Below are 55642 nucleotides of genomic sequence, written 5' to 3' on the forward strand. Positions count from 1 at the left end.
GCTGCGCAAGCCGCCACGCGGCATCGACAACCCTCGACGCAAATCCTTAACTCACCGGCATTGCGCCAGAGCAGCACAAACTCTTCCGGATCATCGAGAACGAAGCCGGGTGCGGGCCTTCGGCCTGACCGGCCGGGGCGGGTCCTCAGCGGGCGGGGTGGTTGAGCTGGTCGTGGGTGAAGGCCTGGGGGTCGGTGTCCGGGTCGCGGTCGAGTTGCTCGTCGACGGGGACCCACTGGTCCTCCACGACGGGTTCGGGGACGCCGACGCGCAGGGCCTCCAGCTGGGCGCCGAAGGCGATCCCGAGGAACAGCGCGATCCCCGTCAGGTTCGCCCAGAGCAGCAGGGCCATGATGCCGGTCAGCGCGCCGTACGTGGCGCCGAAGGCGTCGCTGCTGCTGACGTAGAACGCGAGGAGGGCGCTGATCAGCCACCAGAGGGCGGTCGACAGCGCGGCGCCGAAGAGGAGCCAGGAGAAGGCCGGCTGCCGGCGGCGCGGGGCGAAACGGAAGATCGCGGCGACGGCCGTGACGACGAGGACGACGCTGACCGGCCAGCGGACGAGCTGCCAGACGGTGTCGACGGGCCCGCCCCAGGAGTAGTGGGAGCGCACGGAGCGGCCGAGGTCACCGCCGGCGACGAGCATGAGGAAGCCGGCCAGGGCGGGGATGCCGGCGCCGAGGGCGAGCAGCACGGCCCGGAAGTACTTGACGTGCGCGGGCCGGTCGCGCTCGACGCCGTAGATGCGGTTGGCGCCGCGTTCGATCTGGGCCATCGCGGTGGTGAGGGCGAGCATCCCGGTGAGGAGACCGGCGCCGAGCGCGAACTCGCCGATGTCCTCGGTGCGCTCGGAGTCGACGAGCAGGTCCTGGACGAGCCCGTCACTGGCGCCGGGAGTGAGGGCGAGGACGGTGTCGGCGACGACCTGCCCGCCCTCGGCCACGCCGAGCTTGCTGATCAGGCCCGTGAGCGCGATGAGGAACGGCACGATCGCCAGGCACAGCTGCAGCCCGAGGGCACGCGAGTGGCTGAAGCCGTCGCCGTACCGGAAGCGCAGAAACGCGTCGCGCAGCAGGCACCACCCAGCGTGCCGCCGCAGCGAATGCCAGGCGTCGTCGGCGGAGAGATCGTCGCGGGCCATGAGGCGCGTCTCGGGGACCTGCCGGGTGCTGCTCACAGCCGTTGATTTCCCGTCGCGCCGGAACCGAAAACCCCCGCGTAAATCCGGTCGCACCGCACGTGCGGGCCCACTTACCATCGAAGCGCACGGTGATGAGGTGGTCGCACCGGCGCCTGACGAGCGCACGGCGGGGTGGCCGCGGAGCCGTATGCGTCGAGGTCACGGCAGGCCGTCGTGACGAAGGTGTGGTGGCACCGCGACCGGCCCCATCGCCCACACCTCCGGGGAGCGGAATCCCTCGGGAGGTGTCATGCAACGCGTGCTGTCCGACCAGCTGCCGCGGTATGTCGGCGAGACGGTGACCGTCGCCGGCTGGGTCCATCGACGGCGGGTCCTCGCCAACGTGACGTTCGTGATCATTCGGGACAGAGCGGGGCTGCTGCAGGTCGTGACGACCGGGCAGGAGGCGCCGGCGGAGGAGCAGGTCGTCTCGGTGACCGGGCGGGTCGTGCGGCACGGCGGGGTGGAGCTCGTCGAGCCGGAGTTCACGGTGCTCGCGCAGGCGGAGGCGCCGCCCGTGGAGCTGTTCCGGCCCACGGTGAAGGCGTCGCTGCCGGTGCTGCTGGACCACGCCGCCGTCACGCTGCGGCATCCGGCGAGAAGAAGCGTGTTCGCGGCGTCGGCGGCGGCCGTCAGGGCGTTCCGCGCGGCGCTCGACGCGCAGGGGTTCACCGAGGTGTTCACGCCGAAGATCGTCGGCTCCGCGACGGAGAGCGGTGCCGACGTGTTCGAGCTCGACTACTTCGGCGAGAAGGCGTACCTGGCGCAGTCGCCGCAGTTCTACAAGCAGACGATGGTCGGCGTGTTCGAGCGGGTGTACGAGGTCGGCCCCGTCTTCCGGGCGGAGCCGCACGACACGTCGCGCCACCTGGCGACGTACACCTCCCTCGACGCCGAACTGGGGTTCGTCGAGGACCATCGGGACGTCATGGCGGTCCTGACGGAGGTGATCCGGGCGATGGTCGCCGCCGTGCGGGAACATGGCCGGCCGGTGGACCTGCCCGGGGAGATCCCGACCCTGCACTTCCGCGACGCCCTGCGGATGGTGGGGGCACCCGAGGACGAGCCGGACCTCGCCCCGGAGCACGAGCGGGCGCTCGGGGAGTGGGCCGCCGGGACGCACGGATCCGACTTCGTGTTCGTCGAGGGGTACCCGATGCGCAAACGCCCCTTCTACACGCACCCGCAACCGGACGACCCGCGCTGGTCCAACTCCTTCGACCTGCTGTTCCGCGGCGTCGAGCTGGTGACCGGCGGTCAGCGCCTGCACAGGTACGCGGACTACCTGGCGGCGGTGCCCGACCCGGAGCCGCTGGAGGGCTACCTGGAAGCGTTCCGGCACGGCATGCCGCCGCACGGTGGGTTCGCGATCGGGCTGGAGCGTTTCATGGCCCGCGTGACCGGTGCCGCGAACGTGCGCGAAACCGTGCTCTTCCCTCGTGACCTGCACCGTCTGGCGCCGTAATTCGATTGCACGGGTGCAAGTGATGATCTATAATTGGTACATGCGTACTAACGGGGATGGCGTCTGGGATTCACCACGATGACGGTCGGTCGCGGGGGCACACCGCTGTGTGCCCCCGCGACATCGGCCACTCCCCGCACGCGCGCGCCTGAGACAATGGACGGGTGACCCTCCGAGAGATCGTTCTGCTCGGCTCGACCGGGTCGATCGGCACTCAAGCGATCGACATCGTCCGGCGCAATCCCGACAAGTTCCGTGTGGTCGCCATCGGCGCCGGTGGCGGCAATGTGCGTCTCCTCGCCGAGCAGGCGCTGGAGCTCGGCGTCGACGCGGTCGGCGTGGCGAAGGCCACCGCCGCGCAGGACCTGCAGCTCGCGTTCTACAGCGAGGCCGCCCGCCGCGGCTGGGCCACCGGCGACTTCCGGTTGCCGAAGATCCTCGCCGGGCCCGACGCGATGACCGAGCTGGCGCAGTGGCCCTGCGACACGGTCCTCAACGGTGTCGTCGGCTCGCTCGGCCTGGCCCCGACGCTCGCCGCCCTCCGGGCCGGCCGCGTCCTGGCCCTGGCCAACAAGGAATCCCTGGTCGCCGGAGGTCCGCTGGTGCGGGCCGTCGCCAAGCCGGGCCAGATCGTCCCCGTCGACTCGGAGCACTCGGCCCTGGCCCAGTGCCTCCGGGGCGGCACCGCCAAAGAGGTCCGGCGGCTCGTGCTGACCGCGTCCGGCGGCGCCTTCCGGGACCGCACCCGCGAGCAGCTCGTCGGCGTCACGCCGAAGGAGGCCCTCGCGCACCCGACGTGGGACATGGGCCCGGTCGTGACGATCAACAGCGCCACGCTCGTCAACAAGGGCCTCGAGGTGATCGAGACGCACGAGCTGTTCGGGGTGGCGTACCGCGACATCCACGTCATGGTGCACCCGCAGTCGGTGATCCACTCGCTGGTCGAGTTCCACGACGGCTCGACCCTCGCCCAGTGCAGCCCGCCGGACATGCGCCTGCCGATCGCGCTCGCCCTCGGCTGGCCCGACCGGGTCGCCGACGCCGCGCCCGGGGTCGACTGGACCAGGGCGCACACCTGGGAGCTGCGCCCGCTCGACGAGGAGGCGTTCCCGGCCGTCGCCCTCGCCAAGGCCGCGGGGGAGGCGGGCCGGTGCCGGCCCGCGATCTACAACGCCGCCAACGAGGAATGTGTGGCCGCGTTCACAGCGGGTGACCTTCCGTTCCTCGGCATCGTCGAGACGTTGGAGCGAACCCTTACGGACGCACCTGACTTTGCCGAACCAGGTACCGTCGATGACGTGCTCGCCGCCGAATCCTGGGCGCGGGCCTATGCGCGCGAGCGGATCGCGGGCGGGAAAGGGGCCTGATGGCGTTCACGGTGGGGATCATCCTCTTCGCGGTGGGGATCCTGTTCGCGGTGTGTCTGCACGAGGCGGGACACATGCTGACCGCCAAGTGGTTCGGCATGCGGGTGACCAAGTATTTCGCCGGGTTCGGCCCGACGATCTGGTCGTTCAAACGCGGCGAGACCGAGTATGGCGTCAAGGCGCTGCCCTTCGGCGGCTTCGTGAAGATCGTCGGGATGACGCCCCAGGAGGACGACGTCGACCCGGTGACCGGCGTCTCCGGCGCCGACGATCCGCGGGCGATGTGGCGCTTCCCGGTGTGGAAGCGGACGATCGTGATGAGCGCGGGCTCGATCACCCACTTCGCGATCACGCTGATCACGCTGTGGGTGCTCTTCTCGTTCGTGGGCATCCCCAACCCCGAGACCAAGGCCGAGCAGTGGCCCGTCCGGGTCGGCCCGGTCGCCGAGTGCATCTCCACCAAGTGGGAATACGACGCGACGACCAAGGCCCCGAAGGCCTGCGACCCCGCCAAGGACCCGAAGAGCCCCGCGGCGCAGCTCGGGCTCAGGTCCGGCGACATGATCACGTCCATCGACGGCGTCGCCACGCCCACCTCGGCCCTGCTGCGCGAGGAGCTCAAGAGGGCCACCAACAAGACGGTCGCGGTGACCTGGACGCGCGACGGGAAGGCGCTCAGCGGCACCGCCACCATCCCCGAGGCGCAGCGGATCAAGTCCGACGTCGTCAAGACCGCCGACAAGATCACCGCGGACGACCTGGAGCAGGGCGGTCTGCTGGGCATCAGCATCGCGCCGCGCGTCGCGGACATCCCGCACGTGTCCTACGGTCCGGTCGAGGGCGTCGACAAGACGTTCACCATCACGTGGTCGCTGATCGAGCGCACGTTCGCCTCGTTCAAGGACATCCCGGAGAAGGTGCCCAACCTCTTCAAGGCGATCTTCGGCGAGCAGCGTGACCCCGAGACCCCGGTCAGCGTGGTCGGCGCCAGCCGGATCGGCGGCGAGCTGTTCGAGCTCGGCGACTGGGCCTCGCTGCTGCTGCTGTTCGCGAGCCTCAACCTGTTCTTCGGCATCTTCAACCTGTTCCCGCTGCTGCCGATGGACGGCGGCCACATCGCGATCGCCTGGTTCGAGCGCGTGCGGTCCTGGTTCGCGGCCAAGCTGGGCAAACCCGACCCAGGTCGGGTCGACTACTACAAGCTGGCGCCTATCACGCTGGGCGTGATAGGCATCCTCGGCGTCTTCGTCCTGTTGACGGTGACGGCCGACTTCGTGAACCCGATCAGCCTAAAGTGAAACCCTCTCAATCGGACATTTCGACCCTCAGGTGGCGCACTCCATGACCGCTGTCAGCCTCGGCCTGCCTACCGTCCCCCCGCCGGCCCTCGCGCCGCGCCGCAAGTCCCGCCAGATCATGGTCGGCTCGGTGCCGGTCGGCGGCGGCGCGCCGGTGTCCGTGCAGTCGATGGCGACCACGCTCACCGCCGACGTCAACAGCACGCTCCAGCAGATCGCCGAGCTCACCGCCTCGGGCTGCCAGATCGTGCGGGTCGCCGTGCCCAGCCAGGACGACGTCGAGGCGCTGCCGGCGATCGCGAAGAAGTCGCAGATCCCGGTCATCGCCGACATCCACTTCCAGCCGAAGTACGTGTTCGCGGCGATCGACGCCGGCTGCGCGGCGGTCCGGGTCAACCCGGGCAACATCCGCCAGTTCGACGACAAGGTCAAGGAGATCGCGAAGGCGGCCTCGGCCGCGGGCATCCCGATCCGCATCGGCGTCAACGCCGGCTCCCTCGACAAGCGCCTGCTGGAGAAGCACGGCAAGGCGACCGCCGAGGCGCTGGTGGAGTCGGCGCTGTGGGAGTGCTCGCTGTTCGAGGAGCACGACTTCCGCGATATCAAGATCTCGGTCAAGCACAACGACCCGGTCGTCATGATCCGCGCGTACCGGCAGCTCGCCGAGCAGTGCGACTACCCGCTGCACCTCGGGGTGACCGAGGCCGGCCCGACGTTCCAGGGCACGATCAAGTCGTCCGTCGCGTTCGGCGCGCTGCTCGCCGAGGGCATCGGCGACACGATCCGCGTCTCGCTGTCGGCCCCGCCGGTCGAGGAGATCAAGGTCGGCAACGCGATCCTCGAGGCCCTCGGCCTGCGCGAGCGCGGCCTGGAGATCGTCTCGTGCCCGTCCTGCGGCCGCGCCCAGGTCGACGTCTACACCCTCGCCGAGCAGGTCACCGCCGCGCTCGACGGGTTCCCGGCGCCGCTGCGGGTCGCCGTCATGGGCTGCGTCGTCAACGGCCCCGGCGAGGCCCGCGAGGCCGACCTCGGCGTCGCGTCCGGCAACGGCAAGGGCCAGATCTTCGTCAAGGGCAAGGTCATCAAGACGGTGCCCGAGGGGCAGATCGTGGAGACGCTGGTCGAGGAGGCCCTGCGTCTCGCCGAGGAGATGGGCGTCGACCTGCCGGAGGAGTTGCGGGGCCTCGGGCCGTCCGTGACGGTCCACTAGCGGGACGCGCAGGGTATGTGCGGCTGTCCCCGCCTCGATCTGGCAGGCTTGTACGCATGCTGACGGTGGCGGCGAGACTTCTGGGCGACGCCGAACGCGGTTCGGTCGAGCGGCTGCTCGACGGCGACCCGTTCGGCGGAGCCCAGGTCGCCGAGCGGATCTCGATGGCCGGGCTGGCCTGGTGGCGCCAGGACGCCCGGATCTTCGGTTACGGCTCGCGCCGTCACCTGGAGTCGCTGTGCTGGCTCGGCGCCAACCTGATCCCCGTCAACGCCTCGGCGGCGGCCGTATCGGCGTTCGCCGACATGGTCGCGGGCGAGCCGCGCGGCTGCTCGTCGATCGTCGGCGCCGCGGACGCGGTCCTCGGACTGTGGAGCAGGCTGGCGCCCTCGTGGGGGCCGTCGCGGGACGTACGACCGAATCAGCCGCTCATGGCGACGTCCTCGCCGGCGCCGGTGCCCGCCGACCCCAACGTGCGGCTCGTCAAGCCCGACGAGATCGACCTGCTGTTCCCGGCGGCGGTGGCGATGTACACCGAGGAGGTCGGCGTCTCACCGACCGCCGACGGCGGTGAGCGCTCCTACCGCGAGCGCGTCGGCGAGCTGGTCCGGGCCCGCCGGGCGTACGCCCGCGTCATCAACGGCAAGGTCGTCTTCAAGGCCGAGCTGGCCGTCGTCACCCGGCACACCGCGCAGATCCAGGGTGTGTGGACGGCGCCGGAGTGGCGCGGCCGCGGGCTCGCCCGGAGCGGGATCGCCGCGGTCGTGCGCGACTCCCTCCGGCGCGTGGCGCCATCGGTGAGCCTGTATGTCAACGACTACAACACGCCTGCTCGCAAGGTATACGAGCGGTGCGGCTTCCAGCAGGTGGGCACCTTCGCGACGGTGCTGTTCTAAACCGGCATTCTCCCGACAAAGCGTCCTTTGTGCAGGATGATCAAGAGGCCACCCGGCTGAACAAGGGGAAGCTTCGCATGGGCCAGATCATCCGGCAGATATCGCCCAACACCACGCGCTACTACTGGTACCCGGGGGACAAGAAGGAGTGGCTGCGCGCCCTCTTCGCCTGTGGCGCCGGGTGTGCGGTGTTCGGGCTGACGTTCCTGCTGACCAGGAGTGTCGTCGCCGCGGCGGTCCTGGGCCTGTCGACGAGCGTCGGGTGCGTCTGTTTCAACCTCGGACGCCGCGACACGCGGGCGCTCGACGGCCTCGACAACGCCACGATCACCCGGCGCGCCGCGGTCAGCGCCTCCGGCCGGGCCGCCTGGCGCGGGCTGGTCGAGGGGGTCGCGGTCGCGCTCGCCGTGCTGGTCGTCGCGCAGCTGCCGACCCGGGGGTTCGTCGTGGACTGGCTGCTGCCGCTGGTGCCGGCCCTCGCCGCCGGGATCGCCAGGCAGGGCGGCCTGCTCAGCGCCCGCCTCACGCACGAGTCCGCGAAGGCGTCGACGCTGCGCCCCGGTTTCGGCCGCAACCCGCTCCCCGAGGGCGCGCGCCACTGAGTCAGACGGCGTACGCCGGACGCATCCGCAACCCGCACAGCACCGACGCGCTGTGGGAGCCGGCCTCGGCGGTGTAGAAGATCACCTTCTGGCCGGCGTCGGCGATCTCGAGGACCTCGCAGTCGAAGACGAGCCGGCCGTGCACCGGATGGTCGAACCGCTTCGTCGTGGCGCGGCGCACGCTGACCTGGTGCTCGTCCCACCGGCGGGTGAACTCCGCGCCGGTCGACCTGAGCCGCGCGATCAGCGACCGGATGCCTTCGTCGCGCGGGTACCGCACGGACGCGGCCCGCAGGTCGGCGACGCACTCGTCGGCGAACCGGGAGGCGTCCTGCGAGGTGAGGTCGGCCGGCCCGCTGAACAGGTTCCAGATCATGTTGCGTGAGCCGGGCATGACCACCGCCGGGTCGCCCATCAGCGCGACCGCCAGGGGGTTCCAGGCGAGCAGCTCGTACTTCGCGTCGATCACGAACGCGGGCGTGTCGTCGAGGCGTTCGAGCAGGTGCAGGATGCCCGCGGACACGTGCGGCGAGGGCCCGGCGGGCGGCCCGGGCTGCTCGCCGGCGACCTGGAAGAGGTACGTGCGCTCGTCGTCGTGCAGCCGCAGCGCTCGGCCGAGCGCGCCGAGGACCTGCCGCGACGGGCGCGGGCCCCGGCCCTGCTCCAGGCGCGCGTAGTAGTCGACCGAGATGCCCGCCAGCCGGGCGACCTCCTCGCGGCGCAGGCCCGGGGTGCGCCGGCGCCCACCGCCGTCGATGCCGGCGTCGGCCGGCGTGACCCTGGCCCGGCGGCTGCGGAGAAACGCGGCGAGCTGCTCCCGGTCCATGCCCCCATGCTGCCGGAACGCGCCGCCGCCAACCAGGGACCGGCGATCCGATGTTCGGCCGGGCTCTGCCGCGCGGGCCGGGCGGACGGCAGCGTGGCGGGCATGGATGAGCCACGGGTCGCCCTCGTCACGGGCGCGAACAAGGGCATCGGCTTCGAGATCGCGAAGCTGCTCGGCACGGCGCACGGCATGCGGGTCCTGGTGGGCGCGCGGGACGCGGTGCGCGGCAAGGAGGCGGCCACGGCGCTCGGCCCGTTCGCGACGGCGGTCACCCTCGACGTGACCGACGCCGGCAGCGTCGCGGCGCTGGCCTCGCTGGAGCGGCTCGACGTCATGGTCAACAACGCGGGTGTACTGCTGGAGCGCGGCGCGCCGCCCAGCGGGACGCCGGTGGAGCTGCTGCGGCGGACCTTCGAGACCAACGTGTTCGGGGTCGTCGCCGTCACCAACGCGGTGCTGCCCGCGCTGCGGCGCTCCGACGCGGGCCGGGTCGTCAACGTCAGCAGCGGGCTGGGGTCACTGGCCTTCACCACGGAGCCGTCGCACATGTACGCGCAGCACCCGCTCCTGTCGTACAACGCCTCGAAGAGCGCGCTGAACGCCGTCACCGTCTCGTTCGCCAACGAGCTCAGGGCGACGGCGATCAAGGTCAACGCCGCAGACCCCGGCTACTGCGCGACCGACCTCAACGATCACTCCGGCCCGCGCACGGCGGCGCGGGGCGCGGTCGCGGCGGTCCGCCTGGCGACGCTGCCGGCGGACGGCCCGACCGGCGGCTTCTTCGACGAGGACGGCCCCGTGCCCTGGTAAGCACGGTTCTGGATGATCCGGAAGAGTTTGTGCCGCTATGACGACACAAAGTCTTCCGGATCACGGGAAAGAGTCCAGGGGAAGCGGGACAGGAATGCCGCGGCGGCCGCTGATCGGGGGCCGTCGCGGCGCCACGCCAGGCCGAGCCGGCCGCTGAGCGAGGGCCGGGTGATGCGCAGGGCGTGGAGGCCGTCGAAGGTCCGCGCGATCGACGCCGGCAGGATCGCCACGCCCAGCCCCCGCGCGGCCAGCCGGGCCACCACCTGCGGCGTGCCCGCCTCGAAGGCGACCCGCGGCGCGAACCCGGCCGCCGCGCACGCCGACTCCAGGATGCCGCGGATGCCGGTGCCGCCCGGCAGGCACACGAGGGGCCGGTCCCGCAGCTCCGAGACCCGCACCGTGGACCGCCGCGACCAGGCATGCCCCGGGGCGACCGCGGCGTCGACCGCCTCGTCGGTGAGCACGCGCACGTCCAGGTCGGCCGGCGGGGTGTCGTACGCGATGATCGCCGCGTCGAACAGCCCGGCGCGCAGCCCGTCGACGAGCCGGTCGGTGGTGTCCTCGGCGAGGGTGATCTCGACGCCCGGGTGCTCGGCGTGGAACTCGGCGAGCACCGTGGCGAGGTCGACGTCGTGCGAGGTCACGGTGCCGATCGCGACCCGGCCGCGGGTCAGGCCGGCGAGCTCGGCGGCGGTGCGCCGGGCCCCTTCCACGGCATCGAGGGCGGCCCGCGCGTAGGGCAGCACCGCGGCGCCGGCCGCCGTCAGCCGCACCTCCCGGCCGGACCGGTCCAGCAGGTCCTGGCCCAGCTCCCGCTCCAGCTTCCTGACCTGCGCGCTCACCCCGGGCTGCGCGACCCGCAGCCGGGCCGCCGCGCGCGTGAAGCTGGCCTCCTCGGCGACGGCGACGAGGTACACCAGCTGATGCAGCTCCATAAGCACCGATTCTAGAAGTCAGCAGGAACGGGTCTTGGAGTTATGGGCCGTGGCGGCGCAGGGTGGGGGTATGACGACGACAGCGAAGACGCCCGAGGACCTGACCCGGCTGTTCGTGGAGCGCGCCAACGCCGGCGACGCCGAGGGGCTCGCCGCGCTCTACGAGCCGGACGCCGTCCTGGCCTACCCGCCGGGCCGGACGACCGTCGGCCGCGACGCCATCCGGAAGGTCTGCGAGGAGATGGTCAGGCACGTGCCGCACTTCGAGCTGGAGCCGCTCACGCCGACCGTCCTCAACGGCGACGTGGCGCTGACCGGCACCCGCTCCGCCGACGGCAAGGGCGGTCGCGTCCAGGTCGTGCGCCGCCAGCCCGACGGCTCCTGGCTGCGCGTCATCGACAGGCCCGAGCAGTCCTAGGCCCGCACCCGCAGCATCTTCGGGTCGTAGAGGGGTTCGGCGCGCACGACGGCGGGCGACCAGCGGTCGAAGACGGACACCTCCACGGGGGTCCCGGCCGCGGTCGACGCCGGCAGGTATGCGTAGGCGATCGACGCGCCGACCCGGTAGCCGAACCCGCCGGACGTGACCCGTCCGCTCGGCACGCCGCCGACGCGGACCGGCTCGCCGCCGAGGCAGACGGTGGCCGGGTCGTCCAGCACGAGACACCGCAGCGTCCGCGACGGTGTGCCGGGAAGGGCGGACCGTCCGATGAAGTCCTTCGACAGGTCGACGAACGGGCCGAGCCCGGCGGAGATCGGGTCGGTGTCGGTGGTGAGGTCGGAGCCCCAGACGCGGTAGCCCTTCTCCAGGCGCATCGAGTCGATCGCCCGGTAGCCGCCGGGGCGCAGCCCGGCCGGCGCGCCGGCCGTCATCAGCAGGTCCCACAGGGTCAGCGTGTACTCGGCGGGGGCGTACAGTTCCCAGCCGAGCTCGCCGACGAACGTGACCCGCTGAGCGAGCACCGGCACCGGCCCAACGGTCAACCGCACCGCCCGCATGAACGGGAAGTCCGCGTCGGACAGGGACGCGTCGGTGAGCGGCTGCAGGATGTCGCGCGACGAAGGTCCCCACAGGCACAGGCAGCCGAACGCCGACGTGACGTCGTCGACCGTCACCTCGCAAGAGGCGTGGCGGCGGATCCAGGCCGCGTCCCGCACCCCGCTCGCGGTGCTGGTGACGATCCGGAAGTGCGCCTCGCCGAGCCGGGCGACGGTCAGGTCCGCCTCGACCCCGCCACGGGTGTTGAGCATCGAGGTGTACGTGAGGCTGCCCACCGCCCGGTCGACGTCGTTGGCGCACAACCGCTGCAGCAGCCCCAGCGCGCCCGGCCCGCGCACGTCGAGCTTCGCGAACGAGGACTGGTCGAACAGGCCGGCCGCGGTGGCGGTCGCGGCGACCTCGGCGGCGATCGCGGGCGACCAGTTCCGGCCCGCCCATCCCCGCGGCGCGGTCACGCCCGGCGCGGCGAGGGCCGCGTTGGCGCCGAACCAGTTCGCCCGCTCCCACCCGGCCTTCTCGCCGAGCGCGGCATCGAGAGAGGACAGGCGCGGCCACACGGGGGAGCGGCGCAGCGGCCGCCCGGCGGTCCACTCCTGCCCCGGGTACACGATGTCGTAGTAGCGGGAGTAGCCGTCGAGGGCCTTCGTCGCGGCCCACGTGCGGCTCGCGGCGTGGGCGCCGAAGCGGCGGACGTCCATCGTGGACATGTCCCATTCCGGCGTACCGTCGACGATCCACTCGGCGATCACCTTGCCGACGCCGCCGGCCGCGGCGAGCCCGTGCACGCAGAACCCGGCCGCCACCCAGAAACCGCGCACGGGCGTCTCGCCGAGCAGGAACTCCCCGTCGGGCGTGAAGGCCTCCGGCCCGTGCACGATCCGGTCCATGCCGAGGGTGCGCAGCGCCGGGACGCGGTGCCGGGCGTTGCCCCACGACTCGGCGAACTTGTCCAGGTCGGGCTCGAACAGGGTGCGCGGCGCCGACAGCGGGTCGGGGTCGTCCCACAGCGACGGGTCGCGCACGTAGCCGCCGACCAGAAGCCCACCGGAAGGGGCGGGGGCGCCGCGGAAGTAGACGATCCGGTCGGGGTCGCGGACGGTCGGGATGTCCACCGTGGAGCCGGCGCCCGGCAGGGCCTCGGTGACGACGTACTGGTGCTTGATCGGCACGATCGGGATGTCGACGCCCGCGAGCCGCCCGACGCGACCGGCCGCGGCGCCGGCGGCGTCGACGACGACCTCGCAGGTGATCCGCCCCTCGGTGGTGACGACGGCGGTGACCTGCCCGGCGGCGGTCTCGACGCCCGTGACGCGCACCCCGGTGACGATCCGGACGCCGAGCGCGCTCGCGCCCGCGGCGAGGGCGGCGCCCAGCTGTGCGGGCTCCAGCCAGCCGTCGCCGGGCAGCCATCCGGCGGCGAGGACGTCGTCGACGTTGAGCAGCGGCAGCCGCTCCTTCGCCTGCGCGGGGGTCAGCAGGTCGAGCTCCAGGCCGTAGGTGGTCGCCGAGCTGACCTGCCGCCGCAGCTCCTCGACGCGTTCGGGCGTGGTCGCCAGCCGCAGCCCGCCGACGCCGCGCCAGCCCGGGTCCAGTCCGGTGAGGGTGCGCAGCTCCGCGTACAGGCCGGACGAATACATGATCATCCGGGTCTGGCTGACGGTCGAGCGCAGCTGCCCGACGAAGCCGGCGGAGTGCCACGTCGTGCCGTCGGTCAGGTCGTGCTGTTCGAGCAGCACGACGTCGGTCCAGCCGAGCCGCGCCAGGTGGTAGGCCACGCTGCAGCCGGCGACGCCGCCGCCGATGACGACGGCGCGAGCGGCCGCTGGGAGCTCCGACATTGCATGATTGTGATCCCCCGTGCCGGGCTTGTAAAAGGTCTGAAGCAATACCGGTGAACGCGAAGATCCCTCTTGACGACCGGCCGTGGCAGGCGTTAACTGTGCCCCACTATGACGCCGATCACTACAGACCGCAGGGTGTAAAGGTCTGTAACCGGCGTCGGACCGCGCGGCGAAGGGGCCGGGTGCCATGACTGCGGTGCCGTCCATCGCGGACCTGCTCGAGCGGGTCCCGTCATGGATGGGCCGCGCGGTCGAATGGCAGCGGCTGCAGGGCGGGCTGTCCCATCACATCTACCGGGTCGACGTCGACCGCGTTCCCTATGTCCTGCGCGTGCTCGAGCCGGCGGTGTCCGACGCCGGCCTCGGCGTGCCGCCGGAGCGGGAGATCGCCAACACCGTCCTCGCCGCGCAGACCGTCGGCGCGCAGGTCTACGAGGTCCTGCCGGACGTGCCGGCCGTCGTCATCGAATACCTCCCGGGACGGACCCTCAGCGCCGCCGAGGTGCGCCGGCCCGAGGTCATCCCGTCCATCGCGACCGCCTGCCGGAAGCTGCACGCCGGACCGGCGTTCGGCAACGACTTCGACATCTTCGCCAAGCGCGCCGAGCTCCTCGACGTCTGTGCGCGGCACGACCTGCCGCTGCCCGACGGGTACCTGGACCGCTCGTCCGCCGTGGACACCATCAGGGACGCCCTCGCCGCGGACCCGCTGCCGAGCGCGCCGTGTCACAACGACCTGCTGGCGGAGAACTTCATCGCCACCAGCGGCGGCGTGCGGATCATCGACTACCAACTGTCCGGCAACAACGACCCCGCATTCGAGCTCGGCGACATCGCCGCGGAGGCCGACTACGACCCGGATCTGGTCGGCCTGCTGGCAGGGGAGTACTTCGCCGAGGCCGACGAGACCCTCCGCGCGAGGGTCCGGCTGTATCAAGTCGCGTCCAACGTCACCTGGACGCTGTGGTTCACCGTCCACCATGGACTGATCGCGGGCCCGGAGAAGGCCTTCGATTATGCGGCCGAGGCGGCCGAAAAGTGGGGCCAGGCCAAGGATGCCTTGGACGACGACCCCGGCCTCGGCAGGCTCCTGGCGGCGGTCAACGGAAGGACCCCCCACCCCTGATCACCTAGGAGGTGCCCATGGCATCGCCCGTCGACGCCGACGAGCAACGGCTCGCCGAACTGGGCTACAAGCAGGAGCTGCGCCGCAAGTGGAGCGGCTTCTCCAACTTCGCCATCTCGTTCTCCATCATCTCCATCCTCGCCGGCTGCTTCACCACGTTCGGCCAGGCGTGGATGAACGGCGGGCCGGTCGCCATCTCCTGGGGCTGGCCGATCATCTCGATCTTCATCCTGATCATCGGTCTCTGCATGTCGGAGCTGGTGTCGGCGTACCCGACGGCGGGCGGCATCTACTGGTGGGCCGCGAAGATGGGCAAGCCGATCCACGGCTGGTTCACCGGCTGGCTCAACCTCGTCGGCCTGGTCGCGGTCACCGCGTCCGTCGACTACGGCTGCGCGACGTTCATGAGCCTGGTCCTCGACGCGTACACCGCCTGGGACAGCACGAACCTCTACCTGACGTTCCTGCTGTTCGTGATCATCCTGGCGCTGCACGCGGCCATCAACATCTGGGGCCACAACATCATCGACGTGCTGCAGAACGTCTCGGTGTGGTGGCACGTGTTCGGCGCGGCCGCGGTCGTGCTGATCCTGGTGTTCGTGCCGGAGAAGCACCAGAGCCTGGAGTTCGTCTTCACGGAGCGCTTCAACAACTCCGGCTACTCCGACGCGCTGTACTGGTTCCTGGTCCTGCCGTTCGGCTTCCTGCTCACGCAGTACACGATCACCGGCTTCGACGCGTGCGCGCACGTGTCGGAGGAGACGAAGGGCGCGTCCACGGCCGCCGCGAAGGGCCTGTGGCAGTCCATCTTCTACTCGGCGATCGGCGGCTGGATCCTGCTGCTGTCGTTCCTGTTCGCGGCGACCGACGTCGACGCGATCACCGCGGCCGGCGGCTTCTCCGGCGCGATCTTCGAGACCTCGCTGAGCTCCGGCTTCTTCAAGGCGGTCATCCTCATCTCCACCATCGGGCAGTTCTTCTGCGGCATGAGCTGCGTGACGAGCATGTCCCGGATGACCTACGCGTTCAGCCGTGACCGGGCCGTGCCGGGCTGGCGGCTGTGGTCCAAGGTGGACCGCAACGGCACCCCGGTCAACGCGATCCTGGGCGCCTCGGCGGCCGGGCTCGTGCTCACCCTTCCGGCGCTCTACAAGAGCCCGCTCGGCGTGCCCACCGCCTTCTACGCGGTGGTCTCGGTCGCGGTCATCGGCCTGTACCTGGCCTTCCTGATCCCGATCTACCTGCGCCTGCGGATGGGCGACAGGTTCGTGCCCGGCCCGTGGACGCTCGGCAGCAAGTACAAGGTGCTGGGCTGGATCGCGGTCGTCGAGATCGCGGTCATCTCGGTCTACTTCGTGCTGCCGCTGTCGCCGGCCGCGATCCCCGGCAACACGGACTTCTCCTGGCTGAACGTCAACTACGCGCCGCTCGCGATCCTGCTGGTCATCGGCGGCGCCGCGCTGTGGTGGACGCTGTCTGCGAAGCACTGGTTCAAGGGCCCGATCCGCACGATCGACGAGGCGATCGCGGAGGACACCGCCGCGTCCCTCGACTAGGTGCTGACTAGGGAATGATGTGGTCCGGGCGGCGCGCGAACGCCGCCCGGACCATGCAGCGAGGAGGGCGGATGCCGGTGGCCACCGAACCCCTGTCGGGTGTGCCGATGTGGCGGCCGGTCCGGGGCGGCAACGCCTTCGAGATCACCGTGGCGCGGCTGGCCCAGGCGATCCGGCTGGGGCTCGTCCCGGTCGGGGAGCGACTCCCCCCGGAGCGCGAGCTGGCGGAGCGCCTCCAGGTCAGCCGGGTGACGCTGCGGGAGGCGATCGCCGCCCTGCGGGAGGCCGGCTTCCTCGAGTCGCGGCGCGGCCGCTCCGGTGGCACGTTCGTGGTGCGCTCCACCGGCGACTCGCACACCGACGCCGCCGAGCAGGACGCCACCGCGCTCGCCCGCCAGATGGGCGACGCGCTGCACGACGCGCTGGACTTCCGGCGGGTCCTGGAGCCGGGCGCCGCCGCGCTCGCGGCCACCCGCGCCCTGTCCGCCGCGGACCGGGCGCACCTCGTCGCCTGCCTCGCCGCGGCCCGCACCCGCGACCCGAGGACCCGGCGGGTCAACGACTCCCGGCTGCACCTGGCGATCGCCTCGGCGAGCGGCTCCACCTCGGTGGCCGCCTCCATCGCCGACGTGCAGCTGCGCCTGGACCGGCTCCTCGCCGCGATCCCGGTGCTGCGCCGCAACCTCGACCACTCCGACGCCCAGCACGAGCGGGTCGTCGAGGCGATCCTCGGCGGCGACCCGCTCGTCGCCCGCACCGAGATGGAAGAGCACTGCGACGCGACCGCCGCCCTGTTGCGCGGTCTGCTCGGTTGAGTTTATGGTTTCTTTCTAGACCTTTAGGGGTGGACGATGCTGACGATCGAGCAGCTGCGCATCGCCGTGGACGAGGGCGAGATCGACACCGTCGTCGTGGCGGTCACCGACATGCAGGGCCGGTTGCAGGGCAAGCGCTTCTACGCGCCGCACTTCCTCGCCGAGGTCGTCGCCCACGGCACCGAGGGCTGCAACTACCTGCTCGCGGTCGACGTGGACATGAACACCGTCGACGGCTACGCGATGTCGTCCTGGTCGAGCGGCTACGGCGACTTCGCGATGATCCCCGACTTCGCCACCCTGCGGCGCATCCCCTGGCAGCCCGGCACCGCGCTCGTCCTGGCGGACCTGCGCTGGCTCGACGGCGAGTCGCCGGTCGCCGCCTCGCCCAGGCAGATCCTGCAGGCGCAGCTCGCCGGGCTGGCGGGGGCCGGGTACACCGCCTACACCGGCACCGAGCTGGAGTTCGTCGCCTACCGGGACACCTACGAGGAGGCGTACGCCAAGGGGTACCGCGGCCTCACCCCCGCCAACGTCTTCAACGCCGACTACTCGCTGCTGCAGACCGCCCGCGTCGAGCCGCTGCTGCGCCGCATCCGCAACGACATGGCCGGCGCCGGTCTCGTGCCGGAGAGCGCCAAGGGCGAGTGCAACCTCGGCCAGCACGAGATCGCGTTCCGCTACGACGAGGCGCTGCGCAACGCCGACGGCCACGTGCTCTACAAGAACGGCGCCAAGGAGATCGCGGCGCTGGAAGGCGTGTCCATCACGTTCATGGCCAAGCCCAACGCGCGTGAGGGCAACTCCTGCCACATCCACTTCTCCTTGCGAAACGACGGGCAGCGGGTCGAGGAGAAGACCTTCCACCACGCGATGGCCGGGCTGCTGGCCACCATGCGCGAGTTCACCCTCATGTACGCGCCGAACATCAACTCCTACAAGCGCTACCAGGCCGGCTCGTTCGCGCCGACCGCGGTGCGCTGGGGCAACGACAACCGCACCTGCGCCCTGCGCGTCGTCGGGCACGGCGCGTCGCTGCGGGTGGAGAACCGGGTCCCCGGTGCCGACGTGAACCCCTACCTGGCGATCGCCGCGATGACCGCCGGCGCGCTGCACGGCATCCGCAACGAGCTCCCCCTGGAAGACATCTACACCGGCAACGCCTACCAGGACGACTCCGCGCCGCGGGTGCCCTCGACGCTGCGCGAGGCGCTCACCCTCTGGGAGGCCAGCGACCTGGCCCGCGCCGCGTTCGGTGAGGACGTCGTCGCCCATTACGCCAACAACGCCCGGGTCGAGCTGGCAGCCTTCGAAGCGGCGGTCACCGACTGGGAACTCCAGCGCGGCTTCGAAAGGCTGTAGAACACATGCATGACGTCATCTCGCCGGTGACCGAGGAGATCGTCGCCTCGGTGCCCTCCACCAGCGTGGAGGAGACCGACGCCGCGATAGCAAAGGCCCACCGGGCGTTCCAGGCGTGGCGACAGGTGGCACCGGGCGACCGGGCCCGGCTGCTGCGCCGCTTCGCCGCGCTCGTCGACGAGCACAACGAGGAGCTCGCCCAGCTGGAGATCCGCAACTCCGGGCACACCATCGGCAACGCCCGCTGGGAGGCCGGCAACGTCCGCGACGTGCTCAACTACTACGCCGGGGCGCCCGAGCGGCTCAGCGGCCGGCAGATCCCCGTCGCCGGCGGCATGGACGTCACGTTCTACGAGCCCCTCGGCGTCGTCGGGATCATCGTGCCGTGGAACTTCCCGATGCCGATCGCCGGCTGGGGCTTCGCGCCGGCGCTCGCGGCCGGCAACACGGTGGTCCTCAAGCCCGCCGAGCTGACCCCGCTGACCGCCATGCGGCTCGGTGAGCTCGCGCTGGAGGCCGGGCTGCCCGAGGACGTGCTCACCGTGCTGCCCGGCAAGGGATCCGTCGTCGGCGAGCGGTTCGTCACCCACCCCCTCGTCCGCAAGGTCTGCTTCACCGGCTCCACCGAGGTCGGCAAGCGCATCATGGCCGGCTGCGCCGAGCAGGTGAAGCGGGTGACCCTCGAGCTCGGCGGCAAGAGCGCCAACATCGTCTTCGCCGACGCCGACCTGGCGAAGGCCGCCGCGAGCGCGCCCGGCGCGGTGTTCGACAACGCCGGCCAGGACTGCTGCGCCAGGTCCCGCCTGCTGATCCAGTCGTCCGTGTACGACAGGTTCATGGGCCTGCTGGAGCAGTCGGTGAAGGCGTTCCGCTGCGAGGATCCCTCCCTGGAAACCGCGCAGATGGGGCCCCTCATCAGTAAGGCACAGCTGGCATCGGTGCGGTCCTATGTAGACAACGCCGCGTTCTCGGGCAGCGCACCGGACGGCCCGGGCTACTGGATGGCGCCGACCGTGATCGAGGCAGCCTCGGCCCAGGACCGGCACTGGCGCGAGGAGATCTTCGGGCCCGTCCTGTCGGTGCTGCGCTTCGACGACGAGGCCGACGCGGTCCGCCTCGCCAACGACACCGAATACGGCCTGTCCGGCTCCATCTGGACCGGCGACCTGGGCCGCGGCATCCGCGTCGCCCGCGGCGTCGAGGCCGGCAACCTCAGCGTCAACTCCCACTCCTCGGTGCGCTACTGGACCCCGTTCGGCGGCGTGAAGCAGTCCGGCCTCGGCCGTGAGCTCGGCCCGGACGCGGTCGCCGCGTTCAGTGAAGTCAAGAACGTCTTCTTCAGCACGGAGGTCTAAGTGCAGGCTCGTCTCCAGGACCGGGTCGCGGTCATCACCGGCGCCGGCAGCGGCATCGGACTCGCCACGGCGCGCCGCTTCGCGTCCGAGGGCGCCAAGGTCGTCGTCGTGGACCTGAACCCCGACGCGGGCAAGGCCGCCGCCGACGAGGTGGGCGGGGAGTTCGTCGCCGCCGACGTGTCCGACGAGCAGGCCGTCAAGGCGCTGTTCGACGGGGTCGCCGAGCGGTACGGGCGGCTCGACATCGCCTTCAACAACGCCGGCATCTCCCCGCCGGACGACGACTCGATCCTCGACACCGGCCTGGAGGCCTGGGAGCGGGTGCTGAAGGTCAACACGACCAGCGTCTACTTCTGCTGCAAGTACGCCATCCCGCACATGCGCGCCCGGGGCAAGGGCTCCATCATCAACACCGCCAGCTTCGTCGCGCTGCTGGGCGCGGCCACCTCGCAGATCGCCTACACCGCGAGCAAGGGCGCGGTGCTGTCGATGACCCGCGAGCTCGGCGTCCAGTTCGCCCGCGAGGGCATCCGGGTCAACGCGCTGTGCCCCGGGCCGATCGCCACCCCGCTGCTCATGGAGCTCTTCGCCAAGGACCCCGAGCGGGCCGCGCGGCGCCTCGTGCACGTGCCGATGGGCCGCTTCGGCGAGCCCGAGGAGATCGCCGGCGCGGTCGCGTTCCTCGCCAGCGACGACGCGTCGTTCATCACCGCCTCCACGTTCCTCGTCGACGGCGGCATCACCGGCGCCTACGTGACGCCGCTGTGACTCCGCTCGTCGGCATCACCGCCTACGTGGAACCCGCGCGCTGGGGTGTGTGGGACACGCGGGCGGTGCTCATCCCCGAGGGCTACGCGCGCCTCGTGCGGGAGGCCGGTGCCCGCCCGGTCGTCCTGCCCCCGACGCCGGACGGCGCCGCCGACCTCATCCGCCGCCTCGACGGGCTCGTCCTGGCCGGCGGCGCGGACATCGAGCCGGCCCACTACGGCGCGCCGGCCCACCCCACGACGAAGACCCGGCCGGACCGCGACAGCGGCGAGCTGGCCGTGCTCGCTGCCGCGCTGGAGGCCGACCTGCCGGTGCTCGGCGTGTGCCGGGGCATGGAACTGCTCGCCGTCGCCTGCGGCGGCAAGCTCACCCAGCACCTGCCCGACGTCCTGGGCAACGAGCGGCACCAGCCCGCCCCCGGCGTCTACGGCGCGCACCCTGCCCGGTTCGCGCCCGGCTCCCTCGCCGCCGCGATCTTCGGCGAGGCGGCGGACGTCAACTCGTACCACCACCAGGCCGTCGACGACCCGGGCTCGCTGACCGTCACCGGCTGGGCCGACGACGACGTCATCGAGGCGGTCGAGGACCCGGCGCGCCGGTTCGTGCTCGGGGTCCAGTGGCACCCGGAGGAGGCGTCCGACGTGCGTCCGTTCGCCGCGTTGGTACGAGCCGTCACTGGGTAGGTTCGAGGGCATGCGCATCGGGTTCGGACTGCCGGTATCGGGCCCGTGGGCCACGCCGGAGCTGCTCGCCGAGGTCGCCGTCGAGGCGGAGCGGCTCGGCTACGACTCGCTGTGGACCTTCCAGCGGCTCCTGGCGGCCGACGCACCCGTGTACCGCAGCGTCCTCGACCCGATCGTGGCGCTGACCTTCGCGGCGGCGCGGACGAGCCGGATCCGGCTCGGCGTGGCGGTGATCAACCTGCCCTTCGTGTCGCCGGTGGTGCTCGCCAAGCAGGTCGCGACCCTCGACGTGCTCAGCGGCGGCCGGGTCGACCTCGGCCTCGGCGCCGGCTGGTCACCGGACGAGTTCGCCGCGACCGGCGCGCCCATGCGGCGGCGGGCGGCACGCACCCGCGAATACGTCGCCGTGCTGCGCGCGCTGTGGTCCGGGTCCACCTCGTTCGACGGGGAGTTCTACACGGTGCCGCCGGGCCGCATGGAGCCCAGACCGGTCCAGGACGCGGGGGTGCCCATCCTGCTCGGTGGTGCCGTCCCCGCCGCGGTCCGCAGAGCCGGCGAGATCGCGGACGGCTGGGTCAGCCGCTCGGCAACCGACCTGTCCGACATTTCGTCGGATGTCGCGTTGGTACGAGCGGGAGCCGCGTCCTCGGGTCGCGCTTCGCCGAGGGTCGTCTGCCGCGGTGTGCTCAAGCTCACCGACCTCGAGCTCGACACCGAGGGCCGCCCGCCGCTGTCCGGCACCTACGAGCAGATCCGCGAGGGCACGGCCTGGCTTGGCACGCAGGGCGTCACCGAGGTGTTCTACGACCTCAACTGGGACCCGCTGAGCACCCTGCCGCCGGAAGCCGCCCGGGAACGGGCGCTCGAGATCCTCCACAACCTCGCCCCCGTGGGATTAAGTTGATGGCATGTCGCGACCGGTGATCGGACTGACCACCTACGCCGAGGAGACCCGCTTCGGGCTCAACGACACCTTCTCGGCCGTGCTCCCGCTGTCCTACGTGCACGCCGTGCACGCCTCGGGCGGCCGGGCGGTCCTCGTGACCCCCGACGACCCCGACATCGACGTCCTCGAGGGCCTCGACGGGATCATGTTCACCGGCGGCTCCGACGTCAACCCGGACCTGTACGGCGAGCCGCCCCACGCCACCACCAAGGTCAAGCCCGAGCGCGACACCGCCGAGCTGCTGCTCATGCGCGCCGCCCTGGCGCTCGATCTGCCGCTGCTCGGCATCTGCCGCGGGATGCAGCTCATGTGCGTGGCCTACGGCGGCCGCCTGCACCAGCACCTGCCCGACGTCCTCGGCCACAACGACCACCGCCCGGTCAGCGGCCCGAAGTTCGGCGAGCACCCGGTCGTCCTCACCGGCGGCACCATGGCCGCCAAGATCCTCGGCGACTCGGTGCTGGTCAACTCGTTCCACCACCAGGGCTGCGCCGACCCCGGCACCCTCGTCCCGACCGGCTGGTGCCCGGACGACAACCTCATCGAGGTCGTCGAGGACCCGTCGAAACTCTTCGCCATCGGCGTCCAGTGGCACCCCGAGGACACCACCGACTTCCGGCTCTTCGAAGCATTCATCGAAGCCGCCCGCGCCCGTAAGATCTCGGTAGCCATACGGCCACAAGCGCGCTGAGCTCAGGCAACGAGGGTGATCGACGCGCACATCACGACGAGCGGGTCGACGCGATCGCCCTGGAGGAGCTACTCGCCGGTGGCGGCGGCCTCGGCCGAGGTGCGGTGGTCGATGCGCAGGTCAGGGGCCGACTCGCGGTAGTGCTCGCGGTCGTCGGAGTCCTGCAGGAGCGCCTCGGCCTGGGCCTTCGGGTCGTCGCTGCCGGCGGTGAGCTCCTCCGGCAGCAGTTCCTCCGCGCGCTGGTTGACGCGTTCGTCGTCGATCATGCACGGGGGTTACCCAGACCGCGCCGAGTTGATGCGCGTTAGGCTTTTCGGCATGACCGTCCGCGCTCCGCTCGCTCCCGGCACACAAACTCCCTGGCGTCAGGTCCCGGCCTCGATCCCGCGCCCCGAGTATGTGGGCAAGCGCGCGCCGAGCAAGCACCGCGGGTCCGACGTGCAGACGCCGGAGATCATCGAGCGGATGCGGGTCGCGAGCCGGCTCGCGGCGCAGGCGACGGCCCTGGCGGGGGAGCACGCGAAGCCGGGCGTGACGACCGACGAGATCGACCGGGTCGTGCACGAGTTCCTGTGCGACCACGGGGCATATCCGTCGACGCTGGGCTACAAGGGCTTCCCGAAGTCGTGCTGCACGTCGCTCAACGAGGTGATCTGCCACGGCATCCCCGACTCGACGGTGATCGAGGACGGCGACATCCTCAACGTCGACGTGACGGCCTTCATCGGCGGGGTGCACGGCGACACCAACCAGACGTTCTGCGTCGGTGACGTCGCCGAGGAGGACCGGCTGCTGGTCGAGCGGACCCGCGAGGCGATGATGCGCGGCATCCGCGCCGTCGCGCCCGGCCGCCCGCTCAACGCGATCGGCCGCGTCATCGAGGCCTATGCGAAGCGCTTCGGCTACGGCGTGGTGCGCGACTTCACCGGTCACGGCATCAACGAGGTGTTCCACACGGGGCTCTATGTCCCGCACTACGACAACCCGCGGCTCACCACGATCATGGAGCCCGGCATGACGTTCACGATCGAGCCGATGATCACGCACGGCACGCACGACTACACCATCTGGAAGGACGGCTGGACGGTCGTCACGAAGGACCGCAGGTGGACCGCCCAGTTCGAGCACACCATCGTGGTGACCGAGGACAGCTACGAGATCCTGACCCTGCCGTGACCGGCCCGGAGCGTAGCGGAGTGGCCGGGCGCCATGGGCTCAGTCGCTGTGGGTCGCGGCGGCGCCGGAGCGCAGCGGAGGCGGCGGCGTGACGCATCCGGCGTCCGAGGACGCGCACCATCACACCGACGTGTCCGGGGGGTGGCTGCGGGCCGCGGTGTTCGGGGCCATGGACGGGCTCGTCACCAACATCGCGCTGATCGCGGGCGTCGGCGGCGGCGGGATCGCGCCAAGCACGATCGTGCTCACTGGCACCGCCGGGCTGGTCGCCGGGGCGATCTCGATGGGGCTGGGGGAGTTCACCAGCGTCCGCGCGCAGAACGAGCAGGTCGCCGCCGAGGTCGCGAAGGAGCGGCGGGAGCTGACCCACTTCCCCGAGGCCGAGGCCGAGGAGCTCGCCCGGATCTGGGAGCGTCGCGGGCTGCCCGCCGAGCTGGCGCTGCAGGTCGCCTCGACGCTCGGGCGGGACATCGACGAGGCGGTCCGGGTCCACGCGCAGGAGGAGCTCGGGGTCGACCCCGACGACGCGCCCAGTCCGTGGGTCGCCGCCGGCTCGTCGTTCGTGTGCTTCTCGATCGGTGCGCTGGTGCCGCTGCTGCCGTACCTCCTGGGCGCCACCACACTGTGGCCGGCCCTCGCGGCGGGCGGGGTGGGGTTGTTCGTGGCCGGCGCCCTGATCGCGCGCTTCACCCGGCGGCGCTGGTGGGCCTCGGGCATCCGGCAGCTGCTGCTCGGGGCGGCGGCGGCCGGGGCCACGTATCTGGTCGGGCGGCTCATCGGGGTGTGAGTGACCTGGCCCGTCCGGGAAGGTGGTGGTCTTCCCGGACGGCAGGGCTCACGAGACGGTTGATGTTAACGACGCGGCTGCATCGTCGGACCGGCCCAAGCGGTGCGGCGCATGTCGGTCTCCTCTCGTTCGGACGCTCGTGGCGTGATGCAACGATCGTCGCGGAGCGGACACGTCCGTGGGGTCCTGCGCCCTTGCGATGGCACGCTTTCGGGAGTACCGGAGGTTTCAGATCTCGCTGAGGCGGAATATCCGGATTTCTCGCCCCGCGGCCCGTTCCTGATAGGTGGCGTAGGCGGGCCAGCTCGCCGTCAGCAGCTCCAGCAGCCTCGCGCGTTCCTCGTCCCGTACCAGCGCCCCGGTGGCCCGCACGTCCCGCTGCTTCCAGGTGATCGTGCAGCGCGGGTCGGCGAGCAGGTTGGCCGTCCACGCCGGATGGTGCGCCTGGCCCCAGTTGGACCCGATGACGATGAAGTCCTCGCCGTCGCGGACGAACAGCAGCGGCTGCGACCGCGGCTGACCCGACTTCCGGCCGGTGGTGGTGAGCAGCAGCGTCGTGACGCCGGCGGCGTTGATGGGCACGATCCGCCCCTTCGAGCGGCGCTGCAGCCACCGGTCGAGGCCGACGATCCGCCGCGCCGCCGCGGCGAACCACGGCCGGTGCCCGAGCCGCTTCAGCAGGCTGCCGAACATCTAGACCTTCCCGGGGAACGCGCTGGTCAGCGGTGTCGTGCCGGCGGCCTGGCGCAGACCCGCGCTGCGCGCGGCGCAGTCGACGAGCGCGTCGAGGGCCAGCTTGCGCACCTCGCCGGTGGTGGGCGGCAGCGCCAGGCGCCACTGCGCGGCCGTGCGGTCCTCCACCTGGGCGAGCAGCTTCAGGGCCGACGCCCGGTCGGTGACCGGGAAGGGCAGTGCGTAGGCGGGCGCCGCGGGCGGGGGAGCGACCCCGGCGCCGGACAGCCGGACGATGAGCGCGTCGCGGCGGGTGCGGTGGGCGGCCTCGGCGCCGCGGGCGAGCCCGACGGTGCCGGAGTCGAGCTTCGCGCCGGCGGTGCCGTAGGCGTAGATCGCGGCGTGCTCGGCCTGCAGCGCCGCGACGAGCCGCTCGTCGGCCGGGGTCGTCATGTCAGGATCTCCACGTGTGCGGCGCGGCAGGCGGCGATCGAGCCGAGCAGGGCCGCGCGGTAGGACGGGGCGGCCAGGCAGGCGCCGGTCGCGTCCTCCTGACCGGTCTTCTCCAGCCCGGCGAGCTCCTTGACGGCCGCCGCCTGGTCCTGCACGACCGGGCCCGCCGAGGTGCTCGCGGTGGGCATGGGGCCGTGCTCGTCGAGGCCGACCTCGCGGGCGAGGGCGACGACGTGGGCGGCGTGGTCGTCCTTGAGCGGGCCGAGCCGGTCCTGCAGCGCGGGGAACGCGGTGAGCACCTCGGTGTAGCGGTCGCGTAGCGCGACCGTGCGGGTGAGCAGCGGCAGCAGCACGTCGGGCGCGGAGTGCCAGGTGGCCGCCGACCGCTTCGGAACGTCGCAGGCGGTGAGGCTCGTCAGCGCGGCCGCGGCGGCGGCGGCGAGGACGGCTCTGCGTGAGGACACGCGCACAGTGAACACTATCCGGCCCATATCTGGTGAACACGACCCACCACGGCATTCATGGTGGGAGCGCCGCCGAAACGCCTGAGGTCACGTCGCGTTACGCTCTGCGGGAGCCGCCCGTGCATGCCGTCGTGGGCGGCGTAAAGCCGTGCGCCCGTCGGGGCGGTGCAGAAAGAGGTGTCGATCATGGCTCAGCAGCGGGATCGCCGCACCGGCGGTTCGCGGGATGCTGGAGCCCGCGACGCCGGTGCGCACCGCGAGCGGCTGCGGAAGGTGGTCGAGCCCGTCGTCGTGGCCGCCGGCTACGACCTGGAGGAGCTCGACGTCAGCCGGGTCGGCCGGCGTCACCTGCTCCGGATCGCGGTCGACAGCGACAAGGGCGTCGACCTCGACGCGGTCGCCGAGGTGTCGCGGGCGGTGTCGGCCGCGCTGGACGAGGCCGAGTCGGGCGGCGACGAACTGATCGCCGGGGAGTACGAGCTGGAGGTCGGTTCCCGCGGGGTCGACCGGCCGCTCACCGAGCCGCGGCACTGGCGGCGCAACCGGACCCGACTGGTGCTGGTCGACGTCGCGGGCACGCCTGTCACCGGCCGGGTGACGGCGGTGACGGAGACCGGGGTGACCCTGGACGTGGAGGGCACCGCCCGGACCGTCGCGTTCGCCGACCTCGGCCCCGGCCGGGTCCAGGTGGAGATGAAGCGCCTCGCCGAGCTGCCCGAGGACCTCGACGAGGGCGAAGACGGCGACGAGGACGAAGACGAAGACTTCGACGAGGAAGGGGAGGACGAGGCGTGAACATCGACCTGGCGGCGCTCCGCGCGCTGGAGCGTGAGCGGGAGATCCCGTTCGAGACCATCCTCGCGGCGATCGAGACCGCGCTGCTGACCGCTTACCGGCACACCGAGGGGGCCAACCCGCACGCCCGTGTCGAGATCGACCGCAAGAACGGGGCGGCGTCGGTGCTCGCGCAGGACCTCGCCGAGGACGGCACCGTCGTCCGGGAATACGAGGACACCCCGCACGACTTCGGCCGGATCGCGGCGATGACCGCCAAGCAGGTCATCCTGCAACGGCTGCGCGAGGCGACGGACGAGGTGCACTTCGGCGAGTACGTCGGCCGCGACGGCGACCTGGTCACCGGCGTGATCCAGGCGCACGACGCCAGGGCCGAGAAGGGCATCGTCTCGATCGACCTCGGCAAGATCGAGGGGTTGCTGCCGGCCGCCGAGCAGGTGCCGGGCGAGCGTTACGAGCACGGTCAGCGCATCAAGTGCATCGTCGTCCACGTGGTGAAGGGCTTCCGCGGGCCGCAGGTGACGTTGTCGCGCTCCCACCCGAACCTGGTGAAGCGGCTCTTCGCCCTCGAGGTGCCGGAGATCGCGGACGGGACCGTCGAGATCGCCGCCATCGCACGTGAGGCCGGTCACCGCACCAAGATCGCGGTGCGCACGACGGTCGCCGGGGTGAACGCGAAGGGTGCCTGCATCGGCCCGATGGGCCAGCGGGTCCGGGCCGTCATGAGCGAGTTGCACGGTGAGAAGATCGACATCATCGACTGGTCGGAGGACCCGGCGCAGTTCGTCGGCAACGCGCTCTCGCCGGCGAAGGCGCTCAACGTGGAGGTCGTCGACGCGGGCAACCGGGCCGCCCGGGTGACCGTCCCGGACTTCCAGCTTTCCCTGGCCATCGGCCGTGAGGGCCAGAACGCGCGGCTCGCCGCGAGGCTCACCGGCTGGCGCATCGACATCCGCCCGGACAACGCTCCGGACGCTGGCGTCGATCACGTCACGGGCCCGGGCGCGGCACAAGCCGAAAGCGCAGGGTAGACTTCTTGCCGGTACGTCGCACGCCCCCGGTCCGCACGTGTGTTGGTTGCCGGAAGCGTGCGTCTTCCTCCGAATTACTGCGGTTTGTCGCGATTGAGTCCGGCCCTGACCAGTTCAAGGCTGTGCCTGATCCGGCCCGCAGACGGCCGGGCCGGGGAGCGCACCTGCATCCCGATCCGGCTTGCCTGGCGCTAGCGGAGCGTCGGCGAGCCTTCGGGCGAGCCTTGCGCCTCGCCGGAGTCCTGGACACCGGTCCGCTGGCCGAAGCCGTCGCCCAGGCGGCGGCATTGGAGCAATCGCAGTGATCGGAACCGCCGATGGTGGGCGCGTGATCGCCCCACCCGGACACGCAAGGTAGGACGACGGACATGAGCACACGATGAAGTCCCTGAGATGACCAGGCTTCAAGTGCACGAGTGAGGTCGGCGCGGACCTATGCCGCCCGGCCTCGAGGTGAGGAGTTCAGTGGCAGGCAAGGCCCGCGTACACGAGCTGGCAAAAGAGCTCGGGGTCGAGAGTAAGACCGTGCTCGCGAAGCTGCAGGAGCTTGGCGAATACGTGAAGTCCGCATCCAGCACGGTTGAGGCGCCCGTGGCGCGCCGGCTGCGAGCGAGCTTCGAATCCGGAGGGGCCGCACCGGCGCCCTCGGCTTCTCCTGCGCCGGCATCGTCGGCCCCTTCGGCAGCGCCCGTGCCCTCGGCACCGCGTCCGAACCCGGCAGTCCCGGCAGCCAAGCCCTTCGCGCCCCCGAAGCGGCCGCAGCCGCCCGCGGGCGGTGGCTCCGGAGGTGGGCGTCCGCCCGTCCCCGGTCCGCCGCGCCCGGCGCCCGTGGTCAAGCCGACGAGTGCGCACGACATCGAGGTGGCGGCCGCCGAGCAGCGTGCCGCCGCGCTGAAGGCGGACCAGGAAGCGGCCATGAAGGCCGCCAAGGAGGCCCGTCAGCGGGAGACCACCCGGCGTGAGAACGCGCCGCCGCCCAGCGGTGGCGCACCTTCGCCCGGCCCGCGTCCCGGTCCGGCCACCCCGGCGCCCCAGCCGGGTGCCGCGCCGGCCCCGGGTGCCCCACGTCCGGGCCAGGGGCCTCGTCCCGGCGGCGCTCGCCCGCCGGCGCGTTCCCCGGGCAACAACCCGTTCGGTGTCTCCGGCGGCGCTCCGGCGCGGCCCGCACCGGGCGGCAACATCCCGCGGCCGAACCCGGCCGCCATGCCTCCGCGGCCCAACCCGGCCTCGATGGGCGGCCCCCGGCCCAACCCGTCGCAGATGCCGAGCCAGCGTCCGGGTCGCCCGGCCGGTGGCCCCGGTGACCGTCCCGGTCGTCCGGGTGGCGGCGGTGGCGGTGCCGGTGGCGGTTTCCGTCCCGGTGGCGGCGGTGGCGGTCGTCCCGGCGGTCCCGGTGGCGGCGGTGGCGGTGGCTTCCGTCCCGGTGGCGGCGGTGGCGGCGGTGCCGGTGGCGGCTTCCGTCCCGGTGGCGGCGGCGGTGCCGGTGCCGGTGGCGGCTTCCGTCCCGGTGGCGGCGGCGGCGCGCCCGGCGCGGGCGTCGGCGGTGCCGGTCGTCCCGGTGGCGGCGGTGCCGGTGGCCGTGGTCGCGGCGGCGGTGCCGCGGGTGCCTTCGGGCGTCCCGGTGGCCGGCCGACCCGTGGCCGCAAGTCCAAGAAGCAGCGCAGACAAGAGTTCGACAACCTGTCCGCGCCGACGATGGGTTCGGGCGCTCCCAGGGGTCAGGGTCAGTCGATCCGGCTCCCGCAGGGTGCCTCCCTGTCCGACTTCGCGGACCGGATCAACGCCAACCCGGGCTCGCTCGTCCAGGAGATGTTCAACCTGGGCGAGATGGTGACGGCGACCCAGTCGTGCACCAACGAGACGCTGCTGCTGCTCGGTGAGCACCTGGGCTTCAACGTCGAGATCGTCAGCCCCGAGGACGAGGACCGCGAGCTGCTCGCGCGCTTCGACATCGACATCGATGCCGACGTCGACGAGGAGCGCCTGGTCATCCGGCCGCCGGTCGTGACCGTCATGGGTCACGTCGACCACGGTAAGACGAAGCTGCTCGACGCGATCCGCTCCACCAACGTCGTGGCCGGCGAGGCCGGTGGCATCACCCAGCACATCGGTGCCTACCAGGTGCACGTGCCGCACGGCGAGGACGGCGATGACCGCGCGATCACCTTCATCGACACCCCGGGTCACGAGGCGTTCACCGCCATGCGTGCCCGTGGTGCGCAGGCCACGGACATCGTGGTCCTGGTGGTCGCGGCCGACGACGGCGTCATGCCCCAGACGATCGAGGCGTTGAACCACGCCCAGGCGGCCGAGGTGCCGATCGTGGTCGCGGTCAACAAGATCGACAAGGAGAACGCCAACCCGGCCAAGGTGCGTCAGGAGCTGACGCAGTACGGCCTGGTCGCCGAGGAGTACGGCGGCGAGACCATGTTCGTCGACATCTCCGCGAAGAGCCGCATCAACATCGAGGGTCTCCTCGAGGCCGTGCTGCTCACCGCCGACGCCGCGCTCGACCTGCGCGCGCCGATCGACGGTCCGGCGCAGGGCATCGCGATCGAGTCGCACCTCGACCGTGGTCGTGGCCCCGTCGCCACCGTGCTGGTGGAGAAGGGCACGCTCAACGTCGGTGACTCGATCGTCGCCGGCCGTGCCTACGGCCGCGTCCGGGCGATGCTCGACGAGAACGGCACGCCCGTGCCGTCGGCGGGGCCGGCCCGTCCGGTCCTGGTGCTCGGTCTGACCTCGGTGCCCGGCGCCGGTGACACGTTCCTCGCCACCGACGACGACCGCACCGCGCGCCAGATCGCCGAGCAGCGGCAGGCCCGCCGCCGCGCGGCCGAGATGGCCACGCGGACCGGCCGGGTCACGCTGGAGAACCTGTTCGACCAGCTCAAGGAGGGCGAGAAGACCACGCTCAACCTCATCCTCAAGGGTGACGGTTCGGGTTCGGTCGAGGCGCTCGAGGACGCACTGGTCAAGATCGTCGTTGCCGACGAGGTCCAGCTCCGGATCATCCACCGGGGCGTGGGCGCCGTCACGCAGGACGACGTCAACCTGGCGAGCGCGTCCGACGCGATCGTCATCGGGTTCAACGTGCGGGCCGAGGGTCGCATCCGCGAGCTGGCCGACCGCGAGGGCGTGGAGATCCGGTACTACACCGTGATCTACCAGGCCATCGAGGAGATCGAGACCGCGCTCAAGGGCATGCTCAAGCCCATCTACGAGGAGGTCGAGCTCGGCACGGCGGAGATCCGCGAGGTCTTCCGCTCGTCGCGCTTCGGCAACATCGCGGGCTGCATCGTCCGCACCGGGCTCATCCGGCGCAACAGCAAGGCGCGCCTGCTCCGCGACGGGGCTGTCATCTCCGACAACCTCACCATCGCGGGCCTGCGCCGCTTCAAGGACGACGCCACCGAGGTCCGCGAGGGCTTCGAGTGCGGTATCACGCTCGGCAACTTCAACGACATCCAGCTCGGTGACGTCATCGAGACCTGGGAGCTGCGGGAGAAGCCGCGCGGCTGATGCCGCCCAGCTGAGAGGGGCCGCCGCGGATTCCGCGGCGGCCCTTTCTTTGATGTTGGTTTCCGGCGTACCGTCGATGCGTCATGAACCTCGTCTGGTGGTCGATCGAGGTCCGCGACGGGGAGACCCCGGCGCGGCAGTGGCGCGACGCCTGGTCCAGATCGCTGCTGGAGGCCGCGGTCACCCACGGCGCGCACGACTTCATCTGGCAGGCCGAGCCGTTCGGGGTCGTGCTGGAGCTCGGCTTCGCCGGGACCGGCGACTGGGACCGGTTCCGCCACCTGCCGGCCGTGGTCGCCGCCCTCGACGCGGTCGACCCGACGTCGATCTACGTCTACCCGGGGCGCGGTGGCAGCGCCGGTGCCGGACTGCCGCGGCGCACCCCCCGCCCGGTCCGCGGGGACGCGGCGCCGCTGCCGGTCGAGCCACCCGCATTATTGGTGGCCAGGCTCTCGTAGAGTCGATAGGATCTTGGGCCGTGTATACCGGAACCGCGGTCTTCGACATGCTCCTGCCCGGTGACTCCCGAACGCTCAAGGCCAAGCGTGCCTATGTGCGGCCGATCGTCGCGTTTCTGCGCAAGTTCGAGGTGTCCGTCGCCGAGGTCGGCGCCCTCGACCTGCACGGACGCGCCGAGGTCGGCGTCGCGGTGGTCGCCTCGGAGGCCGCGCACGTGCGGGAGGTCCTGGACACCATCGAGCGGGCGGTCGCCGGCCGGCCCGAGATCGAGTTGCTCTCCGTGCGCCGCCGGCTGCACGGTGACGATGACGAGTAAACCTGGCTTCCGCAACCGGCCTCCAGGTCGCGGCGCGGGTACTGTCAGAGCGTTGGTCAGATCGTTTTGGCTGCGGAGGTGTTCGAGATGACGGATCCGGCAAAGGTGCGCCGGCACGCGGAGCGCGTGAAGGAGCTCGTCGCATCGGTGGTGCGGACGCAGGTCAAGGACCCTCGACTGGGCATGATCACGATCACCGACGCGCGGATCACCGCTGATCTGCGCGAGGCGACCGTCTTTTACACGGTGCTCGGTGACGCGACGGCACAGTCGGGCACGGCGGCGGCGCTGGAGAGCGCCAAGGGGCTGCTGCGCTCGACCGTCGGCAAGGCCCTCGGTCTGCGGCACTCCCCGAGTCTCGCGTTCGTGCACGACGACGTGACCGAGCACGTGAAGCACATCGACGACCTGCTGGCGACGGCGCGCAGCGCCGACGCGGAGGTCCAGCGACGGGCCGCCGGGGCGCACTACGCGGGCGAAGCCCAGCCCTACAAGCTCGAGGACGAGGACGACCTGGGGGCGGACAGCGCCGACGACGAGCTCGTCGTCGGCCAGGACCGGCGGTGACCGCACCGCAACCCTCGCCCGGGGAGTGGGCCGCCGCGGTCTCAGCGCTGCGCGGCCTGCCCCCGGGCTCCCGCGTGCTCGTCGCCTGTCACGTCAACCCCGACGGCGACGCCCTCGGCAGCATGCTCGGCTTCGCGCTCGGCCTGCGCCGCTTCGACCCGTCCCTGCTGATCGAGGCGACGTTCCCCGGCCCGATGGTGGTGCCCGCGCCCTTCGACCAGCTGCCGGGCGTGTCGCTGCTGGTGCCTTCGGACTCCGTGCGGACGCCCGACGCGATGCTGGTGTTCGACGCGGCGAGCATCGAGCGGCTCGGCGCCCTCGCCGGGCTGCTGACCGCCGCGCCGGTCGGCATCGTGCTGGACCACCACGCGTCCAACCCCGGGTTCGGGGCGGTCAACCTCATCGACCCGGCCGCCGCGGCGACGTCGGTCGTCGCGGAGGGCCTGCTCAGCCGTCTCGGCGTCGCGCTGGACCCAGAGATCGCCGAGTGTCTGTATGTCGCGCTCGCCACCGACACGGGCTCGTTCAAGCACGGCTCGACCACCCCGGCGGTGCACGAGCTCGCGGCCCGGCTCATCGCCACCGGCATCCCCGTCGGTGCGATCTCCCGCCGTTTGTTCGACACCCGGTCCTATGGCGCGGTCCGGCTCTTCGGCGTCGCCCTGGCCCGCACCGCCCTCGAGCCGGCGGGCGGGCTCGGCCTCGCGTGGACCTATGTGACGCTCGCCGACCTCGCCGAGTATGACCAGCCCACGGGTGCCGTCGAGGCACTCATCGACTCCGTGCGCTGCGTCGCGGAGGCCGACGTCGCGTGTGTGGTGAAGCCGGTCGGCCCGGGGGAGTGGTCGGTCTCGCTGCGGAGCAAGGGCGCCGTCGACGTCAGCGCCGTGGCGGTCGGTCTCGGCGGCGGCGGGCACCGCTTCGCGGCCGGCTTCAGCGCCGCCGGCACGGTCGAGTCGGTCATGGCGTCCGTCCGCGCCGCGCTCGCGGACCGGGTCGTGCTCGTAGATCAGGGTTAATCCAGGGCCGACATCGCTGGCACAGCAGGTGTTGCTGCGGTGACAATCGATGGATGGACCGACCTGAGCTGGTTGCGGGGGTCGACCGGGCCTGGACCCGTCCGGCCGTGCTGGCGCCGGTGTTCGCCCTCATCGCCCTCGTGGGCGGCGCACTGCCGTCGTTCTCCCTGCGGGCCAACCTGCTCGTCCTCGGCGCCGGTGGTGCGCTGCTGTGGCTCGGCATGTCCTCGACGGTGCCGAGACGCCCGTCGCCGGCGCGGCTGCCCCGGGCGGCGGCGTGGTGGCTGGTGCCGGTCGGGCTCTTCGCGGTCGTCGAGGGTGTCACGTTCCTGATCGGCTCGCGGGCCTATCCGACACTGTCCCGGCTCATGGACCCGCTGCTGGAGCACTACCTCGCCCGCGCCGCGGCGTACTTCGGCTGGCTGTGGGCCTTCTGGGCGATAGTGCGCCGATGAGCGGCCAGCGAAGCGGCTCGGGCCGCTCATCATGTGACAGCATCGGCTCAGGCCGACGCCGGAGCGCAGCGGAGGTGGCGGCATGAGCGGCCAGCGGAGCGGTTCGGGCCGCTCATCATGTGACAGGTTTGGCTCACGCCGACGCCGGAGCGCAGCGGAGGTGGCGGCATGAGCGGCCGGGGCCGCTCATCGGCATGGCAGTTTGGGTCAGGCCGGCGCTGGAGCGCGGCGGAGGCGGTGGCATGACCTTCGCGCAGGCGGCCATCGCGGCCGCGTTCGCCGTGACGCTGGGTCTCTTCGCGGCGGTCGAGGTCGCCGCCCGGCGGGAGGGCTCGCGGGTGCCGACGCTCGGCGAGGTCTGCGGCGTCGTCATGCGTTACCGGGTCGGCCCGCTGCCCGTCGGCCGGATCGCGATGTTCGGCTTCTGGTGGTGGCTCGGCTGGCATTTTCTCGCCCGCTGAACGGCCCCGCTGTCGTCCTTCTTACAGGTGAACCCGCAGGTAACCCCGTCCAGATCGCGGGATGACGTCGCACATCGTGGAACTGAACGATAACTTAGTCAACATGCGCATCGTACGAATTCTTCGCCGCCCGTCCCGGGCCTGACCGCTTCCAGCGGAACCCGGCGGCGGGCGTCCCACGGCCCCGACAGGCAACAGCCGCCGTCAGCGAGGAATCAGATGCCGAGCCACCGATCCACGTTTCAGACCGACACCACCCATCGTCGGTCTCCTGGTCGTGCGTTGGCGTGGCCGCCGGTGACCCCGGCGACCCTGCGATCGGACCGTCAACACACCAACCGTGCCGTCAGCCGCGCTGTCAGCAGCGCCGGCAGTCAGGAGACCAGCGTCATGCCCGAGCAGCCGAAGCCCCAGCCCAAGCCGCAGGAGCCGACCACCGACACGCGCGAGCGCGCCCGTGCCGCCCTGCAGATGTCGATGGACCGCCGGGGCTGATCGCCCGGAGTCGTCCTTGAGTAAGTAGCGCGGCGGAAGGCAACTCCTTACGCTGACGCGGTGACCGTGATGCGTCGTGTCGCCGCCCTCGCCCTGCCGGCGCTCGTGGTGCTCGCCGCCGAGCCGCTATACGTCCTGGTGGACACGGCGGTCGTCGGTCACCTCGGTCGCGAGCAGCTCGGCTCCCTGGCCATCGGCGGGCAGATCATGGCGCTCGCCGTCTGGCTCGGCAACGTGCTCGCCTACGGCACCACCGGCCGCGCCGCCCGCCGCTTCGGCGCCGGCCAGCGCGAGGCCGCGGTCTCCGAGGGCGTCCAGGCGTCCTGGCTGGCCCTCGCCGGCGGGGTCGTCATCATGGTGACCCTCGAGGTGTTCGCCGGGCCGCTGACCCGCGCCGTCGCGGGGTCCCCGGGCCCGGTCGCCGACGGCGCCGCCGACTGGCTGCGCATCGCCGCCCTCGGCGCGCCCGGCCTGCTGCTGGGCACCGCCGGCAACGGCTGGATGCGCGGCGTCCAGGACACCCGCCGCCCGCTCTACTACGTGCTCGGCGCGAACGCGCTGTCCGCCGTGCTCTGCCCGCTGCTGGTCCACCCGCTCGGCCTCGGCCTGGCCGGCTCCGCCGTCGCCAACGTCGTCGCGCAGACCGCCGGCGGGCTGCTGTTCGTCCGCGCGCTGCTGACCGAGCGCGTCCCGCTGCGGCCCGAGGTCCGGGTGATCCGCCACCAGCTGACCCTCGGCCGGGACCTGCTGCTGCGGGGTGCCGCGTTCCAGGCGTGCTTCCTGTCCGCGTCGGCGGTCGCGGCCCGCTTCGGCACCGCCAGCCTCGCCGCGCACCTCATCGCCATCCAGCTGTTCTTCTTCACCGCGCTCGCCCTCGACGCGGTCGCGATCGCCGCGCAGTCTCTCGTCGGGGCCGCCCTCGGCGGTGAACGGGTCGACGAGGCGCACCTGCTCGCCCGCCGCATCACCGTGGTCGGGCTCGTCTCCGGCGTCGCGTTCGCGTTCCTGGTCGCGGCCGCCCTCGCCACCGTGCGGCCCTGGTTCGGCGCCGACGCGCAGGTGTACGCCGAGGCGAAGACCGCCTGGTGGTGGTTCGTCGCGATGATGCCGGCCGCGGGCGTGGTGTTCGCCCTCGACGGGGTCTTCCTCGGCGCCGGCGACATCCGTTACCTGCGCAATCTCACGTTCGTGTCGGCGCTCGGCGGCTTCCTGCCCGGTATCTGGCTCGCGTACCTGCTCGACGCCGGGCTGCGCGGGGTGTGGATCGCCCTGTGCGTGTTCATCGCGCTGCGCCTGGCCGGCCTGCTGCGGCGCTTCGCGGGCGACAAATGGGCGGTCACGGGCGCCGTGCGCTGACATACTGCCCGTCGTGGATGCTCGTCTGACGCCGGCGCAGGCCGAGGCGCTCGCGCACGTCCGGGCGGTGAGCGGGCCGCCGACCGGGCCGCCGGACGCGGTCGTGACGATCAACTTCCATCCGGACCGGATCGACGCCGGTGGCCGGACCGTGATCGAGGGGCTGCTCGCCGACGGCCGCTTCCGCAGCCAGTTCGAGACCGGCATCTCCAACGGCGGCCTGACCGCGCACCCCGGCGGCGACCGGGACCGCTGGGAGCGGCGGATGTTCGGCGGCGCCTACCAGCGGCCCGGGGTCACGCCCGCGGACCGGCCCAAGTACGGCGCCCTCGACCTGGCGCGCCACCCGGCCGGCGCCGCCCGCCGCTTCGGCTCCGCACACCTGCGCCTGCGCCCGGAGGTCGGCGCGCGCACGACGTTCACCCTGGGCGACAGCTTCCACGAGCCGGAGGCGGCGGGCGTGTTCGACGCGATGACGTCGGTACTGGCGGGCCTGCCCGACCACCTCGCCTCGGCCGGACCGCTCGACGACTACGTCGAGGCGCAGGTGCACGGCCCGGTCGACCTCGCGGCCGACGTCGAGGCGCTCGTCCTCGACGACAGCTTCGCCGGCTGTCTGCCGGCGGCGGAGACCGTGGCGACCCGCTACGGCGTCAAGCTCGAATGGCGACCGGGATCGCGGCTCACCCCGTTCGACATCCCGAGCGACTTCCGAGGCCCGCAGATGCGACCGCTCGCGGTGCGGCTGTGCGAGCGATACGGGCGGCCCTTCGTCGACGCTGAGCTGATCGGCCGCGCCGCGCGTGAGGCCCGCACCGATCCCGGGACGCTGCAGCTGCTGAAGTACCTGTGGCACACCCTGGCCGTGCACGGCGTTGGCTAGGCTGTCCCGTCGTGGCGCAGAAGGCAGCAACGCAGGGCGGGCTCGTCGTCGTCGACAAGTCCGGCGGGATGACCTCGCACGACGTGGTGTCGCGGATGCGGCGCCTGGCGAAGACGCGCAGGGTCGGGCACGGTGGCACCCTCGACCCGATGGCGACCGGGGTGCTCATCATCGGCGTGGAGAAGGCGACCCGCCTGCTCACCTACGTCATCGGCAGCACCAAGGAGTACCGCGCCACGATCCGCCTCGGCCAGGCGACCGTCACCGACGACGCCGAGGGCGACGTCGTGTCCACAGTGGACGCGAGCGGGGTCACCGACGGGGACGTGCACGCCGGGCTCGCCCCGCTGCGCGGGGAGATCCTGCAGGTGCCCAGCGCCGTATCCGCGATCAAGGTCGACGGGGTCCGCTCCTACCACCGGGTCCGCTCCGGCGAGGAGGTCGCGCTGCAGGCCCGGCCGGTGACCGTGTCCCGCCTCGACGTCCTCGGCATCAGCCGCTCGCCGGAAGGGATCGACGTCGACGTGGACGTCGCGTGCTCGTCCGGCACCTACATCCGCGCCCTGGCCCGGGATCTGGGCGCGACGCTCGGGGTCGGCGGGCACCTGACCGCACTGCGCCGCACCGCCGTCGGCGCCTTCACCCTCGCCGAGGCGGCGACCCTGGAGGAGCTCGCCGACCGCGAGGACCCGGTCACGATGCCGCTGCCGGCCGCCGCAGGCCGCTGCTTCCCGCGCCGCGACGCCGACGAGGTCGAGGCGAAGACGCTGTCGCACGGCGGGTCGCTCGTCCCGATCGGGGTCGCCGAGCCGTATGCGGTCTTCGCGCCCGACGGCAGCGTCCTGGCGATCGTCCGCGAGAAGGACGGCAGGGCGCGTCCCGAGATCGTCCTCGTGCCGTAGCCGGGGTGCCGGGCTCCACCCGTACACCTGCCGCGGCGGATGCAAGAGCTAGGCTCGGACGCATGCAGCGGTGGCGGGGGACTCAGGCGGCGCCGGGTGGCTGGGGGCGCGCGGTCACCACGATCGGCGTCTTCGACGGCGTGCACCGGGGGCACCAGCAGGTGATCGGGCACGTCGTGAAGCGGGCCGGCGAGCTGGGCGTGCGGTCGGTCGTGCTGACCTTCGACCCTCACCCGTCCGAGGTGGTGCGGCCCGGGTCGCACCCGGCGGTGCTGACCGAGCCCGCGCGCAAGGCGGAGCTGATGGAGTCGCTCGGCGTCGACGTGCTGTGCGTGATCCCGTTCACGGTCGAGTATTCGCGGCTGTCGCCGGAGGCGTTCGTCCACGACGCGCTGGTCGAGCACCTGCACACGGCGCAGATCGTCGTGGGGGAGAACTTCCGCTTCGGCCACAAGGCCGCCGGTGACCTGGAGCTGCTGCACCGGCTCGGGCGCACCTTCGGCTTCGGGGTGGAGGGCGCGCCGCTGGTCGCCGACGAGGGCACCGTGTTCTCCTCGACCTACATCCGGGCCTGCGTCGACGCGGGTGACGTCGTCGCCGCCACCCGCGCGCTGGGCCGCCCGCACCGCGTCGAGGGCGTCGTCGTGCGCGGCGACCAGCGCGGCCGCGAGCTGGGCTTCCCCACGGCCAACCTGCTGACCTCGCCGAACGCCGCGATCCCGGCCGACGGCATCTATGCCGCCTGGGTGACCCGCGACCGGGACAACGAGCCGCACCGGGCGGCCGTGTCCGTCGGCACCAACCCGACCTTCTCCGGCAAGGAGCGGCGGGTCGAGTCCTACATCCTCGACTTCTCCGGCGACATCTACGGCGAGCGGATCGCCGTCGACTTCGTCGAACGCCTCCGTGAGCAGCGCACGTACACGGGCGTCGAGCCGCTGATCGAGCAGATCCGCGACGACGTCGAACAGGCCAGACGGGTGCTGGAACGCCCCGTCTGTTAGCCTTGGGTCGACGCCGGGTGACCGGCGGGGGCCAGGCTGCCTGCACGACGCCGCGGGGCCGGCCTATCGAGAAACAACCTTAAGGGAGAACATGGCGCTCGACTCTGCGCAGAAGACCGAGATCATGGGCAAGTACGCGACCGTCGAAGGGGACACCGGCTCGCCGGAGGTCCAGGTCGCGATGCTGACCAAGCGGATCGCGGACCTCACCGAACACCTCAAGCTGCACAAGCACGACCACCACAGCCGGCGCGGCCTGCTGCTGCTGGTCGGCCGTCGCCGCCGCCTGCTCAACTACCTGCAGCGCAGCGACATCGCCCGCTACCGCTCGTTGATCGAGCGGCTCGGCCTGCGGCGATAACGACTGAAGCGTTGGGGAGCGGCGTCCATGCGTCGCTCCCCTTCGTGTAGTGACACACTGGTATGGAACAACCGCCAGTTTTGTAACAGCCGCCCCGCCCGAGCGCGTCGGCGCACCGGTCCTCGGTAGTGGCTTCCGGGCAGATCAGCCCCGTGAGCTTCGATCGAAGACCGGCCGCAGACAGCTCCGCCCTGGGCGCACCACAACCCGAAGGAGCACCACACCACATGACCGAGCAGAGCACTCTCGGTACGCATTTCAGCACCGCGGTCATCGACAACGGCCCGCTCGGCACCCGGGAGATCACGTTCTCCACGGGCCGCCTGGCGCGCCAGGCCGCGGGGTCCTGCCTCGCGCAGCTCGGTGAGACCGTCGTGCTGTCCGCGACCACGGCCGGCAAGTCCCCGAAGGAGCAGTTCGACTTCTTCCCGCTGACGGTCGACGTCGAGGAGCGGATGTATGCCGCGGGCCGCATTCCCGGCTCGTTCTTCCGCCGCGAGGGCCGGCCGAGCGAGGACGCGATCCTCACCTGCCGCCTGATCGACCGGCCGCTGCGCCCCAGCTTCGTCAAGGGCCTGCGCAACGAGGTCCAGGTCGTCGAGACGATCCTCGCCCTCGACCCGGCGCACCCCTACGACGTCGTGGCCATCAACGCCGCGTCGCTGTCGACCAAGCTGTCCGGCCTGCCGTTCTCCGGCCCGATCGGCGCGACCCGCATGGCGCACGTCGACGGTCAGTGGATCGCGTTCCCGACGCTCGAGGAGCTCGGCCGCGCCACGTTCGACATGGTCGTCGCCGGTCGCACCCTCGCCGACGGCGACGTCGCGATCATGATGGTCGAGGCCGAGGCCACCGAGCACACCGTGGCGCTCGTCGCCGGCGGCGCGCCCGCGCCGACCGAGGAGGTCGTCGCCAGCGGCCTCGAGGCGTCCAAGCCCGCCATCCGCGAGCTGTGCCGGGCCCAGTCCGAGCTCGCGGCCGTCGCCGCGAAGCCGGTCCAGGAGTTCCCGACCTTCCTCGACTACCAGCCCGACGCCTACGAGGCCGTCGCCGGCGCCGTCAAGGACGAGGTCGTCGAGGCCCTGCGCATCTCCTCCAAGGCGGAGCGCGAGGAGGCCCTCGACCGGATCAAGGAGGCCGCCTTCCAGCGCCTCGCCGGTGGCTTCGAAGGCCGCGAGAAGGAGATCGGCGCCGCGCTGCGGTCGCTGACCAAGAACGAGGTCCGCGCCCGCGTCCTGCGCGAGCAGGTCCGCATCGACGGCCGCGGCCCGCGGGACATCCGCCCGCTGACCGCCGAGGTCCAGGTCCTGCCCCGCGTCCACGGCTCGGCGCTGTTCGAGCGCGGCGAGACCCAGATCCTGGGTGTCACCACGCTCAACATGCTGCGCATGGAGCAGACGCTGGACACCCTGGCGCCGGAGAAGTCCAAGCGCTACATGCACAACTACAACTTCCCGCCGTACTCGACCGGTGAGACCGGCCGGGTGGGCTCGCCGAAGCGGCGCGAGATCGGCCACGGTGCGCTCGCCGAGCGGGCCCTGATCCCGGTCCTGCCGGCCCGCGAGGAGTTCCCCTACGCGATCCGCCAGGTCTCCGAGGCCCTGGGTTCGAATGGCTCCACCAGCATGGGCTCGGTCTGTGCCTCGTCGATGGCGCTGCTGTCCGCCGGTGTGCCGCTGAAGGCCCCCGTCGCCGGCATCGCGATGGGCCTCATCTCCGACGAGGTCGACGGCAAGACGGAATACGTCACGCTCACCGACATCCTCGGTGCCGAGGACGCGTTCGGCGACATGGACTTCAAGGTCGCCGGCACCCGTGACTTCGTGACCGCGCTCCAGCTGGACACCAAGCTCGACGGCATCCCGTCGGACGTCCTCGCGGGCGCTCTGCAGCAGGCCCACGACGCGCGGCACGTCATCCTCGACGTGATGGCCGAGGCGATCGAGTCGCCGGCCGGCATGAGCCAGTACGCGCCCCGCGTGACCACGGTCCGCATCCCCGTCGACAAGATCGGCATGGTGATCGGGCCCAAGGGCCAGACCATCAACGCCATCCAGGACGAGACCGGCGCCGAGATCAGCATCGAGGACGACGGCACGATCTACGTCGGCGCGACCAACGGCCCGTCGGCCGAGGCCGCGGTCGAGCGGATCAACGCCATCGCCAACCCGACGATGCCGAAGGTCGGGGACAAGTTCCTCGGCACGGTGGTGAAGACGGCCGCGTTCGGCGCCTTCATCTCGCTGCTGCCCGGCCGCGACGGCCTGCTGCACATCTCGAAGGTGGGCAACGGCAAGCGCGTCGACCGGGTCGAGGACTTCCTCAACGTCGGCGACAAGGTCGAGGTGCAGATCGCGGACATCGACAACCGCGGCAAGATCTACCTGGACAAGGTGCTGACCGAGGCCGAGGCCGCCGCTGCGGCGGAGGCCACGGCGGCCGGTGGCGGCGCCCCGTCCGGCTCCGGCGGTGAGCGGCCCTCCGGCCGTGACCGTGGTGGCGACCGTGGCCCCCGCTCCCGCGAGCGCGGCGACCGGGCACCGCGGCAGGCTTCCGCGCCTTCCTCCTCCGAGCCGTCCTCCGAGCCGTCCGCCGAGGGCGACTCCGAGGGTGACGAGGACGGCGGCGAGTTCCGTCGCCGGCGGAACCGGCACAGCTGAGACATGGTGAGTCGACCGCTGACCCAGACGTTGGCAGATGACCCGCTGGGTGGCACGGTGCGCCGCACCGTGCTGCCCAACGGGCTGCGCATCCTGACCGAGGCGATTCCGGCGATGCGCAGCGTGTCGTTCGGCGTCTGGGTCGGCATCGGCTCACGGGACGAGACCCCGGCGCTGTCCGGGGTCTCCCACTTCCTCGAGCACCTGTTGTTCAAGGGCACCAAGCGGCGCAACGCGCTGGAGATCTCCTCGCAGATCGAGGCGGTCGGCGGGGAGACCAACGCGTTCACCGCCAAGGAGTACACGTGCTACTACGCGCGGGTGCTCGACGCTGACCTGCCGCTCGCCATCGACGTGGTGTGCGACCTGGTCATCGACTCCGTGCTGACCGACGCGGACGTCGAGACCGAGCGTGGCGTGATCCTCGAGGAGATCGCGATGCACGACGACGAGCCCGGCGACGAGGTGCACGACGTCTTCACCGAGGCGATCTACGGCAACCACCCGCTGGGCCGGCAGATCTCCGGCAGCGTGGCGAGCATCTCCGCGCTGACCCGCAAGCAGATCGACAGCTTCTACCACAGGCGGTACCTGCCGTCGCAGATGGTGATCGCCGCGGCGGGCAACCTCGACCACGCGAAGGTCGTCAAGGCGGTGCGCGCGGCCTTCAAGGGTCTTTCGGTCGCCGCCGACCCGGCGCCGCGGCGCTCCCGCACCACGAGGGTGCCGACCCGCTCCGGGCAGGTCGTGGTCCGCAACAAGGACACCGAGCAGGCGCATGTCGTGCTCGGCTGCGTGGGCTACCCGCGGCAGCACGAGAACCGCTTCGCCGTCGGCGCGCTCAACAACGTCCTCGGCGGCGGCATGTCGAGCCGGCTCTTCCAGCAGATCCGTGAGCAGCGCGGGCTGGCCTACTCGGTCTACTCGTTCACGTCGCAGTACAGCGACGCGGGGCTCTTCGGGGTCTACGCCGGCTGCGCGCCCGGCAAGGTCGAAGAGGTCCTCTCCATCACCCGGGACGAGCTGGCCAGGGTCGCGGCGGAGGGCGTCACCGACGCCGAGGTCGAGCGCGGCAAGGGCATGCTCAAGGGCGCGGTCGTGCTGGGCCTGGAGGACACCGGGTCGCGGATGAGTCGCCTCGGCAAGGGTGAGCTTCTGTACGACGAGCTGATGTCCGTCGACGAGGTGCTGCGCCAGGTCGACCTCGTCACGCCCGAGATGGTCCGTCAGGTGGCCGCTGAGCTGCTGTCCCGGCCGATGTCCCTCGCCGTGATCGGCGACTTCGACGACAACGCCTTCGCCGGAGCGTTGGGATAAATTATCCCGTGTGACTGCAAAGATCAGGGTCGGCGTGCTCGGCGCGCGCGGCCGCATGGGCACCGAGGCGTGCCAGGCCATCTCCGCGAGCGCCGATCTTTCGCTGGTGGCGTCGCTGGACGTCGGTGACTCGCTGGTCGAGGATCTCGACGTCCTGGTCGACTTCACCACACCCGACGTGGTGATGGACACGCTGCGGTGGTGCGTTTCCCATGGCGTGCACGCGGTCGTGGGCACGTCGGGCTTCACCACGGCGCGGCTGGACGAGGTGCGGTCCTGGCTCGCTGACAAACCTGACGTCGGCGTGGTCATCGCGCCCAACTTCGCCGTCGGTGCCGTGCTGATGATGGAGTTCGCGGCCCGCGCCGCCCGCTACTTCGAGTCGGTCGAAGTGGTCGAGATGCACCATCCTCAGAAGATCGACGCGCCGAGCGGCACCGCGCTGCGCACCGCTCAGCTCATCGCCGAGGCGCGTGCCTCCGCTGGGCTCGGGCCGGTGCCCGATGCCACGACGGAGGAGATGGCGGGTGCCCGCGGCACGGATGTCGAGGGGGTGCCGGTGCACTCGCTGCGCGTCCGGGGGCTCGTCGCGCACCAGGAGGTCCTCTTCGGTGCCACGGGGGAGACGCTGACCATCCGGCACGACTCGTTCGACCGGAAGTCGTTCATGCCGGGCGTCCTGCTCGCCGTCCGTGCCGTCGTGTCACGGCCGGGACTGACGGTCGGGCTCGGCCCGCTGCTGGACTAGCGTCACGTTGTGTAGTCGTTTCGCGTTCAGTCCGACGTTTCCAAATGGTGGGATCCAGAGGCCCCAATTCGGGCGCAACAGGGTCACATCGCGGTAACGACAGGGGCTTCTTCGGTCTCGAGTGACACGTGCCACCGGATCTGCGGGATGAGCAGATCATCAACATCGAGTGACCGGCTGACCCCGTCCGGGGCCCAGCCGGAACTCTCCAGAAATCGACGCGTAACACGGTCGTCGGCGAACGTCCAGGCAAGGGCTGTCGTAAATCCGTCAGTACGCCATAAATCGACACTAGCCGCCAGCAATCGGCTGCCGTGACCGCGACGTCCCCAGCGGGGTTCAACCAGGACATCGGTGATGGCGGCGGCCTTCGTCAGGACGGTGTGATCTTCGTCCGGGGCGAGCGCGGTGTCGTCTGCAGGACCTGACGCGGCAAAACCCACGACGTATGCTGAGGTCGGTCCGGCGCCGGGCGACTCCTGTTGCTCCACCGCGACCAGGACCCGGTGCTCAGGGGTCGGCGGTTCCGTGATTGCGTCTCGCCACCTGCGGGTAATCCAGTCTTCGTCCAGTTGGTCGAGGATGTGTTGGGGCAGCAGTCGCCGATAGGCGACCCGCCAGGTCGAGAGTTGGATGCGCGTGATCTCGACGACGTCGTCGAGTCGCGCCGGTCGGACGAACCCGAGCGTCATGACGCAGCAGCCTACGGATTTTGTGTGAAGAGCCACGTGGCGGGGTAGCGCCGGCTCGTCACAGTTGGACCCGAGCAACCGTTGAGACAGGCAGCAGCTAAAGCCAGCAACGAGCGATGGAGGGCAGCACAAGTGGCGGAGCGAGGACGAGTCGCCGTGTTGACGGCCGTCCGGCCCAAGCTTCGGCCCCGGGTCAAGCAGGTCCTCATCGTGGCGGCCGTATGGGCCGTCGTATGGGCCTTCTTGTACGTGGCCGCGGCGAGAAACGGGTATTTCGACCTGAAGGTCTACTACGGCGCCATGGACTACTGGGTGAACAAGGGTGGCGACATCTATGACTACCTGGTCCCCGGCACGCCGTACGGCTTCACCTACCCACCGTTCGCCGCTGCCCTGATGTCGCCGATGGCGCTCATCGGCTGGCACAGCGCGATCGCGATCAGCGTGACGATGAACGTCGTCGCGCTCGGCTTCATCATCACCTGGCTCATCGGCCCGGTCATCAAGCGCCAGGGTTGGCAGTTCTGGTTCTCCCTGGCCATCGCCTTCGGCCTGGTGGCCGCCTTCGAGCCGGTGCGCGAGACCGTCAACTTCGGCCAGGTCAACATCCTGCTGCTGTTCATGGTCGTCGGTGACCTGCTGCTGCTCGTCCGTGGCGGCTCCCGCCTCGGCGGCATCGGCGTCGGCCTGGCCACCGCGATCAAGCTCACGCCGGGCGTGTTCATCCTGTACCTCGTGGTCACCCGCCGCTGGCGCGCGGCCGCCGTCTCCACGGCCACCGCTGCCGCCGCGACCTGGGCGGCCGCGACCTTCGCGCCGGACGCCTCGCGGGTCTTCTGGACCGACGCGATGTGGAACACCGACCGCGTCGGCTCCGCCACGTTCGTGTCCAACCAGGCGCTCAGCGGTCTCGTCGCCCGGCTCTTCAACCCCGACCCGATGAAGCCGCTGTGGCTGCTGCTGGTGGTCGGCGCCCTCGCCGTCTGGGCGTGGCGGGTCCGCAAGGCGATCAAGGCGGGCGACGAGCTCGCCGGGCTGGCGCTGACCGGTCTGGTCGGCTGCATGGTCAGCCCGATCAGCTGGATCCACCACCTGGTGTGGGTGCTGCCGTCGATCGCGGTCCTGCTGGACCACGCGACCGACAAGAGCAGCGACGCCCGCCGCAGGCGGCACCTCATGATCTTCGGGGTGTTCTCGTACCTGCTGCTGTGCAGCCGCACGCCCTGGGCGTTCCACATGAAGTTCGACGGTCTCGGCCTGATCGGCGGCAACGCCTACGTGCTGCTGATGATCGCCCTGCTGATCACACTGCCGATCCGCGAGCCCGCTTCGGAGAGCTCCGGGCCGCCCCGCACGGCCAACCCGGCCACGTCGACCGGTCCGGTCGTCGAGGAGGTGCCCGACCTGGTGGAGATCGACCGGCGGGTCAGTGCGGCGTTCGACGCCAAGGACGCGGGGGAGCCGGCCCGGCCGCTCGTCGGCGCCTGATCTCTCATAGTCCGGCAAAGCGGCCCCGGTTTCTCCGGGGCCGCTTTTTGTCGTACCCCGGCGATAGCCTCGCGGGGTGCTGACACTCACGCAGGCGCGGAGGATCGCTCTCGCCGCTCAGGGCTTCGCCGACCGTGCCCCGGCGGGCGTGCCCGAGCGGCGCCATCTGAAGCGGGTCCTCGGCCGCACAGGTCTGCTGCAGATCGACTCGGTCAATGTCGTCCAGCGCGCGCACTATCTGCCCGCCTACAGCCGCCTGGGCCCCTATCCGACCGAGCTGCTCGACCGGCTCGCCTATCGCCGCCCCCGCGAGCTGTTCGAATACTGGGCCCACGAGGCGTCCCTCGTCCCGGTCCACCTGCACCCGGCGCTGCGCTGGCGGATGCAGTCCGGCGCCGCCTGGGGGCGGATGGTCCGCATGGCCAAGGAACAGCCCGAGCTGATCCGGTGGGTGCTCGAGGAGATCCGAGCCAAGGGCCCGATCACCGCCAACGAGGTCGAGGGCGACCTCGCCGGCCCCCGCAGCAAGGACCACTGGGGGTGGAACTGGTCGGACACCAAGACCGCGATCGAGTGGCTCTTCTACACCGGCGAGGTCAGCGTCGCCGCGCGCAACGCGTCGTTCGCCCGGGTCTATGACGTCCCCGAGCGCATCCTGCCCGCCGCGGTCCTCGCCGCGCCCACCCCAGAGCCCGCCGACGCCTACCGTGACCTGGTCCGCGTCGCCGCCCGCTCCCTGGGCGTGGCCGCCGAGGCCGAGCTGCGCGACTATTTCCGGTTGCCGCTCGCCGGGGCGCGCACGGCGATCGCCGAGCTGGTCGAGGCGGGGGAGCTCATCCCCACGGAGGTGGAGGGCTGGCAGCCCCGCGCCTATCTGCACCACGAGGCGCCCAACCCGCGCCCCATCGGGGCGGCGACCCTGGTCAGCCCCTTCGACCCGCTGATGTGGGAGCGGGCCCGGGTGGCACGGCTGTTCGGCTTCACCTACCGCATCGAGATCTACGTCCCGCCCCTGCAGCGTCTCTATGGCTATTACGTGCTGCCGTTCCTGCTCGGCGACCGGCTCGTCGCCCGGGTCGACCTGAAGGCGGACCGCCGCTCCTCGACCCTGCTGGTGCCGGCCGTGTGGGTGGAGCCCCTCACCGGACGCGGCGCACCCTCGCGGGGCGAGGTGGCGGAGGCGCTGTGGGCGGAGCTGCGCCGGTTCGCGGGGTGGCTGGGCCTGGAGCGGGTCGACCTGCCGGTGGCGGGCGACTTCGCGGTCGACCTGGCCAAGGCGATGACCACCTGACCACCGGCGCGACGCGGAGCGTGGCCACCGGCGCTTTCCATGATCTGGAAGAGTTTGTGCTGCTCTGGAGCCTGTTGCGTTCTGGCGGAAAACTGTCTCGTCGACGGTCGTCGCGACCCTCGACGGCTACCGATCGGCCGCGACCGGCTCGCACAGCCGTGTTTTTCTCAGCACGGAACGTGAGACGGCCATTTCGCAACAGGCTCTCTGGCGACACAAACTCTTCCGGATCATCAAGAACCCCCACCGTGACGGCGCGGCGTCGGCGGTCCGGTCGTGCGGCCCCTGGTGTGCTGGCCTGCGCGGTGTAGCGTGAATGGCGTGACGTCACCTCTTCAGGCCGCGCCCAGCAGTGACAGGCTGGCGGCGTTCGCCGGTGCGCCGCAGGCCGGCATGGAGCAGCAGCCCGGGCCGGACCATCCGCCGCACGCTTACCAGTACAGCTACGTCGCGCCGCCGAAAGGGCGGATCGCGCGGCTGGTCGAGCGGATGCCGCGCTGGGTGTCGCCGCTCGGCTTGACGACGCTGTTGTCCGGCGGTGTGGCGTACACACTGCTGATGCGGCCGACCGAGACCAGTGCGACGGCCGCTCCGACGTGTGTCATGAAGCTGTTCACCGGGTTCGACTGCCCGGGGTGCGGTGGCACCCGCGCCGCCTGGTATCTGCTGCACGGCGACATCCCGGCGGCGGCGCACCACCACGCGATGATGGTGTTCGCGACGCCGTTCCTGGTTTACATGTATGTGAGCTGGACCCTCAACCGGCTGGCCGGCCGGCAGGTGCTGCCGACGATGCGGCTGTCCAGCGGCGCGCTCATCGGCTTCCTCGTGGTGTGGTTGGTGTGGTCCGTCGCACGCAACCTGCCCTGGGCGCCGTTCGACTGGATGTTCGTTTAGTACCCTCGGAAAATGCTCTCCGCCAAAGCGATCGCCTGGACGCACTTCGAAGCTCCCGCAGACGTCCCGTGGGAGACCGATGCGGACGGCGGGCAGGCGCTGGCGGAGTTCGCGGGCCGGGCGTGCTACCAGTCGTGGAAGAAGCCGAACCCGGCGACCGCCACCAACGAGGGCTACCTGCGCCACATTCTCGAGGTCGGGCACCTGTCGGTGCTGGAGCACGGGACCGTCACGTTCTACCTGACCGGCGTGTCGCGGTCGTTCACGCACGAGCTGGTCAGGCACCGGCACTTCTCCTTTTCGCAGTTGTCGCAGCGGTACGTGCCGGGGCGCGAGGCCCAGATGGTCGAGCCCGACGTGATCGCCGAGGATCCGGCGCTGCACAAGGTGTTCGTCGAGGCGTCGGAGGCGGCGCTGCGGGCCTACAACGAGCTCCTGGAGGGCCTGGAGGCCAAGTTCAGCGAGGTCGAGGACGGCACGAGCCGGCGCAAGCAGGCCCGGCAGGCGGCGCGGGCGGTGCTGCCCAACGCGGCCGAGACGAAGATCGTGGTGACCGGCAACTACCGGGCGTGGCGGCACTTCGTGACCATGCGCGCGACCGAGGCGGCGGACGTGGAGATCCGCCAGGTGGCGATCGCCTGCCTCAAGGAACTGCAGCGCGTGGCGCCCAACGTATTCGCGGACTTCACCATGACGACGCTGGCCGACGGCACCGAGGTCGCCGCCGCCCAGTACAGCTGGGAATCTTGAGCTGAGCGACCAGAAGGCGTCCGCTAGGTTGTGCGTATGACACGCACCGGTTCCGACCCCGGCCGGCCGTTCGGCCGGCTGCTCAGCGCGATGGTGACGCCATTCCGCGCTGACGGTTCGCTCGACGTCGACGGTGCGGCGCGGCTGGCCGCTCACCTGGTCGACGACCAGGAGCACGACGGCCTGGTGGTCAACGGGACCACCGGCGAGTCGGCGACGACCAGCGACGCCGAGAAGGACCAGGTGTTGCGCGCCGTCATCGAGGCGGTCGGCGACCGGGCCACGGTGATCGCCGGTGTCGGCACCAACGACACGCATCACACGATCGAGCTGGCCCGCGCAGCGGAGAAGGCGGGCGCCGACGGGCTGCTCGTCGTCACGCCGTATTACAACAAGCCCCCGCAGGCGGGCATCCTGCAGCACTTCCGGTCGATCGCGGATTCTTCCGCGCTGCCGGTGATGGTCTACGACATCCCCGGCCGGACCGGCGTCGCGATCGAGACCGACACCATGTGCCGCATCGGCGAGCACGAGCGGATCGTCGCGGTCAAGGACGCCAAGGGCGACCTCGGCGAGAGCGCCTGGGTGATCAAGCGCACCGACCTGGCGTATTACTCGGGTGAGGACAAGCTGACCCTGCCGCTGCTGTCGGTCGGCGCCGTGGGTGTGGTCGGCGTGCCGACGCACGTGTTCGGCCCGGAGACCAAGCGGATGATCCTGGCGCACGAGGAGGGCGACGTCGCCCGTGCCCGGGCGCTGCACCTGCGACTGCTCCCCGCGTTCTGCGGATTCTTCCGCACGCAGGGTGTCATCCTCACCAAGGCCGCCCTGACGCTGCTGGGCCTTCCCGCCGGGCCGGTGCGCCCGCCGCTGGTGTCGGCGAACGCGGCGGAACTGGGCCGGCTGCGGGAGGATTGCGCTGAGGCGGGCCGCACGATCGGCACCGCGGACCAGATGGCTCATCACAACGACCTCGGAGTGGCCCTATGACAGTGGCACACATCGAGCTCGAACCACCGCCGCCACTCACTCCAGGCGCTCTGCGGGTCACGCCGCTGGGCGGGCTGGGCGCCATCGGGCGCAACATGACGGTGTTCGAGCACGACGGCAAGATGCTCATCATCGACTGCGGGGTGCTCTTCCCCGACGTCGAGCAGCCGGGCGTCGACCTGATCCTGCCCGACTTCTCGTCGATCCTCGACCGGCTCGACCAGGTTCAGGCGATCGTGCTCACGCACGGCCACGAGGACCACATCGGGGCCGTGCCGTATCTGCTCGCCCACAAGCCCGACATCCCGCTCGTCGGGTCCAAGTTCACACTCGCCCTGGTCGAGGCGAAGCTCGCCGAGCGCCGCATCGAGCCCTACACGCTGACCGTCAAGGAAGGCCAGGTCGAGCGGCTCGGGCCGTTCGAGTGCGAGTTCTTCGCGGTCAACCACTCGATCCCCGACGCGCTCGCGGTGGCCGTGACCACGGCGGCCGGCACCGTGCTGCACACCGGCGACTTCAAGATGGACCAGTTGCCGCTCGACGGCCGCATCACCGACCTCGCCGGGTTCGCCCGGATCGGGGCCAAGGGCGTCGACCTGCTGCTGTCGGACTCGACCAACGCGGAGATCCCCGGGTTCGTCACGCCGGAGCGGGAGATCGGTCCCGTCCTGGAGCGGACCTTCGGCCGGGCCAAGGGGCGGATCATCGTCGCGTCGTTCGCGTCGCACGTGCACCGGGTCCAGCAGGTGTTCGACGCCGCGCACGTGCACGGCCGCAAGGTCGCCCTGATCGGCCGGTCGATGGTGCGCAACATGGGCATCGCCCGCGACCTGGGGCTGCTCCGGATCCCGGCGGGGCTGCTGGTGCCGATCGACGAGGCGATGGGGCTGCCCGAGGACCGGGTCGTGCTGATGTCGACCGGCTCCCAGGGCGAGCCGATGAGCGCCCTGGGCAGGATGGCCAACGGCGACCACCGGCACGTGCAGATCGGCGAGGGCGACATGATCGTGCTCGCGTCGTCGCTGGTGCCGGGCAACGAGACCGCGGTGTACCGGGTGATCAACCAACTGTCCCGGGCCGGCGCGCTCGTGGTGCACAAGGACGTCGCCAAGGTCCACGTGTCCGGGCACGCGCCCGCCGGTGAGCTGCTGTACCTGCTCAACGTGGTCAAGCCGCGCAACTTCATGCCGGTGCACGGCGAGTGGCGGCACCTGCGGGCACACGCCCAGCTGGCCCGCGACGCCGGTGTCCCCGACGACCGGGTCGTGCTCTGCGAGGACGGCGACGTCGTCGACCTCGTCGACGGCAAGGCCTCCCTGGTCGGTCACATCCGGTCGCGGTACGTCTACGTCGACGGCCTCGCCATCGGCGACGTGGGCGAGTCGCTGCTCACCGAGCGGCGCATACTGGGTGACGGCGGGTTCATCGCGGCGACCGTGGTCATCGACTCGGTGACCGGCAAGGTCGTCGCCGGACCGACGGTGTCGGCGAAGGGCTTCTCCGACGACCCGGCGATCTTCGCCGCGGTGCTGCCGCTGGTCACGGAGGCGCTCAACAAGGCCGCGACCGAGGGCATCACCGATCCGCATCAGCTGCAGCAGATCGTCAGGCGCACGGTCGGCCGCTGGGTCAACGAGGCCTACCGGCGTCGCCCGATGATCGTCCCGACGGTGGTGGAGGTCTAGCGGGAATGTATGAGGTGCTGGCGCCCACCGTGCTCGTCCTGCACTTCTGCTTCCTCGCCTACGTGGTGCTGGGCGGGTTCCTCGCCTGGCGGTGGCCCAGGGCGTTGTGGCCGCATCTCGCGGCCGCCGCCTGGGGCCTCGCCGTGGTGGGCATCCCGCTCACCTGCCCGTTGACGCTGGTCGAGCACTGGGCCCGCCGCAAGGCCGGCGAGACCGGCGTCGGGAAGGGCTTCATCGACCAGTACATCGAAGGCGTCCTCTATCCGGAGCGCTACACCCATCTGTTGCAGGTGTTGGTGGGGGTGGTGGTCGCCGTCTCCTACGCGGGGATCTTCGTGCACCGCAGAAAGCGCCGGAACACGACTGCGGGGTCCGAAGAAATGTCGGAGCCTACCGCTACGGTGTGACCATGGCGGGCCGCACCTCTCAGGCCGGCCGCGGTAGCACCCCCAGCGCCCGCGGCGGATCGAGCACGCCGTCCAAGCGGGCAACTCCGGCGAAGCGGACCGCGGCTGCCACTGCCGCTTCCACGTCCGCGTCACGGCGGACTCCGGCGAAGCGGGCGACGCCCGTGCGCCGCACAGCGGCATCCCGGCGGCGCGGCGGCGCGGTCGTGGCCACGCCGCTGGGGTTGCTCGGCCGGGGCATGATCGCGGTCTGGATGGGCGTCGCGCACGGCGTCGGCTGGGCCGCCCGCGCCGTCGGCCGCCAGGCCGCCAGCGCCCGCGAGCTGGACCCGGCGCACCGCCGCGACGGCGCCGGCCTGGCCCTCATCGGCCTCTCCGTGCTGCTCACCGCGGCGCTGTGGTTCCAGTCGGCGGGCCCCGTCGGGCACTGGCTCGCGGGGATCTGCCACACGTTCATCGGCGGCGCCGCCGCGGTCCTCCCGGTGCTGCTGCTCGTCAGCGGCGTCCGGGTCATGCGCTCCGACCCCGAGGATGACCACCGCGGCCGCGGCCTCGTCGGCTGGAGCGCGCTGTTCATCGGCGGCACCGGCCTCATGCATCTCGCCGCCGGCGGCCCCGAGAATCCGGCGCTCATGGACAAGGCCGGCGGCCTGCTCGGCCGCGCCGGCGGCGGCCTGCTCGACAAGGCCGTCACCACCTGGGTCGCCGTGCCCCTGCTGCTCATGCTCGCCGGGTTCGGCCTGCTGGTCGTCACCGCCACCCCGATCAGCCGCATCCCGCACCGCTGGCGGCAGCTGCGCGACCTCGCCCTCGGCCGCGTCGAGGACCCGACCCTCGACGTCGACGAGGAGTTCGAGGAGCTCTATGACGAGCCGGAGCCCCGCCCGGCCCGCAAGTCGCCGCCCCGCCGCCGGCAGGCCGCACTGCCGCACCCGCTCGACGACGAGGACGGCGGCCCGCTCGGCTATGACGCCTCGGCGCCCGGCGCGGGCTTCGACCGTGACCTCGACGACGACGCGATCGTGCACGACACGGTGGTGCTGCCCCGCCCCGCGACCGTCTCGCGGAAGAAGGCGAAGGAGCGGGAGAAGGACCCGCCGGAGCACTCGCCGCTGCCCACCCGCGCCGAGCAGCTCGCGCTCACCGACGCCGACTACAAGCTGCCTCCGCCGGACCTGCTCGGCACCGGCGACGCGCCGCGCGGCCGCACCCGCGCCAACGACGAGGTGACCGCCGCGCTGCAGGGCGTGTTCGAGCAGTTCGGCGTCGACGCCCTCGTCACCGGCTTCACCCGCGGTCCGACGGTGACCCGCTATGAGGTCGAGGTCGGCCACGGCGTCAAGGTCGAGCGGATCACCGCCCTGTCGCGCAACATCGCCTATGCGGTGAAGTCGCCCGACGTGCGCATCCAGAGCCCGATCCCCGGCAAGAGCGCCGTCGGCGTCGAGATCCCCAACCCCGACCGGGAGAATGTCGCGCTCGGCGACGTGCTGCGCTCCCGCGTGGCGGCCAGCGACCATCACCCGCTGATCGTCGCTCTCGGCAAGGACATCGAGGGCGGCTATGTGATGGCCAACCTGGCGAAGATGCCGCACATCCTGATCGCCGGCGCGACCGGCGCGGGCAAGTCCAGCTGCCTCAACACGCTGCTGGTGTCGCTGCTGACCAGGGCCACGCCCGACGAGGTGCGGCTGCTGCTGGTCGACCCGAAGCGGGTCGAGCTGACCAGCTACGAGGGCATCCCGCACCTGGTCACGCCGATCGTCACCAACCCGAAGAAGGCGGCCGACGCCCTCGACTGGGTCGTGCGCGAGATGGACATGCGCTACGACGACCTGGCGGCGGCCGGGGTCCGGCACATCGACGACTACAACCGCAAGGTCCGGGCGGGGCAGATCACCGCGCCGCCGGGCAGCGAGCGGGTGATCCGGCCGTATCCGTATCTGCTGGTCGTCGTCGACGAGCTCGCCGACCTGATGATGGTCGCGCCGCGCGACGTCGAGGACTCGGTCGTCCGCATCACGCAGCTCGCCCGCGCCGCCGGCATCCACCTGGTCCTCGCCACCCAGCGCCCCAGCGTCGACGTCGTCACCGGCCTGATCAAGGCCAACGTGCCGTCGCGCCTGGCGTTCGCGACCTCGTCGCTCGCCGACTCCCGCGTCATCCTCGACCAGCCCGGCGCCGAGAAGCTGATCGGCCGCGGCGACGCCCTCTTCCTGCCCATGGGCGCCTCCAAGCCCATCCGCATCCAGGGCGCCTGGGTCAGCGAGACCGAGATCAGCGACATCGTCAAGTTCTGCAAGGAGCAGCGCGAGCCCGAATTCCGCGAGGGCGTCACCACCAAGCCCGAGGACGTCAAGAAGAAGGTCGACGAGGAGATCGGCGACGACCTCGACCTGCTGCTCCAGGCGATCGAGCTCGTCGTCACCAGCCAGTTCGGCTCCACCTCGATGCTGCAGCGCAAGCTGCGGGTCGGCTTCGCCAAGGCGGGCCGCCTCATGGACCTGATGGAGACCCGGGGCATCGTCGGCCCCTCGGAAGGCTCCAAGGCCCGCGACGTCCTCATCAAGCCCGACGAACTCCCCGAGGTCCTGGGCGCCCTCAAAGCCACCGAAGGCGACGACGACTAGAAGCCCAGCCCCGCCGCCGAAAGGCACCGGAGGCCGGTGCCAGCCATCGGCCTCTTTCCCGTGATCCGGAAGACTTTGTGCTGCTATGACGCAATGCCGGTGAGTTAAGGATTTGCGTCGAGGGTTGTCGATGCCGCGTGGCGGCTTGCGCAGCAACGAAGCTCCCGTTACACATGC

55 protein-coding genes are annotated in these 55642 nt (G+C 71.4%); 46 read left to right on the forward strand and 9 right to left on the reverse strand.

Annotation, left to right across the window (positions count from 1 at the left end; all coding sequences use genetic code 11):
* Positions 1–145: 145 nt before the first annotated feature.
* Positions 146–1177: a YihY/virulence factor BrkB family protein gene (locus ABZS58_RS42925; protein WP_354789764.1), complete on the reverse strand. Its 1032-nt coding sequence runs from the start codon at positions 1175–1177 to the stop codon at positions 146–148.
* A 253-nt stretch (positions 1178–1430) separates the two neighbouring features.
* Between ABZS58_RS42925 and aspS the strand changes: the two genes are divergently transcribed.
* The 6 genes from aspS to ABZS58_RS42955 all read left to right on the forward strand — a co-directional run bounded on the left by aspS (position 1431) and on the right by ABZS58_RS42955 (position 8018).
* Positions 1431–2645, forward strand: a complete 1215-nt coding sequence (gene aspS / locus ABZS58_RS42930; protein ID WP_354789766.1) for an aspartate--tRNA(Asn) ligase — start codon at positions 1431–1433, stop codon at positions 2643–2645.
* Positions 2646–2824: 179 nt separating this feature from the next.
* Positions 2825–4012: a 1-deoxy-D-xylulose-5-phosphate reductoisomerase gene (dxr, locus tag ABZS58_RS42935; protein ID WP_354789840.1), complete on the forward strand. Its 1188-nt coding sequence runs from the start codon at positions 2825–2827 to the stop codon at positions 4010–4012.
* Complete coding sequence (locus ABZS58_RS42940; RefSeq protein ID WP_354789767.1) at positions 4012–5310, forward strand: site-2 protease family protein; 1299 nt, start codon at positions 4012–4014, stop codon at positions 5308–5310. The genes dxr and ABZS58_RS42940 overlap by 1 nt, the downstream gene beginning before the upstream one ends.
* Positions 5311–5353: 43 nt before the next feature.
* Positions 5354–6520, forward strand: a complete 1167-nt coding sequence (gene ispG / locus ABZS58_RS42945) for a flavodoxin-dependent (E)-4-hydroxy-3-methylbut-2-enyl-diphosphate synthase (RefSeq protein ID WP_354789769.1) — start codon at positions 5354–5356, stop codon at positions 6518–6520.
* 56 nt (positions 6521–6576) lie between these two features.
* Positions 6577–7416 carry a GNAT family N-acetyltransferase gene (locus ABZS58_RS42950; protein ID WP_354789771.1) on the forward strand — a complete coding sequence of 280 codons (840 nt, stop codon included), beginning with the start codon at positions 6577–6579 and terminating at the stop codon, positions 7414–7416.
* Between the two features lie 77 nt (positions 7417–7493).
* Positions 7494–8018, forward strand: coding sequence for a hypothetical protein (locus ABZS58_RS42955; protein ID WP_354789772.1), 525 nt, complete (start codon positions 7494–7496; stop codon positions 8016–8018).
* A gap of 1 nt (position 8019) precedes the next feature.
* Here ABZS58_RS42955 and ABZS58_RS42960 read toward each other — a convergent pair whose 3' ends face one another.
* The gene (locus ABZS58_RS42960) at positions 8020–8844 is read right to left on the reverse strand and encodes a helix-turn-helix transcriptional regulator (protein ID WP_354789773.1); all 825 of its coding nucleotides are present in this window, start codon (positions 8842–8844) and stop codon (positions 8020–8022) included.
* Positions 8845–8946: 102 nt separating this feature from the next.
* Here ABZS58_RS42960 and ABZS58_RS42965 point away from each other — a divergent pair, with 102 nt between their 5' ends.
* Positions 8947–9654, forward strand: a complete 708-nt coding sequence (locus tag ABZS58_RS42965; RefSeq protein WP_354789775.1) for an SDR family NAD(P)-dependent oxidoreductase — start codon at positions 8947–8949, stop codon at positions 9652–9654.
* Positions 9655–9689: 35 nt separating this feature from the next.
* Here the strand turns inward: ABZS58_RS42965 and ABZS58_RS42970 are convergent, their stop codons facing one another.
* Positions 9690–10589 (reverse strand): LysR substrate-binding domain-containing protein, encoded by a 900-nt coding sequence (locus tag ABZS58_RS42970; RefSeq protein WP_354789776.1) that lies wholly within the window; start codon positions 10587–10589, stop codon positions 9690–9692.
* A gap of 70 nt (positions 10590–10659) precedes the next feature.
* Here ABZS58_RS42970 and ABZS58_RS42975 point away from each other — a divergent pair, with 70 nt between their 5' ends.
* Entirely contained in the window at positions 10660–11007 is a 348-nt protein-coding gene (locus tag ABZS58_RS42975; protein ID WP_354789778.1) for a nuclear transport factor 2 family protein, read from the forward strand.
* Here ABZS58_RS42975 and ABZS58_RS42980 read toward each other — a convergent pair.
* Positions 11004–13427, reverse strand: a complete 2424-nt coding sequence (locus ABZS58_RS42980) for an FAD-dependent oxidoreductase (RefSeq protein ID WP_354789780.1) — start codon at positions 13425–13427, stop codon at positions 11004–11006. The genes ABZS58_RS42975 and ABZS58_RS42980 overlap by 4 nt on opposite strands.
* 190 nt (positions 13428–13617) lie before the next feature.
* Here ABZS58_RS42980 and ABZS58_RS42985 point away from each other — a divergent pair, with 190 nt between their 5' ends.
* The 9 genes from ABZS58_RS42985 (at position 13618) to ABZS58_RS43025 (ending at position 22732) form a co-directional block, all read left to right on the forward strand.
* Positions 13618–14556: a phosphotransferase gene (locus ABZS58_RS42985; protein ID WP_354789781.1), complete on the forward strand. Its 939-nt coding sequence runs from the start codon at positions 13618–13620 to the stop codon at positions 14554–14556.
* Between the two features lie 17 nt (positions 14557–14573).
* A complete protein-coding gene (locus ABZS58_RS42990) occupies positions 14574–16112 on the forward strand; it encodes an amino acid permease (protein WP_354789782.1) in 1539 nt (512 codons plus the stop codon).
* A 77-nt stretch (positions 16113–16189) separates the two neighbouring features.
* A complete protein-coding gene (locus tag ABZS58_RS42995; RefSeq protein ID WP_354789784.1) occupies positions 16190–16927 on the forward strand; it encodes an FCD domain-containing protein in 738 nt (245 codons plus the stop codon).
* 36 nt (positions 16928–16963) lie between these two features.
* Positions 16964–18289 (forward strand): glutamine synthetase family protein, encoded by a 1326-nt coding sequence (locus ABZS58_RS43000; RefSeq protein WP_354789786.1) that lies wholly within the window; start codon positions 16964–16966, stop codon positions 18287–18289.
* Between the two features lie 5 nt (positions 18290–18294).
* Positions 18295–19644: an aldehyde dehydrogenase family protein gene (locus ABZS58_RS43005; RefSeq protein ID WP_354789788.1), complete on the forward strand. Its 1350-nt coding sequence runs from the start codon at positions 18295–18297 to the stop codon at positions 19642–19644.
* Entirely contained in the window at positions 19645–20412 is a 768-nt protein-coding gene (locus ABZS58_RS43010) for a 3-oxoacyl-ACP reductase (RefSeq protein ID WP_354789790.1), read from the forward strand. It begins immediately after the preceding gene.
* A complete protein-coding gene (locus tag ABZS58_RS43015; protein ID WP_354789792.1) occupies positions 20409–21095 on the forward strand; it encodes a gamma-glutamyl-gamma-aminobutyrate hydrolase family protein in 687 nt (228 codons plus the stop codon). The genes ABZS58_RS43010 and ABZS58_RS43015 overlap by 4 nt, the downstream gene beginning before the upstream one ends.
* A gap of 10 nt (positions 21096–21105) precedes the next feature.
* Positions 21106–21999, forward strand: coding sequence for an LLM class flavin-dependent oxidoreductase (locus ABZS58_RS43020; protein WP_354789793.1), 894 nt, complete (start codon positions 21106–21108; stop codon positions 21997–21999).
* Between the two features lie 4 nt (positions 22000–22003).
* Complete coding sequence (locus ABZS58_RS43025) at positions 22004–22732, forward strand: gamma-glutamyl-gamma-aminobutyrate hydrolase family protein (RefSeq protein ID WP_354789795.1); 729 nt, start codon at positions 22004–22006, stop codon at positions 22730–22732.
* A gap of 68 nt (positions 22733–22800) precedes the next feature.
* On the opposite strand, the gene ABZS58_RS43030 is transcribed toward ABZS58_RS43025, so the two are convergent.
* Positions 22801–22998 (reverse strand): hypothetical protein, encoded by a 198-nt coding sequence (locus ABZS58_RS43030; protein WP_354789797.1) that lies wholly within the window; start codon positions 22996–22998, stop codon positions 22801–22803.
* Positions 22999–23050: 52 nt separating this feature from the next.
* Between ABZS58_RS43030 and map the strand changes: the two genes are divergently transcribed.
* Together map and ABZS58_RS43040 are read left to right on the forward strand one after the other, a co-directional pair.
* The gene (gene map, locus ABZS58_RS43035) at positions 23051–23908 is read left to right on the forward strand and encodes a type I methionyl aminopeptidase (protein WP_354789798.1); all 858 of its coding nucleotides are present in this window, start codon (positions 23051–23053) and stop codon (positions 23906–23908) included.
* A gap of 88 nt (positions 23909–23996) precedes the next feature.
* Entirely contained in the window at positions 23997–24695 is a 699-nt protein-coding gene (locus tag ABZS58_RS43040; protein ID WP_354789800.1) for a VIT1/CCC1 transporter family protein, read from the forward strand.
* A 228-nt stretch (positions 24696–24923) separates the two neighbouring features.
* Here the strand turns inward: ABZS58_RS43040 and ABZS58_RS43045 are convergent, their stop codons facing one another.
* From ABZS58_RS43045 to ABZS58_RS43055, 3 genes are read right to left on the reverse strand one after another with little or no spacing between them, the layout of a single operon-like run.
* A complete protein-coding gene (locus ABZS58_RS43045) occupies positions 24924–25388 on the reverse strand; it encodes a nitroreductase/quinone reductase family protein (protein WP_354789802.1) in 465 nt (154 codons plus the stop codon).
* A complete protein-coding gene (locus ABZS58_RS43050) occupies positions 25389–25820 on the reverse strand; it encodes a ferritin-like domain-containing protein (RefSeq protein ID WP_354789803.1) in 432 nt (143 codons plus the stop codon).
* Positions 25817–26284 carry a hypothetical protein gene (locus tag ABZS58_RS43055; protein WP_354789805.1) on the reverse strand — a complete coding sequence of 156 codons (468 nt, stop codon included), beginning with the start codon at positions 26282–26284 and terminating at the stop codon, positions 25817–25819. Before ABZS58_RS43055 ends, ABZS58_RS43050 begins: the two co-directional genes overlap by 4 nt.
* A gap of 186 nt (positions 26285–26470) precedes the next feature.
* Here ABZS58_RS43055 and rimP point away from each other — a divergent pair, with 186 nt between their 5' ends.
* The 19 genes from rimP (at position 26471) to dapB (ending at position 44635) form a co-directional block, all read left to right on the forward strand.
* Complete coding sequence (rimP, locus tag ABZS58_RS43060) at positions 26471–27079, forward strand: ribosome maturation factor RimP (RefSeq protein ID WP_354789806.1); 609 nt, start codon at positions 26471–26473, stop codon at positions 27077–27079.
* Positions 27076–28110, forward strand: a complete 1035-nt coding sequence (gene nusA, locus ABZS58_RS43065; RefSeq protein ID WP_354789807.1) for a transcription termination factor NusA — start codon at positions 27076–27078, stop codon at positions 28108–28110. Before rimP ends, nusA begins: the two co-directional genes overlap by 4 nt.
* A 5-nt stretch (positions 28111–28115) precedes the next feature.
* The gene (locus ABZS58_RS43070) at positions 28116–28415 is read left to right on the forward strand and encodes a YlxR family protein (protein WP_354789808.1); all 300 of its coding nucleotides are present in this window, start codon (positions 28116–28118) and stop codon (positions 28413–28415) included.
* Positions 28416–28575: 160 nt separating this feature from the next.
* Positions 28576–31632, forward strand: a complete 3057-nt coding sequence (gene infB, locus ABZS58_RS43075) for a translation initiation factor IF-2 (protein ID WP_354789810.1) — start codon at positions 28576–28578, stop codon at positions 31630–31632.
* Positions 31633–31715: 83 nt separating this feature from the next.
* Entirely contained in the window at positions 31716–32090 is a 375-nt protein-coding gene (locus ABZS58_RS43080) for a hypothetical protein (RefSeq protein ID WP_354789812.1), read from the forward strand.
* A 20-nt stretch (positions 32091–32110) separates the two neighbouring features.
* Complete coding sequence (locus ABZS58_RS43085) at positions 32111–32407, forward strand: DUF503 domain-containing protein (protein ID WP_354789813.1); 297 nt, start codon at positions 32111–32113, stop codon at positions 32405–32407.
* An 87-nt stretch (positions 32408–32494) separates the two neighbouring features.
* On the forward strand, positions 32495–32974 hold the full coding sequence (gene rbfA / locus ABZS58_RS43090) for a 30S ribosome-binding factor RbfA (RefSeq protein ID WP_354789814.1): 480 nt from the start codon (positions 32495–32497) through the stop codon (positions 32972–32974).
* Positions 32971–33993, forward strand: a complete 1023-nt coding sequence (locus ABZS58_RS43095) for a bifunctional oligoribonuclease/PAP phosphatase NrnA (RefSeq protein ID WP_354789815.1) — start codon at positions 32971–32973, stop codon at positions 33991–33993. Before rbfA ends, ABZS58_RS43095 begins: the two co-directional genes overlap by 4 nt.
* Before the next feature lie 53 nt (positions 33994–34046).
* Positions 34047–34448 carry a hypothetical protein gene (locus tag ABZS58_RS43100; RefSeq protein ID WP_354789817.1) on the forward strand — a complete coding sequence of 134 codons (402 nt, stop codon included), beginning with the start codon at positions 34047–34049 and terminating at the stop codon, positions 34446–34448.
* A gap of 242 nt (positions 34449–34690) precedes the next feature.
* Complete coding sequence (locus tag ABZS58_RS43105; RefSeq protein ID WP_354789819.1) at positions 34691–34909, forward strand: DUF6186 family protein; 219 nt, start codon at positions 34691–34693, stop codon at positions 34907–34909.
* Positions 34910–35206: 297 nt separating this feature from the next.
* On the forward strand, positions 35207–35404 hold the full coding sequence (locus ABZS58_RS43110; protein WP_354789820.1) for a hypothetical protein: 198 nt from the start codon (positions 35207–35209) through the stop codon (positions 35402–35404).
* 69 nt (positions 35405–35473) lie between these two features.
* Complete coding sequence (locus ABZS58_RS43115) at positions 35474–36760, forward strand: MATE family efflux transporter (protein ID WP_354789841.1); 1287 nt, start codon at positions 35474–35476, stop codon at positions 36758–36760.
* A 13-nt stretch (positions 36761–36773) separates the two neighbouring features.
* Positions 36774–37643 (forward strand): DUF3626 domain-containing protein, encoded by an 870-nt coding sequence (locus tag ABZS58_RS43120; protein WP_354789821.1) that lies wholly within the window; start codon positions 36774–36776, stop codon positions 37641–37643.
* Between the two features lie 11 nt (positions 37644–37654).
* Entirely contained in the window at positions 37655–38545 is an 891-nt protein-coding gene (truB, locus tag ABZS58_RS43125; RefSeq protein ID WP_354789823.1) for a tRNA pseudouridine(55) synthase TruB, read from the forward strand.
* Positions 38546–38607: 62 nt separating this feature from the next.
* A complete protein-coding gene (locus tag ABZS58_RS43130) occupies positions 38608–39549 on the forward strand; it encodes a bifunctional riboflavin kinase/FAD synthetase (RefSeq protein WP_354789824.1) in 942 nt (313 codons plus the stop codon).
* 91 nt (positions 39550–39640) lie between these two features.
* Positions 39641–39910 carry a 30S ribosomal protein S15 gene (gene rpsO / locus ABZS58_RS43135; protein WP_203846174.1) on the forward strand — a complete coding sequence of 90 codons (270 nt, stop codon included), beginning with the start codon at positions 39641–39643 and terminating at the stop codon, positions 39908–39910.
* 227 nt (positions 39911–40137) lie between these two features.
* Positions 40138–42570: a polyribonucleotide nucleotidyltransferase gene (locus ABZS58_RS43140; RefSeq protein ID WP_354789825.1), complete on the forward strand. Its 2433-nt coding sequence runs from the start codon at positions 40138–40140 to the stop codon at positions 42568–42570.
* A 3-nt stretch (positions 42571–42573) separates the two neighbouring features.
* Entirely contained in the window at positions 42574–43887 is a 1314-nt protein-coding gene (locus ABZS58_RS43145; RefSeq protein ID WP_354789826.1) for a pitrilysin family protein, read from the forward strand.
* A gap of 10 nt (positions 43888–43897) precedes the next feature.
* Positions 43898–44635, forward strand: coding sequence for a 4-hydroxy-tetrahydrodipicolinate reductase (gene dapB, locus ABZS58_RS43150; protein ID WP_354789827.1), 738 nt, complete (start codon positions 43898–43900; stop codon positions 44633–44635).
* A gap of 83 nt (positions 44636–44718) precedes the next feature.
* Here dapB and ABZS58_RS43155 read toward each other — a convergent pair whose 3' ends face one another.
* Positions 44719–45327: a GNAT family N-acetyltransferase gene (locus ABZS58_RS43155; RefSeq protein ID WP_354789828.1), complete on the reverse strand. Its 609-nt coding sequence runs from the start codon at positions 45325–45327 to the stop codon at positions 44719–44721.
* 156 nt (positions 45328–45483) lie between these two features.
* Here ABZS58_RS43155 and ABZS58_RS43160 point away from each other — a divergent pair, with 156 nt between their 5' ends.
* From ABZS58_RS43160 to ABZS58_RS43195, 8 genes are all read left to right on the forward strand, one after another.
* Entirely contained in the window at positions 45484–46815 is a 1332-nt protein-coding gene (locus ABZS58_RS43160; protein ID WP_354789829.1) for a glycosyltransferase 87 family protein, read from the forward strand.
* Positions 46816–46891: 76 nt separating this feature from the next.
* Positions 46892–48106 carry a crosslink repair DNA glycosylase YcaQ family protein gene (locus ABZS58_RS43165; RefSeq protein WP_354789830.1) on the forward strand — a complete coding sequence of 405 codons (1215 nt, stop codon included), beginning with the start codon at positions 46892–46894 and terminating at the stop codon, positions 48104–48106.
* Between the two features lie 321 nt (positions 48107–48427).
* Positions 48428–49003, forward strand: a complete 576-nt coding sequence (locus tag ABZS58_RS43170) for a DUF2752 domain-containing protein (protein ID WP_354789832.1) — start codon at positions 48428–48430, stop codon at positions 49001–49003.
* Positions 49004–49015: 12 nt separating this feature from the next.
* The gene (gene thyX / locus ABZS58_RS43175; protein ID WP_354789833.1) at positions 49016–49753 is read left to right on the forward strand and encodes an FAD-dependent thymidylate synthase; all 738 of its coding nucleotides are present in this window, start codon (positions 49016–49018) and stop codon (positions 49751–49753) included.
* 36 nt (positions 49754–49789) lie between these two features.
* On the forward strand, positions 49790–50743 hold the full coding sequence (gene dapA / locus ABZS58_RS43180; protein ID WP_354789834.1) for a 4-hydroxy-tetrahydrodipicolinate synthase: 954 nt from the start codon (positions 49790–49792) through the stop codon (positions 50741–50743).
* Complete coding sequence (locus ABZS58_RS43185; RefSeq protein WP_354789835.1) at positions 50740–52428, forward strand: ribonuclease J; 1689 nt, start codon at positions 50740–50742, stop codon at positions 52426–52428. The genes dapA and ABZS58_RS43185 overlap by 4 nt, the downstream gene beginning before the upstream one ends.
* 5 nt (positions 52429–52433) lie before the next feature.
* Positions 52434–52835, forward strand: coding sequence for a DUF2784 domain-containing protein (locus ABZS58_RS43190; protein WP_354789836.1), 402 nt, complete (start codon positions 52434–52436; stop codon positions 52833–52835).
* 2 nt (positions 52836–52837) lie between these two features.
* Positions 52838–55465: a DNA translocase FtsK 4TM domain-containing protein gene (locus tag ABZS58_RS43195; protein ID WP_354789838.1), complete on the forward strand. Its 2628-nt coding sequence runs from the start codon at positions 52838–52840 to the stop codon at positions 55463–55465.
* The last annotated feature ends 177 nt before the right edge of the window (positions 55466–55642 follow it).

The organism is Dactylosporangium sp. NPDC005555 (genome assembly GCF_040605635.1).
In the GTDB taxonomy this organism is placed as follows: Bacteria; Actinomycetota; Actinomycetes; order Mycobacteriales; family Micromonosporaceae; genus Dactylosporangium.

What these genes read in the sequence shown, in the direction of transcription:
- aspS (WP_354789766.1), top strand. Translation starts at nt 1,431, where the DNA reads ATGCAACGCGTGCTGTCCGACCAGCTGCCGCGGTATGTCGGCGAGACG.
- ABZS58_RS42940 (WP_354789767.1), top strand. Translation starts at nt 4,012, where the DNA reads ATGGCGTTCACGGTGGGGATCATCCTCTTCGCGGTGGGGATCCTGTTC.
- ispG (WP_354789769.1), top strand. Translation starts at nt 5,354, where the DNA reads ATGACCGCTGTCAGCCTCGGCCTGCCTACCGTCCCCCCGCCGGCCCTC.
- ABZS58_RS42950 (WP_354789771.1), top strand. Translation starts at nt 6,577, where the DNA reads ATGCTGACGGTGGCGGCGAGACTTCTGGGCGACGCCGAACGCGGTTCG.
- ABZS58_RS42955 (WP_354789772.1), top strand. Translation starts at nt 7,494, where the DNA reads ATGGGCCAGATCATCCGGCAGATATCGCCCAACACCACGCGCTACTAC.
- ABZS58_RS42960 (WP_354789773.1), bottom strand. Translation starts at nt 8,844, where the DNA reads ATGGACCGGGAGCAGCTCGCCGCGTTTCTCCGCAGCCGCCGGGCCAGG.
- ABZS58_RS42965 (WP_354789775.1), top strand. Translation starts at nt 8,947, where the DNA reads ATGGATGAGCCACGGGTCGCCCTCGTCACGGGCGCGAACAAGGGCATC.
- ABZS58_RS42970 (WP_354789776.1), bottom strand. Translation starts at nt 10,589, where the DNA reads ATGGAGCTGCATCAGCTGGTGTACCTCGTCGCCGTCGCCGAGGAGGCC.
- ABZS58_RS42975 (WP_354789778.1), top strand. Translation starts at nt 10,660, where the DNA reads ATGACGACGACAGCGAAGACGCCCGAGGACCTGACCCGGCTGTTCGTG.
- ABZS58_RS42980 (WP_354789780.1), bottom strand. Translation starts at nt 13,427, where the DNA reads ATGTCGGAGCTCCCAGCGGCCGCTCGCGCCGTCGTCATCGGCGGCGGC.
- ABZS58_RS42985 (WP_354789781.1), top strand. Translation starts at nt 13,618, where the DNA reads ATGACTGCGGTGCCGTCCATCGCGGACCTGCTCGAGCGGGTCCCGTCA.
- ABZS58_RS42990 (WP_354789782.1), top strand. Translation starts at nt 14,574, where the DNA reads ATGGCATCGCCCGTCGACGCCGACGAGCAACGGCTCGCCGAACTGGGC.
- ABZS58_RS43000 (WP_354789786.1), top strand. Translation starts at nt 16,964, where the DNA reads ATGCTGACGATCGAGCAGCTGCGCATCGCCGTGGACGAGGGCGAGATC.
- ABZS58_RS43005 (WP_354789788.1), top strand. Translation starts at nt 18,295, where the DNA reads ATGCATGACGTCATCTCGCCGGTGACCGAGGAGATCGTCGCCTCGGTG.
- ABZS58_RS43020 (WP_354789793.1), top strand. Translation starts at nt 21,106, where the DNA reads ATGCGCATCGGGTTCGGACTGCCGGTATCGGGCCCGTGGGCCACGCCG.
- ABZS58_RS43025 (WP_354789795.1), top strand. Translation starts at nt 22,004, where the DNA reads ATGTCGCGACCGGTGATCGGACTGACCACCTACGCCGAGGAGACCCGC.
- ABZS58_RS43030 (WP_354789797.1), bottom strand. Translation starts at nt 22,998, where the DNA reads ATGATCGACGACGAACGCGTCAACCAGCGCGCGGAGGAACTGCTGCCG.
- map (WP_354789798.1), top strand. Translation starts at nt 23,051, where the DNA reads ATGACCGTCCGCGCTCCGCTCGCTCCCGGCACACAAACTCCCTGGCGT.
- ABZS58_RS43045 (WP_354789802.1), bottom strand. Translation starts at nt 25,388, where the DNA reads ATGTTCGGCAGCCTGCTGAAGCGGCTCGGGCACCGGCCGTGGTTCGCC.
- ABZS58_RS43050 (WP_354789803.1), bottom strand. Translation starts at nt 25,820, where the DNA reads ATGACGACCCCGGCCGACGAGCGGCTCGTCGCGGCGCTGCAGGCCGAG.
- rimP (WP_354789806.1), top strand. Translation starts at nt 26,471, where the DNA reads ATGGCTCAGCAGCGGGATCGCCGCACCGGCGGTTCGCGGGATGCTGGA.
- ABZS58_RS43080 (WP_354789812.1), top strand. Translation starts at nt 31,716, where the DNA reads ATGAACCTCGTCTGGTGGTCGATCGAGGTCCGCGACGGGGAGACCCCG.
- rbfA (WP_354789814.1), top strand. Translation starts at nt 32,495, where the DNA reads ATGACGGATCCGGCAAAGGTGCGCCGGCACGCGGAGCGCGTGAAGGAG.
- ABZS58_RS43100 (WP_354789817.1), top strand. Translation starts at nt 34,047, where the DNA reads ATGGACCGACCTGAGCTGGTTGCGGGGGTCGACCGGGCCTGGACCCGT.
- ABZS58_RS43105 (WP_354789819.1), top strand. Translation starts at nt 34,691, where the DNA reads ATGACCTTCGCGCAGGCGGCCATCGCGGCCGCGTTCGCCGTGACGCTG.
- ABZS58_RS43115 (WP_354789841.1), top strand. Translation starts at nt 35,474, where the DNA reads ATGCGTCGTGTCGCCGCCCTCGCCCTGCCGGCGCTCGTGGTGCTCGCC.
- ABZS58_RS43130 (WP_354789824.1), top strand. Translation starts at nt 38,608, where the DNA reads ATGCAGCGGTGGCGGGGGACTCAGGCGGCGCCGGGTGGCTGGGGGCGC.
- rpsO (WP_203846174.1), top strand. Translation starts at nt 39,641, where the DNA reads ATGGCGCTCGACTCTGCGCAGAAGACCGAGATCATGGGCAAGTACGCG.
- ABZS58_RS43140 (WP_354789825.1), top strand. Translation starts at nt 40,138, where the DNA reads ATGACCGAGCAGAGCACTCTCGGTACGCATTTCAGCACCGCGGTCATC.
- ABZS58_RS43145 (WP_354789826.1), top strand. Translation starts at nt 42,574, where the DNA reads ATGGTGAGTCGACCGCTGACCCAGACGTTGGCAGATGACCCGCTGGGT.
- ABZS58_RS43155 (WP_354789828.1), bottom strand. Translation starts at nt 45,327, where the DNA reads ATGACGCTCGGGTTCGTCCGACCGGCGCGACTCGACGACGTCGTCGAG.
- thyX (WP_354789833.1), top strand. Translation starts at nt 49,016, where the DNA reads ATGCTCTCCGCCAAAGCGATCGCCTGGACGCACTTCGAAGCTCCCGCA.
- dapA (WP_354789834.1), top strand. Translation starts at nt 49,790, where the DNA reads ATGACACGCACCGGTTCCGACCCCGGCCGGCCGTTCGGCCGGCTGCTC.
- ABZS58_RS43185 (WP_354789835.1), top strand. Translation starts at nt 50,740, where the DNA reads ATGACAGTGGCACACATCGAGCTCGAACCACCGCCGCCACTCACTCCA.
- ABZS58_RS43190 (WP_354789836.1), top strand. Translation starts at nt 52,434, where the DNA reads ATGTATGAGGTGCTGGCGCCCACCGTGCTCGTCCTGCACTTCTGCTTC.
- ABZS58_RS43195 (WP_354789838.1), top strand. Translation starts at nt 52,838, where the DNA reads ATGGCGGGCCGCACCTCTCAGGCCGGCCGCGGTAGCACCCCCAGCGCC.